The organism is Bradyrhizobium sp. LVM 105 (assembly GCF_003957705.1).
GTDB lineage: Bacteria > Pseudomonadota > Alphaproteobacteria > Rhizobiales > Xanthobacteraceae > Bradyrhizobium > Bradyrhizobium frederickii.
Window position 1 is genome coordinate 1 of record NZ_QZMV01000028.1, and the last position, 44,843, is coordinate 44,843.

The following is a 44,843-nucleotide window of genomic DNA, read 5'->3' on the forward strand; positions in this document are numbered from 1 at the left end:
ATGCTTGCAGCCGCTATTTCCGCTCCAGGAGGGCTCGTCTTGTCCACGCCTTTGATTTCCGTCGTTGACGACGACGCCTCAGTCCGTGCGGCGACAGAGAATCTTTTGAAATCGCGTGGCTACATCGCCCAAATGTTTGCCTCGGCCAAACACAGAGGAGCCCGGAGCAGGCTGAAACGCTTTGAGAAGCCGTACGGTTGATTGCGATTGCTGCGGTTTGGAATAACCGGCTTGGTTCCGCGCTCATCGAGTTGTTCACGCAATTCGGCGCTATCATAGGCTTTGTCACCGAGCATCCGTTTCGGCCGCTTGACCCTGCGGATCAGGCGCTCTGCGATCGGACAGTCGAGCGCTTCGCCTCCAGTCAACAGAATGGCGATCAGGCGCCCCTTAGCATCTGCGAGTGCGTGTATCTTCGTGTTGCCCCTCCGCGCGAGCGACCAACAGCCTGCTTCTGCCCCCCTTTTCCGCCCGCTGCCGAGCGATGCGCTTTGACGTGCGTAGAGTCGATCATCTGGGTGTCCGTCGATCGACCGTTGCCGGCAAGCTCCCGGAACAGGTTTTCCCATATGCCGCGCCGCGCCCACCGGGCGAAGCGATTATAGATCGTCGTAGGAGGTCCGTAGGCGTCGGGACAATCGGACAACGGCAGCCGCTTTTCAGCACGAGTATGATGCCGCTGATAATGCGGCGATCGTCTTGCCGCTCGAAACCGCGCACTTCGGTTTGCAGATGAGGTTCGATCCGCTGCTACTGCTCGTCGCTCAGCAAAACGATCACGATCCCAATCCTTCCCCAAAGAGAATCAGTATCGTATTGTCACAGCAGAAAAATTAATGAGTTCTCACCCTAGCACTACTTTGGCAGATTGTTGATTTTGCCGCGCTTTAGAGGATTGGACGAAGCCGCTGTCGCGGCATGTAGGGAGGCATAGCAAGGATTGCCTCCTGTCTGAGAGGATTGCGGGTTTTCGAAGCCCAACCCTTCAGACAGGAGGTTTTCCGATGGCTGAGATCAGCCCACTTCGCCGCCGCATGATCGAGGACATGACGGTCCGCAATCTGTCACCGGCGACGCAGCAATCCTACCTCAACGCCGTAGCGAAGTTGAGCCGATATTTCGGTCGCTCTCCCGACCGCCTCGACCTGGAGGATATCCGTGCCTTCCAGGTTCATCTGGTTGCGACGGGGATGTCCTGGCCGGCGCTGAACCAGATCGTCTGCGCACTGCGGTTTTTCTACGGTGTGACGCTTGGTCATGACACCGTTCCGGAGCGCATCGCCTATGCACGCAACCGCGCAAACTTCCGGTCGTGCTGAGCGCCGACGAGGTCGTGCGCTTCCTGGAAGCAATCCCGAGCCTGAAGAGCCGTACCGCGCTGACCACGGTCTATGCCGCCGGACTGCGCGTATCGGAAGTGGTCCTCTTGAAGGTTGTCGACATCGACAGCCAACGGATGCTGATCCGGGTCGAGCACGGCAAGGGCGGCAAGGACCGTTACGTTATGCTCTCGCCGCAGCTTTTGAGGATTCTGCGGACGTATTGGCGGCTCACTCGGCCAAAGCGATGGTTGTTTCCCGGCCGCGACGACGAGCGTCCGCTCGTCCCGAACGTGCTACACGCCGCCTGCCGTTCAGCTTGTGCGGCGGCCGGCTTGAGCAAGTCGGTGACGGTGCACACGTTGCGGCACACATTCGCGACCCATCTCCTGGAGAACGGGGCCGACGTGCGCATCATCCAGGTGCTGCTCGGCCATGCCAGCCTGGCCAGCACGGCGCGCTATACCCAGGTCGCCACCAAGACCATCAGCAATACGCCAAGTCCGCTGGACCGGCTCCACCTGGAGGTCGTGCCGCCCGGCTGAGCGGGCGCCATGGCTCCGGTTCTGGAAGTGGCGGATATCTTCCGCCGCCACGGCGAAGCGTTTCGGCAAGCCCGTGCCGAGCATCTGGGCCGCATCGAGCGGCGCGTCATGGGCGCGATTACGGCCTGCCGGACGGCTGTGCTCGGCGGCCACGTCGAGCAGTGCGATGACTGCGGCGCCACACGCATCGCCTATAACTCCTGCCGCAATCGGCATTGCCCGAAGTGCCAGGGCGCGGCGCGCGCGCAATGGCTCACCGAACGGCAAGCTGAACTCCTTCCCGTACCGTATTTCCACGTCGTCTTCACCATGCCGGCGTCCGCCGGCGAGATCGCCTTCCAGAACAAGGCTGTCGTCTATGCCCATCCTGTTCCGCTGCGCGGCCGAGACGCTCGCCACCATCGCGGCCGATCCCAAGCATCTCGGCGCTCAGCTCGGCGTGACTGCCGTCCTCCATACCTGATGTGGTGGAACGGCCCGCTCCATCAGCATCAAAGTGCTAGAACGTGGTCGTTGTTCGAACGCCACAAAGGAGGGACCGTTCCGTGAAACAGGTTATCACCATCGGACTGGATCTGGCCAAGCACGTATTCCAGGTTCACGGGGCGGATGCCAAGGGCTCACCCGTGTTCAACCGGAAACTGCGGCGCAGCGAAGTTCTGCGTTTCTTTGAGAAGCTGCCAGCATGCCTGGTGGGGATGGAAGCATGCGGTAGCGCCCACTATTGGGCACGCGAGATCGCAGCTCTCGGTCATGAGGTGCGGCTCATTCCGCCGGCTTATGTCAAACCCTTCGTCAAGCACGGCAAAACGGATGCGGCGGACGCGGAGGCCATCAGCGAAGCGGTGACCCGAAAGACCATGCGCTTCGTGCCGATTAAGACGGCCGAGCAACAGGCTGCCGCGATGGTGCTCAAGACCCGCGCTCTTCTAGTGCGGCAGCGAACGCAGGCGGTCAACGCGTTGCGCGCGCACCTAGCAGAACTGGGCATCATCGCCACCGCCGGCCTGGCAAAGGTTGAGGCGCTGGTCGCGATCGTGCGGGACGAGACAGATGCTCGCGTGCCAATAGCGGCGCGCTTCGCCCTGAGGGCTATTGCCGATCAAATTGAAGCTTCAGCCGACCAGATCGACAGGCTTGAGCGCGCAATCGTCATGGAGGCCAAGCACGACGAGGACATGCGTCGGTTGACGACGATCACTGGCGTCGGTGCCATTACTGCGGCGACCATCAAGGCGCTTGTGCCGGATCCCGGCGGTTTCAAGTCGGCTCGCCACTTTGCCGCCTGGCTGGGATTGACGCCGCGGTCTCATTCAAGCGGAGGCAAAGAGCGGCTGGGACGAATATCGAAGATGGGAAATCCGGAACTCCGCACTCTCCTCGTCGTCGGGGCAACAGCCGTCTTGCGGGTCGCCCGAAACGACGCTCGGGCGCAACCGCGGCTGAAAGCGCTGCTCGCCAGACCGCCGTTCAAGGTTGCAGCGGTTGCGCAGGCCAACAAGACGGCGCGGATCATCTGGGCTCTTCTAAACAAGGGCGGAACTTATCGGCGTCCCGCCGTTACCGCGGTCGACGTCTGATGGACGAATGACCGCCAAAACGATCTGACCGGCGCAGGCCGGCGGAGGGCAAGGTGCAACAACAGGCGATGAACCCATGGGACGAAATCCCGAGACGAGTGAAGCTGCTGGCCCTAATGCGCTCAAGCGCGCATACCTGATTTAGCTCTTCGTTCCGCGGATCTCATCGAGGCCAGCGGCCATCGCCGCGCGCAAAGGCCGGACATATGACCGCACCGTTCCAATGTGTGAAATCGGCTGAAAAAGCTCTTGCCACGCGGGCCGTTCCACATATGGGGCCAGACCCTGCAACACCATCCGCATATCCACTGCGTCGTGCCGGGCGGTGGACCCTCGCTCGACGGCACACGCTGGGTCGCTTGCCGGCCCGGCTTCTTCCTGCCAGTGCGCGTCCTCTCCCGGCTGTTCCGCCGCCTGTTTCTGCAAGAGCTACAAGCTGCCTACGCGGCTGGCCAGCTGAGCTTCTTTGGCGCTCTCGCCCATCTCACCGATCCCGCTGCATTCGCCGCGCGCCTTAATCAACTTCGACAGACCAACTGGGTCGTCTATGCCAAGCCACCATTTGGCGGGCCCGAACAGGTGCTGGCTTATCTCGGCCGCTATACGCACCGCGTCGCCATCGCCAACAGTCGGCTGATCTCGCTTGCCGACGGCAAGGTGAGCTTTTCCTGGAAGGACTATCGGCAGAATCGCAAAGCCAAGGTGATGACGCTTGATGCCGGTGAGTTCATTCGTCGCTTTCTCCTGCACACCCTGCCGGACGGCTTCCACCGCATCCACCACTATGGCCTCCTCGCCAATGGCGGACGCAACGATAAAATCGCCCTCTGCCGTCAACTCCTTGCTGTCCGCAACGCTCCGGCTGATCAGGAAGCCAGCGGCGATCCTCTCGTCAAATGCGAGATCCCCGTCTGCCCACATTGCGGCGGCACCATGCGGCGCGTCGATGTCGTCCCGCGAGCCTGCGCACGCGACCATCCGCTTCGTTGTGATACGTCATGACCAGCGCCTGCACCATCCACCCCTTCCGGGATGACCCTCTCGGTGGCAACATCCGATGTCGCCGTGGCCGCGTTCGTCACCAATCACCCCGTCGTTCGTTCGGCCGCGCATCCCAGCACAGCAAATCGATCGCGGTATCGCGCCCCTGGCCAGATCAATGCGGCCGCTCGTATCAGCTGAATGTCTCGCCGACGCGCGGCGACCACAGGCGCGCCTTCTCCGCAGCCGCACTGGCTGCACTATCCCCATAGCGCCCACAACTCCGCGGCTTCGTTCAATCCGGCTTCTATGAGGTCGCAGCTACGACAGAGCGCGAGGCTGGCCTTTGCCCCGCGACCTCACAGAACCCTCAAGATTCCCGAATCAATTTTTCAATGATTCATGGGTGGTCGGCTCTTGGAGGGCTGACCATGCCGGGATGGGAAGACGAACTCGAACGCTGGCTGATGCCGTTCTTGGACCGGCTGGGTCATAAGACCCGGCAGCGGATGTGTCCTCTATATGTTGCGGGATTGATCGGTCCTGGCGACCGCAAGAGCGTTCAGCCGATGGCAGACCGCCTTGCCACGAGCAGCTACGACCAGTTGCACCATTTCATTGCGGACGGTGTCTGGGACCCGACGCCGCTGGAGACAGAGCTGCTCGATCAGGCGGACCGACTTGTCGGCGGCAGGGATGCGGTGCTGGTTATTGATGACACCTCACTGCCGAAGAAGGGCGAACGCTCGGTTGGTGTTGCGGCTCAATACGCGTCGGCTCTCGGCAAAACAGCAAATTGCCAAACGCTGGTGTCTTTGACGCTTGCGCGCGGCGAAGTGCCCGTGATGGTCGCGTTGCGCCTCTTTCTGCCCGACAGTTGGACAAGCAATATGTCTCGTTTGAAGCGCGCTCGCGTGCCAGCCGAATACCGAACGCCACGGTCCAAGCCGGAAATTGCTTTGGCCGAAATTGACCGCGCGATAGCAGCCAAACGTGCGCTTTGGATGTGTGTTGGCGGACGCAGGATACGGACTTAGCGCACCGTTTCGACAAGGGCTAACCGAGCGCGGGCTGGCCTGGGCTGTTGGCATCCCTCGGCACCTGAAGGTGTATCCGGTCGATGTGAAGCTCATTTGGCCGATTACCAAAGTCCGCGGGAAACCACGAAAGCACCACGTGCCCGATATCTTATCGATTGCGGCAGAACAAATGCTGGCCAGCGCCAAATGGAAAACCGTGAGTTGGCGCAGCGGGACGAAAGGTCGACTGAAAGCCCAATTTGCTGCTCTCCGCGTCCGGACCGCCGACGGCCCTCCACAGCGGATATGGGATAAAGGTCAGCAGCATCTCCCAGGCGACGAAGCCTGGCTCATTGGCGAGCAACGTGCCTCAGGGGAAAAGAAATACTATCTCGCCAATCTCCCTGCGGCGACGGATCTGCGCACACTGGCCGCCACCATCAAGGCACGGTGGATTGGCAGCAGGCCCATCAGCAGTTGAAGGAGGAGCTTGGACTTGATCACTTCGAAGGGCGATCATGGCAAGGTCTTCATCGCCACGCCTTGATGACAATGATTGCCTACGCCTTCCTGCAACATCGTCGCCTCGCATACGCGGGGCGGAAAAAAAAGAATCAACGGGCCTCCGCCCCAGCCAACCATGCCAGCCGTACGTCACGCCATCGTAGATCTCATCCTCCGGCCGCCACCTCAGCACTGCCCATATTGCCGAAAGCAAATCCTTGAAAAACAGCGGCGAAAGCACATTCTGCCAAAGTCGTGCTAGTCATCTGGAACGCAAGTTCGTCACATTAGTTGATAGCTCGAATCTCTATAGAGGAGAGTGCTCGTGGCGAATGCAGGTGAGCGAGGCCGGCCGATCGCGCCGCTGGTTCTTAGCCCGCAGGAGCGGGCGTACTTGGAGAGGCAGGTTCGTCGTCATTGCGTTGCCCGATCGCTACCTGAGCGCTGCCGCGCGATCCTGCGGTGTGCGGATGGCTTGCCAAGCAAGTCGGTAGCTGCCGAACTCGGCCTCCACGAACACACCGTGGCAAATGGCGCCGCCGATTTTTGAAGGACCGCTGTGATGGCCTGCTTGACGAAGCCCGCCCTGGCCGTCCTCGAACCATCAACGACGATCAAGTTCAGGCGGCATCAGGGACAGTTGCGCATCCTGCGTAGCAGGCTCGGCCCAATCATTCGCGACATCCGCCGCAACATCAAGGGCCAGCCGGCACTGGAGGAGGCCTTCGCCCTTCCGCTCGGCTGGGTCGCGCAGATTCATTCGCAGTAGCAGCGCCAGCGCGGCTGGAAGCTTTATTCCTTCTGTGGTTGCCGTCCGTGATGCAAGAAGATTTTTTACTTGCAAGCATGTGATCGAGTGCGCGCTTCTGTGAGGCCTTCATGTGCGGCCCTTCAGATGCCGCCGGCCGGGATGGTGATCTGCGGATCAAGTCCAAATCTTCCATTCGAGCTCGAAGCTCCAGGAATAAAGCTGGTTTTCCTGATCCAGATCTTTCGATCCTTTGCCCATGCAAGTAGTCGTCTTCTCACACTCCCCAACGTACCGGCGTTAGATTGAGACCCGCTGCGGACTGATCGTCATGCAGTGGCCTCCAGCGCCGGATCTCGATAGTTCTCCTTCTTCGTCCAGATGGCGCGTGCCATCTTGTTCGCGAGTGCGACCGCCACGAGCATACGCGGCTTCTTGAGCAGTATGCGGCCCAGCCAGGTTTTCTCGCTTATGGACTTTCGTCCCAGCCAGCTCAGGCGGGACATCGCGCCAATGATCAGGAGCTTACGTATGTCCAGTTGGCCGGCCTTCGACGCCCGGCCAAGCCGTTGCTTACCACCCGATGAATATTGCCGTGGGACAAGTCCCAGCCACGCGGCGAAATCCCGGCCGGATCTGAATGTCTCCATCGGCGGCCCGAAGGCCTCGATCGCCAGCGCGGTGATCGGGCCTACGCCGGGCATCGTCTGCAGGCGCTTTGCCGTTTCGGTCTTCGTAGCTAGCTCCTTGAGTCGCACCAGCATGGCCTGGATCCGAGCGGTCTTTTCAGCGATCTGCTGCAGCATATCGCGGCAGAGGTCGTGCACGAGCTTCGGCAAATCACTTTGCTCTTGGTCTAAGTCGTGAATCTGCTCATGCCTGGGTTTCCTTGCGGAGCGATGTAGCCGTATTCATAGAGATACGCACGCAAGGCATTCGTCAATTCGGTGCGCTGGCGGACCAATTGCTCGCGGTTTCGAAACAGAACCGCCCGCGTCTGCTGAGCCTCGGTCTTGATCTCGACAAAACGCATTTCCGGACGCTGCGCCGCGTCAACGATCGCCTCGGCGTCGGCCGCGTCATTCTTCTGACGCTTCAAGAACGGCTTGACGTAGCGCGGCGAGATCAATTTCACGTCGTGTCCCAGCTTAATCATCTGCCGAGCCCAACAATGGGCCCCGCCGCAAGCCTCCATCACCACTACGCTAGGCGCCTGCTCAGCCATGAATTTGCGAAATTGAGCTCGCGAGAGCTTCTTGCGAAACTTCACGTGCCCCGTCATCGACGCGCCATGGAGTTGGAAAACATTCTTTGCCAGATCCACGCCGATCATCGTATCTTTCGTCACGGTTGCCGTCCTTTGCGCTCAGTGGCTGTGAACCACCCTTATGGCACATTGCGATGCCGTCAGGGATGGACGGCAACCATCCCATCTTCCATGCTCCGGAGGTGGAATGCATCGGCAAAGCCCAGGCCCCCGCGCCTTACGAGTTCGGCGTGAAGGCCTCCGTCGTGACCAACAATCGCCCCGCTCCCGGCGGACTGCTCGTGCTGCACGCGAGCGCAATGCACGACAATCCGTATGATGGGCACACACCCTGCGGGACGCCATCGAGCGCACCGAGACGCTCACCGGCTGTCCGATCGAGCGGGCCTATGTCGACAAGGGGTACCGCGGCCGCCACGCGCAAAATCCCCGTCGCGTCTTCATCTCCGGCCATAAGCGCAGCGTCTTCGGTGTCATCAAGCGCGAGCTGCGCCGTCACTCTGCCATCGAGCCCATCATCGGGCACATGAAGGCCGAAGGCCACCTCGGCCGCTGCTACCTCAAAGGCTGCGCCGGCGACGCCGCCAATGTCGTCCTCTCAGCCGTCGGCCACAACTTCCGCCGCATCCTCGCCCGGTTCAGAGAACTCTTGGGCCTCTTCCTGGAGTTGCTAATGGCGAACGCTCGCCTCTCCAACAGCTCAATCCGGCTTCTTAGCTCAGGAGTTGGCGCCTGGAGCCCAAAGTGCGGTTCATTCGGCCACTGGATCCGGATGCGAAGAAGACCGATGCCGTACCACAAGCGGCGCTCTATCGAGTCGCTTAACTAGTCTCGTATCGAGTCACCTGCGTGCCCCGCGCTCCGTTCCGGCAAAAGGATACCCTGGATAGCCGCTAAAAGCGGAACCTAACAAGGACTTGCAGAACGCAGGCGTGAGCTTGCCGCGGTGGATCACGACGTCTTCGTGACCCGTTGCAGCTCGAGCGTTCTGCCAGAGGCGATTGTAGCCGCGCTGTTCGTTGGATTTCACGTGGCAAGCGGCGAATTCGGCGTCATCCAATGTCGTTAACTGCCACGCATAGACCGGCCGCTTCGTATGGATGTGCACCCACATCGGATTCACCGTACCACTGCGCAGTGGCGTAGGCTGCAGCTTGATCTCGAACAGCGTTCCTGGCTCACCCTTCAATGCGCGCGGTGACTCCAAGGGAGCCAACTCCTCGGCCGCCTGCAACCGTTCGAGGTACTTCTGCGAGGGAAACGCATAGGTCTTCATGCAATCGATCTCGATCGAAGCCTTTCGCGCCTTCAAAGCATGTGCCTGCCCCTGAACCTCCGACAACATCGCCTTGAGGCGGACTATTTTGTCGTGCACTTCGGGCAGTTGCATAGGCGTGAGTAGGCCGCGGCGGCGAGGTTCGTCCAGCGCGGCTACACAGGCCTCAATCTCCGCAGATTGGCTCTGCAGCCGCTCAACCACGATGTCCACGACGTGGTCGGCATCTTCGGGCTTCATGTGGCGCGCTTGCGAAATGGCTCTTTGCTCGCTGCGCAGATCGAATTGCAAGAGTTCGTCCAATCGCGCGAGCAGGCGCGTCAGTGTCTCCTTCGATGGCGGAGCCTGCCATATTGCCAAGTGTTCCCTCGCCGACGATGACATTCTCGTATGCGCCTCTTCCGCGCTCGCGAGTTTCTTCGTGCCCAGATCCGAGAGCACAATAACCTTGGTGGTTCGAGCCGTGTCGGATTCGGGCCTAGCGAGCTGCGGCTCGGGCTGCCCGGCAGCCGAACTCCCCGCACCTCCGGCCTGCCTCCGCTTGCCCTTCCCTTTCCTGCGCGTTGGACTGCCTTCGGCCGCCGGGTCCTTGCCGGCGGCGTCTGCCGGCAACGCAAGGCCAGCCTCCGTTGGCGCTGCGATGATGGCTGGTGTCTTCGGCTGCACTGCTAGGAGGCGCATGACCTCATGGGCAGTGACCCACGCTCCTTCCACGATCTGATCCAACAGATCCAACGGAAGCTCGGGACTTGCTCCCTTATGCCTTAGCTCGGCAACCATGTTGGGCAACGCCGACGCAAATTCCGATAGCCGCTCCATGACCCCTTCCAGAACGGCGCAGTGCTCTGCGTCGAGGGCTTGTCCTTTGCTGTGCAGAACAGCGTCGCCCGTTGAGAGGAATGCCGGAACAACATCGCCCATGAAGGTTCCGAGTAGACGTGCCCGACCGTTCTCACCCAAGAGGATTTGCCTGACGGCCGGGTCGAGCGTGCTCGCGTGCGACTCAATCATGACCCGCGCGAGAAGGACTTGCGATTGCAGATGCACGCACCTCGTATTCAGTGCCCAGCCGGTATGCAGCCTTAGTGTCGCCTGTTCGGTCTGTCGCATTTCGGCCGTTGCACTTGGCAAGCTGGCAGTGGCTGCGCAGACGGACTGCATCCGTTCAGAGCGCAATGCCTTCTTTTCCCACCACTCCGTGCAGGCCAAATAGTGTTTCGCCACACTGGAAGCCGCTCGGATCAGCTGGTCGGGCGGAGCATTGGATTGGCGCATCCGCTCGAGTATCTTTCCCGCATTCTCCCTACGCTGCTCCAAGGCGTAGATAATCGGTGCGGCCAGCGCGTTGCATTCGTTCCCCGCATCCAGAGTCCGGTCACGAACTCGGCGAGCCTGATCTTCGGACAGAATGCTGCGCGCCACATCTGGAGACAGGCTCGCGTAGTAGTCCAGAACTGCTGCGCCTGCTTTGACAACCTGATCGATCAGCTCTTGCGCCTCAGACGAGCTCTGAGCGCCCATGGCAGCACTGTGGCAAGCATCAAGTTCCTCAAGCAGGCCGTCCATATTTTGTTTCGCTGCGTTGATCCCCTCACCGCTTGAGGAAATGGGGACTGCCACACCCGAACCTGAGGGCAGGCTCGCGAGCGCCGCCATTCTATCTTCAGACGCTAAGCGCATCCGCTCCACGACAGAGTTGAAAACTCGGTGGCCTTCCGCAGGGACATTTGGCTCCGAATGCGCACTGCTCGATACCGACGTGGTGTCGGCTCCCGCAGCCCCAACGTGCGGTTCGCCAGGTCGGCCAATGCCCGTCATGTTCCATCTCCCATACGGTCAACAATGCGCAGCGTCCCTGGATAGGCCGCCTGGCTGACGGTTGGCTGACGAAGGATGCTCTCCGAATGCACAACCCGCCGTCCGAGTTCCAATTTCATGGAAGCTGTTGTGGTGCTGAGGCAGCAATAGGGGATGACCCATAAGGTGCGGGATAGTCGATTGTAGCGCCGGTCCGCATTCCGCTGGCTCGCCGTGACCAGTATGGAAATGTGCGCTGCCAGAAATAGCCCTGCCAAAGTCATTCCCGAATACCGAAAGCCGTCGAGCATGGCGAACCGCAGGGTCGATTGTCAGGCTTTCGGCAGCAGCAAAGCTCTTATTAACCGGGAGGAGATGCTATTGTCCGACCAAAGAGTTTCGGATTCAACAATGCGTAGATCTGGCTCGATGTGGAACGTTCCGTCAAGTCGACCTCCTCTTCTCGCGTTCGAGTGAGCAGAACCTACGCTGCGCAAGTCCTTTTCAGAATAGGCCCTCGCCGAGGAGGCTGCCCAGTTGAGCGCACTTACAATACGCTCATAAAAAGAGCGCAGTGAGCGTGCCAAGCACACCGAGCGCCAATCTGATATCGGCAAACTACCGTTAGCCCGTCTCGAAACAGCAGAAAGCGTGAGAATCGGTTCCACCACTAAAATTGCTCCCACCGATCTCACGATTATGCAGATAATTTCGAGCTGCATGTATCCCAGTGCATATATCCGAAGACGAGAAGGATACCGCCGAATGGTATCAGCAGAAACATCGGCAAGAGCGTTGTCAGGTCCCCGCCGGCCTTTCCAAACTGCTTTGAGGCAATCAACGCTGCGAAAGCGCTACTCCAAAGAAAATGGCGTCCACCGCTCAATCTTCAATGCTGAACTCATCGCCTGACGTATCGAAAGCGCTGTCAAGGTGGTTTCCAATCAATGGACAGCATCTCCTGGCTGCCTTGGACGGCTTGAGCGTCGATGTACAGGATGCATGCACATAATCCGAGGCTGGCGGCATGGGCCTGAACACGACCTCGGTCCGGATCAAGGTGGCCTCTCAAGGATGTGAAACCGGAGGTGACGCGATGCCTTGTCGTGCCGCTCACGCTGCGCCTTGATCGGCTGCATCTGACGCTTCAGGCGGCGTTTGGCCGGGCGAACAGCCATCTCTTCGAGTTCCTGGCCGGCGAAGGACGTCGGGGTATCCATGATCCCGGAGGAGATTTTGGCCCTCAGCCCATCGATGCATCGCAAGACGCAGCCCTTCAATATCGTTCTGGAGACCGGCGCGAAGACGATCCATTATCTCTATGACTTCGGTGACAGCTGAGGCCAAGTGATCAAACTCGAAAAATGGTTTGACACCACGTTAGAGGGACATCCCTCCTGCTCGAGGACGTCGGTGGTGCGCCCGGCTATGCCGAATACCTCGATGCCAGCGGCGACCCTACTCATCTGGAATATGAAAATATGCGCCTCTGGGGCCCGCACAGTTCGATCCCAACCTCGTCGCCCCGAGGATGCTCGAGGCCGCCGCCAGCGCATTGTCCAAATTTGGAAGCCGCGGCGTCGCGGCACGCGGCTCACAGATGTCAAGCGTCAATCATCAAAAGGGCCGCAGAGCTACGCTTACAGTCCGCTTCCCGGTCTGGCAAGCCAAGTCGGCAATGAAGAGGCGAGGAACTCAGCTCGCTCACTTCAGCCGGAGTGAGTTTCTGGCTGACGGACCGCAGCGCTTGTCTCGCCGCTTTGGGACCAACCCAGGCAAGCGCGCGCACGCTCGACGGCTTGCGAGGGATACCTGCCAACCGGGCGCATGCTTGACGGCTCCACCATCTGCTTGCCGATGTAGAGCTTACGAGAAGGACCGGACGTTAGATATAATCTAGTATCCAACGGAGCAATCGCGGTTGCTGCCACAGAGCAGATAGCAGCGGACCTCCTCAGCGTCCCGAGGTCCTCACTTAACGAGTAACGCACATTTGCTCTGTATGAAGTCCAACATCAGCGGAACAGGCAGCCGCAATAGTGTGGCCGGCACCGGCCAGAGGAATGACGTTCAGAACTGTCGAACAGCTCAGCTAAATGATCTCGAAGTATCTCCGACGTTCAAAGTCGGTGACCCGGTGTTGAACGGCTTCCCACTCCCAACGGCGCGAGCAAGAAAAAGCTTCAACAAACCTTTCTCCGAAGACATCACTTGCCGCTGCAGACTCTGCAAACCGAGAAGTTGCCTCTGATAGGCTTTGAGGCAGTCTCGCGGACGAACGACACATTTCCGCGCTTGCATCACCGACGATCGAAGCCGGCAGTGCCGGACCTGTCTCGACACCCAATATTCCCGAACCAATCGCACTTGCGAGCGCGAGATATGGGTTCAGGTCTGCGCCAGGCAGCCTATACTCCAGGCGATGGGCCGATGGCTCTCCCGGAATGGCGCGAATTGCGCAGGAGCGGTTGTCAACTCCCCAGCTTGGACAGATTGGTGCCCAGCAGCCAGGTACCAATCTCTTGTAACTGTTGAAGTTCGGCGCAGCGAGCACACAGAACTCATTCATGTATTCTAGTTGTCCGGCGATGAATTGCCTCATAAGCTTCGAGACGTTGCCGCACGCATCACTGTCATAAAACGCATTCTGATTATCCGAGGACATCGAGATGTGAATATGGCCAGACTGGCCGGGCCATTTCTCGGAAACCTTGGCCATGAATGTAGCCATCATGCCTCGCGTTTGCGCCCAGGCTTTAATCATCGACTTGAATATGGTTGCTCGATCGGCAGCTTCCAGCGCATCACAATGACGAAGTGACGCTTCGACCACGCCAGGTCCCGTTTCAAAGTGTAGTCCGCTGAGAGGTAGTCTAGCTTTCTCACAAAGCGCCAAGATCTCATCGAACAACTCATGTTGCGCGACCGAACGCGCAATCGAGTAGCCGAACGGGCCGCGTGTTAAAGGAGCCCATTCGCCGAACGACTTTTCTTCAATCGTGTCTGCGTTCTCCTTAAACAGCATAAATTCAAACTCGAACCCGACAGTGCAGTCGTATCCGTGGTCAGCAGCCCTTCGCAGGACCCTGCGCAGAACACCGCGCGGGCAAATGTTCTCATGTGGGCCCGTGAACTCCGCGAGGTAGAGATATTGATCGCCGAGATGAGACACCGAACGGCCGGTGCCTGACAGAATACGCAGGTCAGCGTCCCCGAACGCTGATAGCGGCTTTTGCGTAAAACTGGCCGGAATGACCCGGTCCGTACAATCCCACGCCAGCACCGCTTCAGAGAACTTGACGACTTTGTCTCCATCCGAGAGATCTTCACCTAAGACGTGTTTGCCTCGCAGAACGCCATCGAAGTCGCTTACGCCGACCATCGCCGCGCGGGCTGGATTCGCTCCGGTCAACCTGGGATCAGTTGGCATTAGTCGCGATCCTGCATCACTAACTCGAAGACCTGGTCCATCCGCATTGCTCGCAACTTGCGATAGTCATTCTCAAGCTGAGTCAAGTCGCTATTCACCAGATAAACGATGCCTGGTGTCGACACCAAGTCGATCGTGGGAACCAGCTCATGACCAATTGGAACAAATGCAATGGCATCCGCGAAGCTCGGGAGCTGGCGGATTGCTTCGAGTCCCGGGTAACCGGCAACGACACCGCCCATATCTGAGATCAGCGAGACGCAAAGTGCGTGAGCCTGCCGCCTGTAGGGCCCCCCGCGCAGCCTCATATATTCACCAAAGCCCTTGGGATCTGCGTAGCGCCAGGCCGTCAGGCTCATATGGTTGTGCCCCAACGCCATCGTTCGTGCTTTTGCCGACATGGTCCCTTGAAGCCTCGCTCCGAAGTCCACCAGAACCGGTCCCCGATGATCGACGATGATCTCTGCATGAGCCGGTCCGTCGACGATCTGTAGCGCCTGCAACGCACGCACCAAATAGTCGGATAGTTCCTGAACGATTGGTTCGCTGCCGTCCAACAATCTCTCAAGCGAGCAGACCGACGATGCCCCCGCAATAGGAACCGTGTCATAGGTCCAGGCCTCCGTAACGAAACCTTCCCCGCCGATCGAGACGGCATTTACGGTGTACTGCTGGCCGTTTATTTTTTCTTGCCCGAGGGCAAAACGATTCAACACTCCGACACGGTTCGTCTTCCCGACAATTGTGCTTAGAGCCCGCTGAATATCAGCATCTGTCGAGCAAAAGAATACATCCTCGGTACCCGTACTGTTCAGCGGCTTGATCACGATCTGATCGAACTTCGCTTCACGCTTCCAGCTCGCGATCTCTACAGGATTGTCGGACACGACTTGTCTGATGGATCGCACGCCTGCAGAGGTCAACGCGCAAGACAATCGCGCTTTGTCACGCCGAGCAGCGGATAGCGCGGTCCCATTTGAGGGCAAGCCCAGCCGCTCCGACAAAGAATCGGCGAGTTCAACTCCGGTCTCGCAGCCCGCGATAACGAACTCCAGTTCCCGGCCATGCAGAGCCTGAAGATGATATTCAACGGTTTCCTCATAGCCCATTCCCTCGCTGGGGCGAATGACTTCATCATAAAGATCCGCATTGAAATGCGATCGGAATATGGGCGCAATCTGTGCAGCCGACATCACATGCACCGTTCCAATTCCATAGCGCTTGAACTCTTCCGGTAGGTATCGACCGGTAGAGTATGCGTCTACGATTACACAATTCCGTTGTTTCATGCGGATCTCCGATACTGCAAGTAGATGTTGCCGACAGCGACAGCCGTAATGAGAGCGTTTCCAATGAACGTATGTGACGAAGGCACGATGCGAGAATCGAAGTACTGGAATAGGAAGGTGATGATAGGGGCGGTTGACAGGACCGTGTTGACGGTGAAGGGCTCTACGCGCCGAATGCCCTGCTGGATCAAGAGCAATGGAACAATGATCGTCGACAGCCCAATTGCTGCGATCGCAAACAAATGCTGCGAGATCTCAGGCACGATAGATGAATAGTCGACCAGTCCCAGCAGCAAGAGAATCGTTCCATAAAAGCGATGCGCCAGGACTTGTCGGCCAGAAAACCCATGGTCGAACAGCAGTTTGACGAGTATATTTGTAAGAGCCAGCGATAGCCCGGCCACGATCGCCAAGACGATGCCAAAGGACGATCGAGCCCCCCACTCCACACCTGCGTTGCCGCTGGCCGAGATCCAAATCATGTAACTGCCGATCGTTGCGATCGTAACGCTCACGACAATATCGGATGCTGGAGGGGCACCCTGGCGCCTGATCAGTGCGTTTAACCACACTGTCGCGGTGGGCCCCAGTGCGACCATGAAGGCGACGACGATCGCAGGTTCGGCGTATTTCAGTCCGATGAATAAGCCGATCCAGCTGATTGCTGTCACGACATTGAGCGCGACGAAGACCAGGAGCGACCATTTCGCCACCGTTGCCTCGTCTCCTTCGTGGCGAGCCAGGAGATTAAATATCAGACATACCGCGGCGAAGGACAGCAGGAGCGCGACGTACACATCCGCTTGCTGAAAGTACGACGCTGCATAAACCTCACCTGCCGCGCTCACGACGACATAAAGCGCCACAAGGAACACTCCCAGAGCGAAGCGAGTCGCCAATCGTCCAGTCTTCCTGTGCCCGCGAAGCGACGCGCGGCCCTCGCAGGACCGGACGCGTACGTTGGCTCCGAGGGAATGTCCTTTCGACGTGCACGGACCACGTTTGGTTTGAAATGTCACAATCCGCCTCTAGCTCTTCTTGGTCCGGTAGTACCCAACACACGCCTCTCCAAACGCCTTGAACAATTGCTTGCTGAGGAGATCGCTTGAGACGTGCCATTCGGGGTGCCATTGCACACCGATTTGCAGCGTCGGGGCGCCAATGACCGAAGCCGCCTCGACCAAACCGTCAGGCGCCCACGCCTCCCGCCTCAGCGCCGGGGCAAGCGCCTCGATGCCTTGATTGTGCAGCGAGTTGACTTGCGCTTCGATCGTCCGCGCGATTGGAAAGAGCGCGCCATCGGAACATATCTTGACGCTGTGGGCGGCGTCGTACTGGCGGTCTCTTGGACGATTTGGCTTCTCGGCATGCATCGCACCACTTTCCGGCCTCCACTCCGCAAGCGATGAGCGGAGCGTGCCGCCGAAATAGACGTTGAGTTCCTGAAGCCCACGGCAGATGCCTAGAATAGGCATTCCGAGCGCGATGGCGCTCTCTATAGTTACGGCAGAGAGCCTGTCCCGCGGACGGTCGAGGATCCCATCCTCAACGTCCTGCCGGTCATCCTCCGTCAAGGACGCGGGCGCTCTCAGGACGGCGGGGTCGATGTTCGATTCATCGCCTGTCAACACCAAGCCGTCGAGCCGGCGCATGATCGCCGGAACGACCTCCTCCCTCGCATCTTCGGCGTCGACCGTCGGCAATATGACGCAAGCCACGCCCGCATGACGATGGAGTGCCTGCAAGTACTTGCGCCGCAACCAGTCGCGATGCACAGCGTCGACCAGAAGACGGTTCGAAGTGACGCCTACCACGGCTCGGGTGATCTCTGGCCGTAGCAACGTCACGCCACCTGCCCTCGTGTGCGAACCTCGGCAACGGACTGCTCATACAACCGTCGATTTCGCTCTTTTAACTGATCTATGACGCTAGGTTGACCTTGAGGTCCCTTGACAAAGAGCCCGCCCCAGGTCGCGGCAACCTTCGCATAGTTCGGATCCTGCATTCGGATTTTCTGAGCTTTGCGCAACAGCCAAAACGGGATGCCCGGCGAAAGGTGATGCTCAAGGTGGTACTCATCCAAATTCTGCCCGAGGATGGCCCGCTCGAGGAAATTTCCTTTCCGATTCCGGGTGAGATAGACGTTCTGCGTCTCGGTTTCGCACATAGGTGAGTGCTCGGCGAGCTCGATAAACCAGCCGAGGACCTGAAACGTGGTGAGATAGGGCACGATCCAAAACAGGACGACGATATGGAGCAGCCCAACAGCATATGATCCGGCCAGGATGCTGATCCAGAAGAGATAGAAGCCATACTTGTCGACAAGTATGCCTGAGCGGCTCTGATCCTCGACAGCTGTGACCGAAAATCGATTCGCCCAAAGATACTTCAGATACGCCACTGTCGCGCCGCCGAAGATCGGCTTCCAAATCATGTTGAAAGCGTACCGCTCCGGAGGCTGCACGTCGTAAACGCCGCTGGCCAGGAAGAACTTCAGGTCGGGGTCCTTGTCCGGGTCTCCAAGATAGGGGTGATGCAAATAGACGTGCGAGATCCGGTAGGCCCAGTGGCGCTGGAACAAGGGATACGACGCGAACAGAATGCCCAGGACGTAGTTCCAGGTCGTGTTCTTCGCGAGCGTACGGTGAGCCGCATCATGAGCGATGGTTGTCAATCCGCGCTGATAGGCACCAATTAGAAGGACGGCCACCGGGTAGAGCCACCATGAGACTGACACAGTCGCGAGCGTGCACGCTGTGATGACAGCGTAATCTTTGGCAATATAAGCAGCTCCCGTTATGTTGTCGGGTCTCAGCTCAGAGAGCTGCTTATTGATCTCTCGGCTGAATTGAACGGCCTCATAGCGTGATGACCTCAATTTCCAAGCATCTGCCTGATTCATGAGAACTTCCTCCTGATCGCCTTGCTGGTTGTCAGATTGCGGAAAGCGCCTTGTCCAGATCGCGCAGGATGTCGTTGACATCTTCGATGCCGACGCAAAGCCGGATCGAGCCGCCAAATATGCCGGCGGCTTCGCGCTTTTCCCGCGGGACGGTGGTGTGGGTCGTCGAGACAGGATGGGTCACGAGCGTGCGGGCGTCGCCTACATTCGAGACGTGATACATCAAGTCGACGTTCTGAATGAACTTGCGCCCGGCTTGTTCGTCCTCCACTTCGAACATGACCATCGCCCCGTGTCCGTATGCAACATTGAGTGTCTGTTCGACGACTTCCCGATCGGCGCCTTCAAAGAGCCCCGGGTAGAAGACACGGCGCACTTTAGGATGCTCCTTGAGAACGTCGGCCACGATCCTGGCATTCGCACAGTGCTGCTTCATGCGAAGTGGCAGCGTTTCAAGCCCCTGGATCAGTTGAAAGCTCGCAAACGGGGCGATCGCCGCGCCGGTATCGCGCAACCAGGTCATGCGAGCCTTGAGGAGAAACTCGCTCTTTCCGAGATCGTCGACATCGCGCACCGCGTTATGCCAGACAATTCCGCCATGCGCATCGTCGGGACGATTGAACAAGGGAAAGCGAGAGGCTCCCCGGTAGCTAAACTCGCCGTTGTCAACGATCAGTCCGCCGAGCGTCGTACCGTGGCCGCAAATATATTTTGTTGCGGAGTACGTCGTAATCGCAGCGCCGAGATCTGACGGCCGGCATACCAGTGGCGTTGTCGTATTGTCCACGACCAAAGGCACGCCGTACTTTCGGCCGATCTCGGCCAGCTGTTTGACGGGGAGCGGAATCAGACAAGGATTCGAAATCACCTCTCCGAACAGGCATATCGTGCGATCATCAATGGCACGTTCAAACGTCTCGGGCTTTCGAGGATCTGCCGTCCTCACGCTGATCCCAAGACGCTTTAATGTGTTGTGGAGCAGGTTCCAGGTATTGCCATATAGATACGGAGAGGCGACGACATTGTCTCCCACTTCGCCACTTGACAGGTTGACGATAGCCAGGAACGTCGCCGCTTGACCTGACGCGACGGCGAGCGAGTCCCTTCCCATATCGACGGCGGCGTAGCGCCTTTCCAGCGCGCGGGTCGTCGGATTGATGATCCTCGTGTAGGTGAACCCGTCGGCCTTGACGTTGTAGACGTCAGCAATGTGGTTTAGATCGCCATCGAGTTCATAAGCCGTATTCTGGTAAATCGGCACTGCGACGGCTTTCGTCACTGCGTCGCGTCGATAGCCCGCATGCAGAACCGCGGTCTCGGCCGAAAACGACAGCTGCGGTTCTCCACCCGTTTGAGCTGGCATCTTTACGCGAGCGTCACATGTCTCTTGGGCCGACATCGGCGCAGCTGACCGACCCTGACTGGAGCGGAAATATGTACGAAATGCGCAGCCCAACTGCACGATCCAGCTGGATTGGATTTCTCCAATGCAACCGATACGGAAACTCCGCGTCGGGAGATGCAGCTTCGAGTAGACATAGAGGTTGTGGGCTGCCAAGTGGCGGTACAGCCCGTCGAATCCTGCCTGGTCCACGATTCCGGAAGGCGCGCCGAACGCGACGCAGACCGGCGATTGCAACTCGGCCGACAACAGCGGCGACACTACTCCTTCGAGTTCTTTGACGAGATCGTCCCTAATCTTCTCATACCTGCGGCGCCTCGCATCAATGCCCTCCTCGTGCAGAATCTCCAGCGCCTTTGTCGTTGCCTGAACGATGTGGGTTGGTGGGGTCGATCGCCACTCACCGCTGCGCTCGAGCGAGAGCCATTGATCTCTCACGTCGAGCACAAACGACCTGCGTTCTTGAACCGCATTCTCGAGCAGCTCGCGAGACGCAATGACAAACGCTACTCCCGGCGGCCCTTCTATGCACTTGTTGCTCGAGGTGACCAGGACGTCAGCTCCACGCTGGCTCAGATCGATATTAAGGGCGCCAAAAGAACTCATCGCGTCGACGATGGTCTTTACGCCACGTCGCCTCGCCTGCTCCACGATCGCGTCCAGCGGATTGACGATTCCGGTTGTCGTCTCGCAATGCACCAAACATAGGTGCGTAACGCCAGGATTTCGGCTCAGATACTCGCCAATTTCTTCAGGATCCAAAGGATCGGTCGCTCGCTTGACGAGCTTCAGCGCTTCGACGCCCCACAACCGCAAGATTCGTAAAATGCGCTCGCCATAGATGCCGTTTATACAAACGAGCGGCCTGTCCGCTCGGGCCACAAATGAAGAGAGCGCGGCTTCCATCGCAAAAGAGCCGCCCCCCTGAATAGGCACCACCGAATAGTCCTCAGCATTTCCCAACAAGCTGAGCATCAGCCGCCTCATGCAGGCGGTCACTTCCTTGAACTCGCAATCGCGCGATGCGAGATCAAGCTGCATCTGGCTCCTGACCGCCAGCGATAACGACAATGGACCAGGCGTCAGCAAAGAGCGCTGTCTCGTCAAACCATTCCTCCTCAAGTTGTAGTGTCAATGATCTGGATAACGCCAGCCACCAGGGAGCCCTGTGGCGAGCATCGACTTCCTAGGTCAACAGCTTCGGGCCAAGCGCCATACGCGGGCGCTTTTCGGGTGGGCGTCCGAAACCCCTGCCGGATGGCAACCTCCGTATCTCATCGCAGATGCGGAGCGATTGCTCATAAAGCTCATCACGGATGCCATTCACACCTCCTAGACATTGGCTTTCCGAGCGCGCGCTCGAACGCAGGTGACGCTGCCGCGCGATCTCATCCCAACTGTCATCCATGTGCAGACTTAAGCGCCGTCGGCTTCTAGCCGGCGCGAAGCAGTAGGTCGATGACCGACCTTACGCGGTGGACCTGCTCTATTCAGGCAAACTCGGCGTTAGGAAAACGATGCAGTCGGATGTCATCGCGCCTGGATGCAGAGCATGCCACGACACACTTGATGATCGTTGTCGGCAGCGGCAGTCTGATGCGTGGGCTTGAGACTCGATGCATTCGCACTCCGTCGCTTTAGGAGGATTTCGGACGCCAATCACTGTCGTTGTCCATTTCGAGATCGTACAACTTGACGTTAGGGGCGTTTCAACCCTCTCCGGCCATTTTCTCGTGTGAATTTTTCCTGACCGTACTCGCATCGGCTCGCGCAACCAGACGTAGATGGGAGGGCGTGGAGATTCACAGCGAGCTGAAACAATTTGAGAGTTCGACATCAGGACACTCGGCCTCCGCCTGCGACCGCATACCGCAGGTAAGGATGGCTCAGTCTTCCCGTTCTCGTATTCCTCGCCATACCGCAGATGGAGGTACCGAGCTTCTCCGCCATGCGGGCCGAGATCCTCCTCGATAGCTGGCACCTGGAAAGTGTACGCCTCGCCGCACATGACCACCGCTGTCAGGTGTCGTTGCGCTTGAATGAAGCGCCCCTGGCAGGCTGAGATCGAGTCCGGCTTGAAGGTAATCTGAGCGACCTTGCGATTGCTGTCGCTTTAGCAACGAACAGTTCGACACCTTTCGGCGAGGCCGTGACGCAGAACATGTCGTCCTGCTTTGCTCGGACCAGGTCGATTCGACCCCAGGTGAGTGGCACGTGTGCCTCTGTGAGCGTGATCGTTAGGCTGGCAGCATCTCTCGGTTCTGCACGCGGCTTCGCGGCGCCAAAGTCTCACGGACAGCCACCGCCGTGGCGAGCGTGCCGCGGTTGACGGCTTGTCCAAACCGTAGGCCCGAAGGTGAACGGAGTTCCATCGCGTCCAGCACTCAATGAGCGCAAAAACCTCGGCAGTGAGGCGGTTTGGTTCGCCGAATCGCACCTCGCAGCCGTTCTGCTCGCGTTGGCCCCTCTCGCGCCTGCTCGTTGATGGCGAGCTCGCGTTCGACGCGGTCTACCGCGCGGTCGGACAGGTTGACGGTTGACCAGAGCGGATCATCAAGAGATCGTCCTTGTCGCTTGCCATGGATAAGCTCTCTTGCCATTCGGCCGCGCCATGGCCGCCTTCATGGCGATCAACGACGGCAGGCGGAAGGGAGCAGAACCCCAAGCGCGGCGAAGGTCGGTAGCGCAGCGCGGCATGGCTAAGGTTCGCGGCTGCTTTGTCTCGCAATGCGAAGGCGCGGGTGTAGGCAGGCGTTGTCCGCCGTCGAGCGGCGGGCCACGGAAACAAGCTTGCCGAAAGCCGGCATGGCCGCGACATGAGGGAGTCGTGGTCGACTGCCAAGTTCGGGTTCTGGAAAGCAAGTACCCGCTCGCCGGATGCGGCCAAGCCCGGAAACCGACGCCCCTCATACTGCGCGAGAGATCGAATCCGGCCGAGACGCTGCCCGGCTCGGCTTTAACGGGAGCTCGGCGTGTCGCTGGCCGCACGCGCAGCAAGAAGCGCCAAGCGAAAAGTCAACTTACTGGAAGTCGGACTTCCTCTCTGGACTTTGTTGTCACATCGTAGATTCTGATCTGGAGCATGGGACGGCGCATTGAGCTCCTCCGCTCCCGCCCATGCTCCATCTCTGCTCGCGTACTCGGTTTTGAATTGACCATCCACTTCGAGCATAACCGGAAGCGGGCAATCGACGAGTGGGTGCGACCATTTTGTTCCTTTAGAGCCAAAAGTCCGATCGCAGGTTCGCGTGAGCTGGATCGCCTTGGCTCGAGCCTGCGGGATATTGTGCGAATCGATGGTGCGACGCGAGGGATCTCTAACCATCAAGAATTGACCGCGCCATCAAGACATCCACTACCGCTTCCGCTGAATGCTCTAGGGTCTGCTCCATGGTCCTGAGATGAACCTCCGGTGTCGTTGGTGCTTCGTAGCACGAATCGATCCCGCTGAAGTTCTTGATCTTGCCGGATTTCACCTTTGAATACAGGCCTTTTGGGTCCCGCCGGGCGCATTCCTCGAGCGGCGTATCGACAAAGACTTCTATGAACTCTTCCTTGCCAACCAGGCTGCGCACGCTGTCCCGTTCGGCCCTAGTGGGCGAGATGAACGAGCAGATCACGATCAAGCCGCTGTCCGCCATCAACTTGGCAACTTCGCCGACACGCCGGATGTTCTCCACGCGATCCGTCTCCGAGAAGCCGAGGTCGGCGTTCAATCCGTGCCGGAGGTTGTCGCCATCTAGCAGCATGGTATGCCGCGACATCGCAGACAGATTTTGATCAACAAGGTTGGCAATTGTCGACTTTCCCGCGCCAGACAGGCCAGTGAACCAGATGACGCAAGGCTTCTGATTCTTGAGCGCGGCGCGCTCCCTCCTGTCCACGGATAGCGCTTGCCTAGCAATATTGGTGGCCCGCCGTAGCGGGAAGGCAATCATGCCGGCCCCGACCGTACGATTCGTGTAACGATCGATGATAATAAATGATCCGGTCTTTCGATTGAGGTCGTAAGGATCGAATACGGCGGGCGTTGCGGTCACAACATCGCAGAAGGCGATCTCGTTGAGGGAAAGCGTCCCGGCGGCCAGATGCTCACAAGTGTTGACGTCGATTCGATGCCTAATTGTGGTAATGCTGCCAGAAATCGTCTGCGCTCCAATCCGCAGGACGTAATTGCGTCCGGGAGCGAGCGGCTCCTTGTCCATCCAGATCACATAAGCGGCAAGCTGGTCGGCCACCTTCGGTCGGTCGTCCGGTCGCGACAGAATGTCGCCACGACTGATATCGGTTTCGTCTTCTAGTGTAATGGTAACCGCATCCCCGGCTTCGGCGGCGACAAGGTCACCATCGTGGGTCACGATCCGCTTGACGCGCGTGGTCCGCCCCGACGCAGCGACAACGATCTCGTCTCCTGTCGAGATCCTCCCGGAAGCCACCGACCCGGCGTAACCCCGAAAATCCGGGTTTGGCCGGTTTACCCATTGGACGGGAAAGCGGAAAGCTTGGCTTGCGGTGCCAGACTGGATGTCAATGCTCTCCAAATGCTCGAGCAGGCAGGGACCATGATACCAATTGGCATGAACGGAGCGGTCCACGACGTTGTCGCCGTAGCGGGCCGAGATCGGGATCGGAACAATCGAGGTGAAGCTGAGACCGGCGGCAAAGGCCAGATAGTCACGGGCGATCCGATCGAAGCGCTCCTTGTCATATGCGACAAGATCGATCTTGTTCACTGCCAGCACGACATGACGAATGCCGAGCAGCGAGCAGATAAAGGAGTGGCGGCGGGTCTGAACCATCACGCCTTTGCGGGCATCGATCAGGATGATGGCGAGCTGGGCATGCGAGGCGCCGGTAGCCATATTGCGGGTATACTGCTCGTGGCCGGGAGTGTCGGCCACCATGAAAGAGCGCCGTGGCGTCGTGAAGAAGCGGTAGGCGACATCGATCGTGATGCCCTGCTCCCGTTCGGCCTCCAGCCCGTCCACGAGCAGCGCGAAGTCGATGTCATTGCCGGTGCTACCATGCTTGATGCTGTCGCGTTCCAGCGCCGTGAGCTGATCCTGGTAGATCATCTTGCTGTCGTGCAGTAATCGGCCGATCAGCGTCGATTTGCCATCGTCCACCGAGCCACATGTGATAAATCGCAGCTGATCCTTTGTCCTGACCGGGACCAGTTCCGTTGCCGGATTCGTAAACATCAAAAGTAGCCTTCCCGCTTCTTCTTCTCCATTGAAGCGGCTTCGTCGGTATCAATTAGGCGACCCTGGCGCTCCGACACAGTCGTAGTCTGCATTTCTGCGACGATATCTTCGATCGTCGTCGCATCGGATTCAATAGCCCCGCTCAAAGGATAACATCCAAGCGTGCGAAAACGGATCATCCGCATTTCCGGCGTCTCGTCGCCGTTAAGCGGCAATCGCTCGTCATCGACCATGATCATCGCACCATTTCGACGCACTATCGGTCTTTGTTTTGCGAAGTAGAGCGGTACGACCGGAATCTTCTCAAGCATGATGTATTCCCACACCTCGAGCTCGGTCCAGTTTGACATCGCAAACACGCGCATGGTCTCGCCCTGGCAGATCCGTGTGTTGAACAGGCTCCAGAGCTCCGGCCGCTGGTTACGGGGGTCCCATACGTGTCCGGCCGAACGGAAGGAGAGTATCCGTTCTTTTGCGCGACTCTTTTCCTCATCGCGCCGCGCTCCGCCAAAGGCGGCATCAAATCCGTGGAGGTCGAGCGCCTGCTTCAGCGCGTCGGTCTTCATCACCTGGGTATGGAGCGCGGAGCCGGAAGCGATCGGATTGATCCCGCGCGCGATGCCCTCCTTGTTGACATGGACGATAAGGTTGAGCCCGAGTCGCCTGGCTGTCGCGTCCCGGAAGCAGATCATCTCGCGGAACTTCCAGGTCGTGTCAACGTGAAGCAGGGGAAAAGGCAATTTTGCAGGATAGAACGCCTTGATCGCAATGTGCAGCATTACGCTTGAGTCTTTTCCGATCGAGTAAAGCATGACCGGCCTTTTGAACTCGGCGACCACATCACGCATGATTTCAATCGATTCAGCTTCGAGGCGGCGCAGATGTTTCGGTAGCATATGTCTTCTTTTTCGATGCAGGATCTCTGGTCTTCGCCGCTCTATGGCTCCAGGCTAAGTGGGGATATCCGCCGCTGAAACGACCGGCCACGACGCATGGCTCAAATAGCTCAACCCCACAGGCGACTTGCAGACGCGGGAGCATATCGCATTAGGCCGCTGGTGCCGACGGCGCCTGCGTCACACCTGATCGGGAGATCAGCTCGTGCGGGTTAAGGATCTTGGCTAAATCAACCCCCGTGTTTTGTTCGCAACCATTCAGATCCCCTAGCGGAAATTGAGGATCCGCTCAAGCCGAGCGACTTCGCCTCGCAACATCTCAATAGCCGCGTCGCAGTTGCGAATGCCATCCAGCCCCGCAGCTCGATCAGCTTCTGACGCCAACAGCGCCTCTTGCAACTGGGCAGCCATCGTGTGGCCCGGCTCTCCAGCGCGAGATGGGCCGGATAATGCTCCCGGCTTGGTACTTCGCAAATCCCACCACGTTCGGAACATCTGACGATAAAGTTCGGTTACCTCCCCTCCCTTATCCAGGACTCCGGCTTGCCGTGCATGTACCAGTTCCTGCTCATATCCGAGTTCTAGCAAAAGCTCGGCGCCGACAAGATCGGTCACGGTTTGCATCTCTTCCACGCTCAATTGAGATTGCCATGCCGTGACAGAGCTTTGATCGACGGCGTTTCGTTCCAAGATTTTCCGGTCTCCGAAGCTGCTCGATCGAAGATAATCTGCTTGTCTCATCCCCGCCGATGCGACGGCCGCAGGATCACAGCCGAGCCCCGTCAACAGACGCCGGATTTCCTCGTCCGGATGCGCCACGAGCAGTTCGTATTGGACGAACTGTGTGTGCGGCCGAGTGCGGTGCGCGGCGAGCTTGGGAAGGCCCAGAACCACATCGGCGAGTGAAGTTATGATGCCGTCGGGCAGACGGAGCATGAGATCGACGAGACTGGAGACGCTGACCGGATGCGAGCATTCTGCGTGCAGTGGGATACCCCACGTCGATTTCAGTGAAGCCGCGATGGCATAGGGATTTCGCATCAGAAGGATGTGTGGCGCTTCTGGATAAACAGATTCAAGAAACTCAAGCGCCATCCAATAGCGTGGTGTCTTGTCTAGGATGATGCGCTTGCCCGCTTGTGCCAGATACTGATTATATGCTGCATCGGCGAAAGCGCGGCTGGGGATCGTGCGATCTATCCGCCCCAGGAATTCGGAAGTCGCGGCCTCAATCAGTGAGCTACCCGCCGGATGGCGCTGATCCACCCTGCCAAATGATTCAAGCGCCAGCATCAACCAGGGTTCAGGCGAAGCCAGAATGTCTGGATGGTGCTGGAGCAAATGCGCCAGGAGTGTCGTCCCAGACCGTGGAAGACCGAGGAGAAAGCACACCGCAGGCGAACGGTCAAAACCAGCGCTCATCGTTCAGACCTTCGTGCTTGAAAAGTGAACCCTATCGGCGCTCGCTCGATGGAGCGATACAAAGCCAGCCGCAAAGCGCTAAAACGACAAGAAATTTGTCTGCCACTCATGACTTGAGAACCGTTCAGTTCGATCGATCGGCTGGATCAAAGGACACTGCAATCGCACCCTCGATTGCTCGACAGTTGAAACGAAGTCGCGCGCCAGCTCAATTGCACGAAGATTGATTGCGGATATGGGAAGGTTGGAACGCACTATACGGACGTTTGCCGAAGACCGCCCGCGGCACATGGAAGGATATTACGTATAATCACAAACTTCCTGTTGCTGAGGCATTGAAGACGTAAATGCGACGTGCACCTCGCTGATGCTCCGCATACACCAAAGAAGTACGGCAAAAGAGCGATCAGCTCGGCGAGCGCGGCAAAGAAGCAGACCATGACATCTCACTTGGCAAGGTGCAGCAATCTTGTCAGCGCGTATCGCTCCCGGCGCAACTGTGAATGCTGCCCTTGGTCCGCCAAGACACTGAGCCGTAGCTCCGGCCAGCCTGTTGTACGCCAGCCCATCCGTCCGAACTATACCAAATATTTGATTTTCCTGCTCTTGGCGCGTTGCCCTCCCTAATCGGCGCTAAGGAGGCTTGTAAACGATGGAACCTGACTTAAGATGCCTCCGGAGATCCAGCAAGCGCGGTTGGCCGCATCTCTACTGACGGAGACGAGATTGTCCGGTCATTTATGTGGGAGATCAGATCGATCCGTGCGCTCCAAGAACTCTTGCCAAATTAAATGTGCTTGGCATCACTCGGCTACGGTGGATGATCCTGATGGCTTTAACCTATTTGGGCAAAAGAAAAGGGTGTACCGTTCAACCTGGTATCACGATTGATGCACGTCGGCCCTTACTTTGTGACAACCCACTCTAAGCTGCTAGAGAAAAACGGTTTGCTGCGGCGTAAGTCCTCCGCAAACGATGCCCGGCGGACAGATGTCGCTGACGGCCAAACGCGCAAGCATCTCGCGACTTTGGAGCCACGACAGGCAGCGCTGGATGAGCTCGCATTTGATGAAAGTGGCGTTGACCGATCAAGCGAGTTCATTCCCAGGGCTGCTACACTGAGGCTTCGCCTGGAAAGGGCCCGCTCTGGCATTCAGAAGATCAAACGCACGACTGTCAGAAATGGAGCTCGCTAACATGAGTCTCCCATCCTTCGAATATGTCTTGAAGCAGCGCGGTCGAACGTGGTTGTGGTTCGTTTACAACGCCGAGGGCGCTCAGGTGATGACGGGTTCAGGCCGTAACCGCTCGGCCGCCATCTATCAAGCTAACAGAGCGCTTTTTCAATTGCTGTTAAGCGCGCCATATCGCCTCGGAGCTCGAGCTAGCCAACAGGCTCGGCGAGGTCCGCTTACACCCAAACTTTAGCCTAGCATGAGCTTCGAGGATGCCCCATTTGCGAGTTTGTTTCCATTTGGCTAAAGTGGTCAGCCGATGTGTTCGGCCCAGCGCGTAGACTACTCGTCGAAGCTGAAGAAGCTGATGGCCGAACGAATACTAGATTCTGCGTGTAGGGGATTCGTGTGCGACTGGCCATCTTCTCAAAGTAACGCGCCTAGGACTGGGCGTTTTGGCCCCATCGCGGGCTAAGATTATGTCTTCACTGGCAATCATACATTGCAAGCGGCTGTCGAGAGCGCCTTGCAAAAAAAAATGATCAAAGATAGGGAGACGACGGAGCCCGTTCCGCGACATTGAAAGCCATCCAGCATGTGCGTGAAAAACTCTCTCAGCGCGGGTCGGCAAAGCCAATGTGCAATAGCCGCCCTACCGCACTATTAGCCAGCGTTTCTGAGTTAACGCTGATGCCCGAGTCCGATTCCGAGATTTAAGGCCTTCTGGCGTAGCGCGCCGACGCTGCGTTTGGTCATTTTTGCTATTTTTATGACCGGCGTCCGAGCCTTCGAATGGACTTTGAGCTCTTTGATATCCGCCTTCGTCCACTCGCGCCGCTTAACGCGTTTCTTGGTTGCTTTTTTCACCATGAATGCTCCTTCTGAGTGGAGCGCTTGTAGCATAGTTTTTTCGGAGCGACGACCGTTAAAAAACGGACAGTCATCGGAACTCGCGCCAGTTATTAGCTCGGTCATGCTTTCGGAAGACAAGGCGTCTGGACTACTGCACCTGTTGATAAACTTCGCACAGACGCTGTGTTGAGAGGCTTCGTTATTGAATGCAGCCCACTCGACGTCTTTCTATTCGAAGCTAAGCAGGACGGTCCGTGATTTGTATATGCCTAGAGCGATCAAACACCGACGCCCTATGACACATCGTGACGGTCTCTTGCTATGGTCACCTCACGGCGATTTAGCGCGCGCTCGTTAGTAAGTGCCAGAGCTCCCTCGGGGCGCGAGAGAATACTAGATCGGTGTCGCCTTCGTGTCCATCGTCCGGGAGCAGCTCAAGGCGTCGAAGTGCTTGAAGACATCAGGTCCTCCATCCTCAGGTCGGTTGAAGCCATATCATCCCTTGATCGTGTTGAACCGCTTCACAGTACCATTAGCCACTGCATTATCTCCAAACTGCACTTGCGCGACCTAATCGGGGTAGGTGGCCATCACCAAGGGATTGAGCGGCAAGCCGTCAGGCTGATAACCCTTGCGCCGGCTCAATCGCTTGCCAAGGAACGCTTTCTGCGCGCGCTCGTTGGCAGCTGCTAAGACACCATCGGTGGCTACTCATCTTCGGGCTCTTGCGCGGTCTTCCGCTCAACCTGCCCCTGCATAGCACCCAGATCTAGCAGTTCGAGCCTCTCAAGAGCCTTCCTTCCCTCGTCGGTGATAATCCAGCACCCGGCCTCTCGCTCGACCAGCCTTTGGCCGAAAATATCGAGTTGCGGCGCGCGGCTCGCGATGCGCTTCATACGCGCCGGCCACTCTGGGCCGCTGCTGTAATAGATCGCCAAATACTGTTTAACGACTTCGATGCTCGCCCGTCCGTGCGGCTGGCCGGCAAGTATCTTCAGTATGGACAGCTGAAAACTCACGCGCGCACGCCATCGAGTCGAGGAAAAGCTCCATAATACTTATCCTGAGCGAAGCCACAGCGCCGTCCTGCCGTTTTTCAAAAGAAACCTTGCACCATAAGCCTAATGAAGCAGGATACCCACCTGCCGTCGACGACAGCCTGCATTGCCTGGTCGCCAGCGCACAACGGCTTCGCCGTAAGCAAGTTTCTCAACGGCATCGGCGACATCCTGCCCAGAGCGTTTTGAAGCATGGTCAGCGTAGGTAACCGCGTTGGCTAAGCGTGTGACGAGGTCTCGACTGCCGTCTTTGATCGATTTGAGATCAAACTACGTCGGTGGTACCCGCGCTGTTGCACATCTTGCCGAATGACATCGCTCACTAAACGCACCGCCCGCTTCTTTCGCTTCCAACTGCCGTCCAACCCTACGGGGATCGCAAACCCTCGCGGAACGACCAAAAGATCGCGCCTTCCATTCAAATAAATATCGAACATGTCGTCCTCGTTTGACACGAGCGTAGATCGCCGGTCTATACATTTGGTGACATCGAAGCAACAGTTGCGCTCAAAGACTCTACGCGAGTTTTCTGCAAAATTCGCCCGTACTTGAGCGTGCCTGGGGCAATCCCGCTGCTCCTTCACGTGCTCCGCATCGCCGAGAATACAGGAGCCGTCGGACGCCTTATCATCGCAAACAGATCCTCTTAGGTGTCGTGAGACGACCGCCCGCCGACTTGACGCCAGCATCACCAGTTGTACTCGAACCGACGGTCGACGCGAGCCTGTCGGGGATCACGCTTACATTACAGATTGACCCACGTTTCAATTCGCGGACTTTGCGCGAAAGTCAGGCTAACCAGCCCATACCGGCGGCAATGCAGGCGGGGTTCGAAGCTCTATCACATCGGCGAAGACCGTCCAATCGCGGACACTCTTTTGCTTGCAGAAATCGGCCTCAGCCTGCTGTGCAGCAGCACTCAATGAGGCAGCATCGACCTTGAACGCTGCCTGACAGGCACGATGTTCGTGGCCGGTATCGTCACAAACGGTCTTAATGAACCGAACATTAAATGAAGGCATGACACGCTCTTCTTGTGGGTTTCCTGATCCACCATTCTGCCTACTCGCGCCACAGGCGTATTTGATCTGCCTCAAGCAGCACCCCAAGAGGTTGTCCGCTCCTTCATTGAGTACTGTTGAAACTTTGGCATCGCCGCCCGAGCGCTCCCGTTGTCCCGCAGACCACGCGAGATCTATTTGTCAAGCTGCGCGGATCGCACTCCGTTGTGAGCCGCGGGGTAACGCGTTCTGGTCTGCTCATGCCCTCGACCAACAAAATTGAGTCGCCGATGACTCGAGGAATGTCTTGAACAGACGATTGAGTGCGGCATGCGCCGTCACGCCAGAAATGCCGACTATTGATCACGATCGATCCCATACCCAACCGCCGGCAATATCGAGATTCGAGAGGCCGCGAACTTTACACGCGGTACTTGGTGGTCTCAGGAGGCGTCGCCGCAAACACCAGGTCATTGCGCCAGTCACCGGCCAAAGCCATTTCTGACCCGCGCCGGCGGCCGCGGCTATCGATGGTGAAACCTACGCGCACGTGATCGTGGGCCATGCGGCGAACCGACCCGATCTCCCTTCTGACGGTCCATGCTGCGGCCGCGAGAGCAAAGCCGATGCCCACGCTTGTCGCAGCAGACGTTTCGATGAGCCAAGGTCGTCAGGACTTCAGCGCCAAAGCCCATTTCTGGGATCTGCCCGGCGAGGCCACCGACAATGCGAGGCAAGCGATCAATCGACGATCTGCTTGCCGGCTACCGCAGCACTGGGACAAATGCTGTCGTGGCCTATTCGAGCGTGCGCATCAAATCAACCAGGCTACACGCTTACGTGTTTGCAGACCACGCGAGGTCGCGGCGGATCGCTCGACTTGGGCATGTCGCCTGCCAATGAAGCCTATGCGGCTCGAAGCCGCAGCTCGAGCTCGGCCATTTCTGGACGCGCATCAGCTCTTTTTGACCTGTATCAATACAGCGGCGATTGCCTACTGATAGAAGTAAGCTTCCTGTCCAATATCACACACATGGCAGACAGAGAGACATGATGCGCCATCAGCTTTTCATGTCCAGATACCGGCGACAGTTCAAGGAGCGCTGCCGGATGTACCCAAGCGGTGTGCCGATGACTGCACACAACAACCTGCGCCGCGTGCTAGGCGTCCACTTCATCGACCCGCGTACAGGCGCGATGATCGGCGCCAAGCGAAGCCAGGCTTATCCGAATGGTGTGGCTGACGTCATCAGAACCGAGCGCCCCACGCTGCCGACGTGGGACAAGGAGATTTCCCACGAACGAGGGATGTTTCGAAATGAGAGACCACAGGGACATTCGTTCCGCCGCAGGTCGGGCTGCGGGGGCGGAAGTCCAGTTAATTTTCTGCAGAACAGCGGTTAATACGAGCCGCCGACGCCTTGAGCTGATCCACATTGATTCGACCGAAGCCCGGGAGTTGCTTCGCAGCGCCAATCCTAGTATCTCGGCTGGCGAGCAGATCATGTCCCGACACGACAGGTTCAACGGCGCCACGGCCGACAAAAGCCCGGCCGCGATTGGCGCAATCGAGAGCGCGCCGCCTCGGCAATATTGCGCTGAGCCTGCTCGCGGCGGCCAAGCCATCTCGTGCGAAGTGTTCAGAAGGTTGCCTGAATTTGTCAGCCAGCAGCGATGAACACCGTGCAAGATCTACTGGCGACCTGACGTGGGAGCGGCTCGAAACGGCACCGCCCTGGAATCGGGATCTGGAGATTGCCGTGATCGAGGGTAATACCATTCACCGGGTGGTCTTTCCTTGCCGGCGGGCCTTCAGCGGCTGGATCAATGCCAAGAGCGGAGAACACATAGCCGTGCGGCCGACGCACTGGCGCATATGGCCCAGATAGCTGCGGCCATCCACGCAATACATTGGTGTGAGTTGAAGCGCATTCTGCTCCGGTGGCCTCTCGTGGGAAACAATGAAAAGTCGATCGAATGATAGCGTCTCCCAGAAAAGATGTCCGACCACGCCTGGTAAGCCTATGGCGCTGCCGCGGCTGCCGACGCGCTAGCTCTCATGCTCTGCCTGGCGCTAAATCCATATGTTCATGACCTCGCGTTCATGAACATCTACCTTCCAGTCCTCGTTTTGCCGCTTTCGTCGCGGCTGCGGCCCAGGCTAACGTCGCTCCCCGCTCTGCAGCCTCATGATCGGCGTGGCCATTCCTGTGAAAGGCCTAATCCCGCAGCCATGATCGATACCGCGGAATTCGCGGGCACCATGATCGTGATTGAGAAGAGGATCATTCGCTCGTTCAGCGCCTTAGCAGTGCGTTTACTTGGTTGCTCTCACGTGGTCGAATGAATGTATCGACGTCGAGGCCGCAGCTCTACCGCGTCGAGCACGGGCGCTACATCGAACGTTGTCTGACCAACGGCGAGCGGCCCATAATTGGCATCGGCCCATCGTGGTCGGCGAACGAAGCGACGGCTCGATCTCCGTCGGTAAGGCCAAAGTGCGCGCCGAACGGTTCTTCACCGGTTTCATCCGAAACCTCACCGAGGCGGGCGCAGGGACGGCGGTTGGAAGAGCTACAATCTGAACTCGTGCACGTGTCGCGACCGACCGCCATAGGTGAGATGGCATCGTCTATTGACAGTGAGATCAACCGGCCGCGCTCCGCAATTACAAACTGCATGCGGGCACAAAGGCTCCGCTCGCGCGCACCGCGCCGGACGCCAACTGCAATGGTGATGCACTCGAACGCGCGGCGCAACACGCTCTACGCGCCAAAGATATCATCAAGCGCCCGCGGGACTTCGTTTCCAGGGGCGAGCACACTGTGGAGAAGCCGCTCACGCTCCTTGAAGAAGCTGTGGCCTTGGCCCTAGTCGGCCCCAAGGAGTCGGGCGTACGCGTGATGACCCGCAGCGACCGCGACATCATTGTAGACAAGATCCAGATTCAGCAGGTCGCGCTAAACCTGATACGTAATGAAATCGAGACCATGACTCCTGCCAGCGCCGCGAAGTTGCCAACGTCGACACGTATACCGTTGCTGATAAGGGGCCCGGCATCAAGCGCTGATATCGCCGACCGACTGTTCCAGCTCTTTGTCGCGACCAAAAGCCATGGCGTGCGCGTGAGGCTATCAATCTTCCGGACGATCATCGAGTCACATAGCAGCCATATCGTCGTGGAAGCGACTCCGAGTAGCAGCACGATCCTTAAGACGGCATTTGCGGAGCTTAACGAAGAGACATGATTGGGCGGCGAATTCTTGTGATCGACGATGACGCCGCAATGCGGGACTCGCTCGCGTTTCTTCTTGATGTAAACGGTTTCTACGTAGCAACCTATGAGACGGCGACCGCGTTTTTTAATGACGTCGCGAGCGGTCCAGTCGATTGCATCGTGTCAGACATCCGTATGCCGGGTATGAGCGGTCTCGAATTGGTCAGAAAAGTGAAGGCCAATCGCGTCGACTGCCCGGTTATCTTGATAACTGGTCATGCCGACGTATCGCTCGCAGTCGAAGCGATGAAAGCGGGTGCGGTCGACTTCATCGAAAAGCCGTTCGAAGAGGAGGTACTGTTGCGCGCGATCAATAGTGCGTTGAAAGCGCGGCCAACGAAACCCGCCGATGACGCAGCGAAACTGCAGGCGGAAGCCCGCCTCGCGGACCTCTCCTCGCGCGAACGTGACGTCCTGCAGGGACTATTAGCCGGCAAGATCAACAAGGTGATCGCCCATGATCTGGGCATTAGTCCTCGGACAGTCGAGGTTTACCGTGCAAACCTCATGGCCAAGGCCAATGTCCGCAGCATGTCCGAGTTGATGCGGATCGCCATTACCGCGGGACTCTAGCAGGGACGCACTTGGTGCGAATGGCCTATTCATGCATTCAAGCTGCGCAGTCCAGACGACGAACGGAGGTTGTCAGGTGCACAGCGCGGAGCCGATCATGTTTTCGGTGATGGCTATTGATGCAACACAAGCTGCTGGTTTCTTGGAATCACGACGGCACATGAAGCAGATCAATGCGGTGCCCAAGTTTGTGCTCCGATGAACAGCAGGTCTGACCGCCCGAAGACCGGCATAATTCGGCAATATATTGGTCCGTCCTCCAACGGAGCTCCCAGTGCGGGCTTCCGTGAACTCGGCTGGGCTACAGTGCGGTCTTCGAAATCAAACGATGACGTGGGTTGGAGGCGCATGATCATCAAGCCCGTCGATGAGGTCGGCCGCCGTACATCGATCCGTGTTTGAGAAACCAAGGGACCGCGCCGGCCCCATTCAAGACGCCCTCCTCATCGGACTTACGTATAAACACTTAGGGGCTTCTACCTAGGGAAAACAACCAAATTTCCCAGTTCGTCAGGAACAGACAATCTGCGTCACATCGACGTTCGCAAGATAGGGTCCCCCAATGCACGCCTAGGCCGCCAGTTTTACCAAGAGCTGCCGCCATCGGACCAGCGTCTTGCGTGGGCAACTTCAACACTTCGGCTAAGTTGCTATACGCCAGCTCAAATCGGAGCGCGCTACTTTTTCGCGTCGAACGGCGCGGACGAACGCGGCGCAGCGAAGGACGCCGAATTCGGCTTAGGAGATCCTCTGAGCCGCAGAAACGCTTCCAGCCTACATTGTGCCTCCAGGAGCACCGCAATGATTATCGATCTTTTGCTTCGAGAGCATCGCAACATTGATCTGCTTCTGGTCGCTCTTGAACACGAAGTGGAGATTTTTGAGAAAGGGATCCGTCCTGATTATGAGGTCATTCGCGCGATTATCAGCTATTTCGAGGTTTATCCCGAGGTCTACCATCATCCACAGGAAGACTTGATTTTTTCCAAGCTCAAGGCTCGCGATCCGGATGCAGCTGCAATCGTCGGCGATCTCGCGCTTGAACACCAGGAAGTCGTCGACCGTTTGCACCACTTCGCGCGGGCTATTGACGCCATCCTCGCGGATCGTGAACTTTTTCGGCAGGACGTCGGCGATATCATACGTGACTTTATAGTACGCGAGCGGCACCACATGAAGTGGGAAGAACGAGATTTCTTTCCGGCAGCTCTGAAGGCTCTCTCGGCTCAGGATTGGACCGAAATCGCTTCCGGTCACACCGATCATGGAGATCCACTGTTCAGCGAGACAGCGGCAGCAACTTCCGATGCGCTAAGAGCGCATATTCTGCAATTGGAGCAAGAAGCTGAGGCCGAACGGAGCTCGGTCGCGTTTGCGTGCCCCAAGGCCGCCCCTCAGTGACACGGCGCCGAGATGGACGGGCTGTACTGATCGCTGCCGTTTCACAGCAGTAAGTGGACCTCATGTTCATCCTGTCAAAATGAAAATGGGGGGCTCGCGGGCACGTAGGCTGCCGTACCGCCAAAACAGCGTTTGCGCAATATAATCGCTTGCTCGACCACCGGTGCAAACGCGCGCCGGAGTCTTCCTGAGCTCTGGTCCGGCATGTTCCAGAATGTGACGGTCGCAGGTCGGGCAGTTGCGCAGTGATATCGCGCGAAACGGACGCCCCCCATGTCCACGGCCCGATAAGGACAGACGATTGCGGCCGCGCGGGTGCGCGCGAAGCAATTCCACGCGTTGACCCAACCCGGGACGTTCCGACTCATCCGACGGCAGCCGCTTCGACCCACTGCACGCCAACTGGGAGGCACTGCCAAGCCCGGATACGTTCAGCACCAACAGCAAGGCGCTTGACGTCGCTGGCCACGACCAGTAGCCGCCCACACGGGCTCCCACGTTACACCAGATATCCGACGTCCTCGCATTTCTCAGCGTCAGTTCGCGAGTTGGATTATCAAGCCTGGCTTAAGTCCTTTAGCTGTATGGCGTAGCCCCATCGGACAGTCCGCTTCGTGCCTTGAAATCGAGCAAATGCCCCGAATTGCATCCGGGTCGGCTTTCGGGATTCGGCTACCCGTACATTCCTGCATTCAAGAAGCACAACGCAAAATCGACGAATTCACTCCGCTCGACAGCGTCGAGGACTACCTCCAATTCGAAAGGATCACGGAAGCTTTTGGTTGATGCTGGATCCATACGCGTCGGCATCGATCACTTTGCCGTGCGCCACGAAAGTCTTGCCGGGGCCAGGCACGAAGACAGGCTAAGCGCAATTTCCAGGGCTACACTGGTGATTGCGCGGATTGATCTCGGCGCCAGCGCGATCGAGCGCATCCAACAAGGGCTTGACGGGAACGCTATCTCGGCAAAGGACTGCCTTGCTCGTATCGCCGGGGATCGGCTCACCGCCGGGAAGGGCTGTTTGCTGAGGCAGGAGGATCGCTTCCGTGCCGAGATCACGATCGACTCATGTGCGTCATGGCAGTCGATCTCTTGGAGGCATTCCGTCGTTACGCTCTGGATCGAAGTTCGCCACCGTCGATCGTTCTCGAATCGACAGCCTTATCACGGATGGCGTCGTGGTGATTGAGATCGTCTGCTCTCCATCGTTGATGGCGCAGAGTTCCTGGCCCGGAGCGTCGCCTCGGCGTCCGACGCTCATCTTCCGCCGCGCGGGGCTACACATAGCGGGGCGGTCTAACTCTGTGCGCCGACCCGAGTCGGGTCAGATCCGAAATCGCTCAGTTAACTGGCCTATATTGGGGCAGGACCACGCTCACGGCTCAGGAGCACCCTATCGGCACCGCCGCATCTTCAAGCTCGTGACATCCTCCGCGTGGTCCGGTCTCAGACTCTCACCAGAGGCTCAAGCCGAAACCCGACTATGGGATGGAAACGGTGGACCAAGGACTGCCCCTTAGGCCAGGTTCAAATCAATAGCAACCGCTCATGCATTGCCTATGCTTACGAGATCCTTGGAGCCGGGTTTGCCGTATCGTCTCGCCGGTGTCCGTGCGGTTTCGAAGCAGGAAAGCGCACCGAGTTTGCGGTGGGTGCCCTGCGGTGACCGCCCCGCAGGGGATGTCCCGGGTTCTGTTGAATTTCTGAGGAGGTCGGCGTTGCCCACCTTGAGCCGGTAGGCTCGGGGTGCTGATTCCACAAAGGAGAGCAACGCCATGACGAGAGATATCACACCGGCTGGTTCGCCGGCGACTGGGGTTGTGGACGAAGCGTTTGCGGAAGTGCGGGCGAGCTTCGATCGGTTCTGCCTTGCGGCGGGGATCGAGGCGCTCGGCACGATGATGGAGGCGGATGTGACGGCGGCCTGCGGGCCGCGCCACGGTCGCGATGCGGCGCGGCGGGCGCACCGTTGGGGCCGAACGCGAGGACGGATCGGTTTCCACGGCGGCAAGATTGAGGTCGAGCGGCCCCGGGTCCGGGGCGTGGACGGCCGCGAGATCACGATCCCGAGCAGGGAAACGGCAGCGCAGGAGGACTGGCTCGGTCGCTGGGCGATGAACCTGATGCTGATCAACGTGTCGACGCGCCGGTTCGGCCGCGCCGTCCGACTGCCCGAGGGGGACGTGCCGGCACCGCCCGGATCTGGGATTTCGAAATCGGCGGTCTCGCGGAGGTTCGTTGCGCTGTCGGCGGCGCGGCTGGCCGACTTCATGGCTGCCGATCTGTCCACGCTCGACCTTCTGGTGGTCCAAATCGACGGGCTGCATCTCGACGACGATCTCGTGCTAGTCGCCGCGATCGGGGTTGACGGCGAAGGCAACAAGCATCCGCTGGCGCTGGTGGAAGGGGCAACCGAGAATGCCGCAACGGTTCAGGCCCTGCTGGACAACCTGGTCTCGCGCGGGCTCGACCCGACGGTGCCAAGACTGTTCATCGCCGACGGCGCGAAGGCGCTGTCGAAGGCGATCCGCCGCACCTTCGGTCCGGCCGCAGCGATCCAGCGCTGCCAGATCCACAAGGCGCGCAACATCATGGAACGCCTGCCGAAAGAGCATCATGCGGCCACCATGCGCCAGGCCTGGGAGCTCGATGACGCCGACAAGCGAAAAATTGATCCGCAACCTCGCGCGTCGACTCGACCAGCAATGGCCCGGCGTAGCGGCCAGCATCCTCGAAGGCCTCGACGAAATCCTGACTGTCGTCCGGTTGAAGTTGCCGAAGGAGCTTCGTCGATCGCTCGCCTGTACCAACATCGCCGAGAACATGATGGGCACCATTCGCCGCGTCACGCGCAACGTCAAACGCTGGCGGGATGCCGGTATGGCCTTGCGATGGGTCGCGGCCGGCATGATCGAGGCTAACAAGGGCTTCCGACGATTGAAGGCGCATAACCAATTGTCGGTTCTGCGTGCGGCTCTTCAAGCTCGCCACAATCGCATGACGATCAACCCCGTTGCCCACGTCACGAGGGCCGCGTAACATTCATTCCGGCAACGTCGGCCCGACCTAGTTCAACAGCGATCGGGACATCCCCGCCCCGCATCACTGCCCCTCGTTGCCGTGTAGTCGTTCCCGACGCGCTCATGAGCGACAAACCTTGGTGTAGATATATAAACCTCAGACTATACAGTGGCATACCACGGCATAATTGAGCTACGCTGAGCTTGTGCTTCAACTCGGCTCAGCGATGCGTCAGTGTCGCTCCTCCAGACTTTCGCCCGGCCCGCCTAGGCGGGACCGGGCATTTTTTCTGTTCCCAGTGCTACCTCCATTATCGGGCGCGCAAATGACCACCTCGATGAGAAGAGACCCAAGCCCGGATCAACGGCCTGGCGGATCGAATGCAGCGCGTAGCTCGCGGGCGGCAGCGACCATGTTCGCTAGCGCCGGCCGGACCTCTTCCCAGTTGCGCGTCTTCAGCCCGCAGTCCGGATTGACCCAGAGCTGCGAGTCGTGCAGCCGCGTCAGAGCCAACGCCATCAGCTCCTTCATTTCGCCCGTCTCCGGAACGCGTGGAGAGTGGATGTCGTACACGCCCGGCCCGATCTGATTTGGGTATTCGTAGTTCCTAAACGCGTCGAGTAGTTCCATTTTCGAGCGCGACGTCTCGATCGAGATTACATCCGCGTCCATTGCAGCGATCGCACCGATGATGTCGTTGAACTCCGAGTAGCACATATGTGTATGAATTTGCGTTTGATCAGCGACGCCCGATGAGCAGATCCGGAAGCAATCCACGGCCCAGTCGAGATAAGCCGTCCACTCCGATCGACGCAACGGCAATCCTTCTCGAAGTGCAGCTTCGTCGATCTGGATCATGGTCGCACCAGCATTCTCGAGATCGCGGACTTCGTCTCGGATCGCGAGCGCAATCTGGCGGCAGGCCTCGCTTCTGGGAATATCATCGCGAACAAAGGACCAGTTCAAGATCGTCACCGGACCGGTCAACATCGCCTTCATCGGCTTCTTCGTTAATGATTGCGCGTAGCGCCACCAGTCCACGGTAATAGGCTTCGAGCGCACTACATCGCCAAACAGGATCGGTGGCCTGACGCAGCGCGAGCCGTAGGACTGCACCCATCCGCTCCTGGTAAATGCGAAGCCGGCAAGTTGCTCGCCGAAGTACTGCACCATGTCATTGCGCTCGAACTCGCCGTGCACGAGGACGTCGAGACCGATGTCCTCCTGCCAACGTACGGCGCGCGCAGTCTCCTCCTTGAGGAACCTGTCGTATTGCTCGTCACTTATCGCGCCCCGCGCATGCGCCGCACGCGCATTCCGGACCTCTGTGGTCTGCGGGAACGATCCGATCGTCGTGGTAGGGAAAGCCGGCAGTCCGAAACGATCGCTTTGGATCTCTGCACGACGGGCAAATGGGCTCGCGCGCCGACGCATGGTCTGATCGATCGCTTTCATCCGGACAGCGACATTAGCATCACGGATTTTTGGCGAAGTCCGGCGAACAGTCGCGGTACATTCCGACTGGGCAAGAGCTGGCGCAACATTCTGGTCGCCTGCGAGTGCCCGCGCCAGGATCGCAAGCTCCCGCATCTTCTGGACCGCGAAAGCAAGCCAGCTCTTGACGTCGGAAACGAGCCCGGTTTCAAGTTCAACATCGACCGGCACATGAAGCAGCGAGCAGGATGGGGCAATCTGTACACGGTCCTTGCCGAGCTTCGCAATCGCGGGTTCGAGCCGCTGGCGCAGCGAGGACAAATTCGACCGCCATACATTCCGGCCGTCGACGACACCGAGCGACATGACGAGATCACTTCGGCCGCCAGCGATGATCTGGTCCAACAACTGTGGCGCTCGAACTAGGTCGAGGTGTAGTCCGGCAACTGGCAGGCTCAACGCGGTGTTCAGATTGTCCCCGAGGTCGCCGAAATAGCTGGCAACTAAGATCTTGATGGCCGGCACCTCCTTGGCGAGCCGATCATAGGCATGTCGCAAAGATTGCCGCGCCCTCTCATCCAGATCAAGAACCAGGCAGGGCTCGTCGAACTGAACCCAATTTGCTCCACGTTTGGCCAATTCCTGCAGAACTTCGATATAGGCCGGTAACAGTTCATCCAGTAGTGAGAGTGGCTGGAACGCAGGATCGGGACTCTTGCCGAGCTTTAGGAATGTGACCGGCCCGATCAGGACAGGGCGGGTCTGAAAGCCAAGGGCCTTGGCTTCCTCATACTCCTCGATCGGCTTGCGAGAGCATAGCCTGAAAGTCTGTCCTCTGCGAAACTCGGGGACCATGTAGTGGTAGTTGGTATCGAACCACTTGGTCATCTCCTGCGGGGGTGCGCCAAATCCGCGCGGTCCGTGACCGCAACTCGCATCCCGATCGTCGCATTGTGATCCGCGGGCCATGGCGAAGTACGTCTTCAGCGAAACGGATTCGGCTTTTGAGGCGTAGATCTCCGGGATGGCGCCAACCATGACACTTGTGTCGAGCACCTGATCATACAGCGAGAAATCGTTTGATGGAATGACCGTGACGCCGATAGATTTCTGACGAGCCCAGTTCGCGGCACGCAGGCCAGCTGCGTCCTCCAGCAACTGCTGTTCGCTGCTTTTTCCGGCCCAGTAGCTTTCTAGAGCGAGTTTGAGCTCGCGCCTTGGACCGATGCGTGGCGTTCCGAGCGTGGCAACGGGAAGGGAGAGAAGAGACATAGCGTTAACCCCGTGTTGGGGGCAGAAGGCCATGGCGGACGCAGGCAGGGGAAGTCGCGCAGTGCGACGGCTGCTTGGCGCACCACCGGGACACCCCGCCCGTGGACGAATATATTGTCGGGGTAGGTCTCCTGGCTCGCGGGTCATCGCTGCTGTCCGGCCTTCCCGAAGCCGCGCAGGCTTCAGTGACATCGTTGGACAGCGGCTCGCCACTCACAGTTGCGGGGGCAGCGCCGGCATCTTCACCGGCTTCCCTCTTAGCTCCGGATCAAGTGCGACCGGAGAACCTCGACGACTTGGATTATCGAGAAGACAAGTCTTCCGTCAACCTCTCAGATCATGTCTCAAGCTGGTGCTGCGACATCCGCTACGCGAATGGCCGCGCATCTTGATGCGTTGAGCCGATGTAAGCGCTCTCAAGTCAGCAATATCGGAATGACGATCGCAGCTGCCTGCGGGCCGCACGCCAGATCGGTGGAAGGGACAAATGCGGCTTGCCCGGTCGGGACTGCTGCCTCGAGCAGAACGCATCTCCGGCTTCTCAGCGCTTCTTTGAGCAAGTCCACCATCCAGCCACCTTCTCGGCCAACAGGATCCGTGTTGAACAGGCCCAAGCTGGCGAAGCCAGCAACATACCCGGCCAGCACGTTGATGTGCGGTTCAGCAAGACTCCAAATGTTCGGCGGTAAAGATCGGTTTCGCCTCGTCGCCATCGAGTGCAAAGCGCTCCTAACTGAGGCTATTCTCGAAGCGCCGCATGTCGCGATAGGAGCGGCAGACGCACCATGGCCGATGGCCGCAAATGGCCAAACGCATGGCAGAGATCGAAAGCCACATTCTGGCAACGATGCCGAACCAAACGGTTCAATAGCGGCAAACAATTCTCATCAGGAGCTTGGTACCGAGGTGTTCCGCTGCGCCATCGAACGATCCGGTGCGGGACGAGGATGCATAAGCCGGGCTGGATAGCGCTGAACGGAAACATCGAGACATTGACCAGTCGGAAAGTCGACAAAGAGGACACAAAAGCGGTGCGAATTGCCGTCTATTACCTGGCACGAAGAATGCAAGTCTTCGGCATGCCCAGTCTCCTCCTGCTGGGCATGTCCAGCACAGCAACTTGAGGCTGTCGCCGGCAGTGAAGTTAGTGGCGCGTGACATAGAGGGGAGCGCCTGCTCGCATGGGACACCATCGGTCTCCCCGTCGCGTCGCCGCTAACTTCTTGCGCTCGCGCATAACAAGTCGAAGGTTGCCCGCTTTGAATGACGTGTGGATGACACCAAATAGGCCGGCAGTTATGAGAACAGTGTCTAGAAGACGCGCGTTATGGTTTTGTCTCGGTCGACCCCTGATCTGCCTGGTCGGGCTGGCTGCGATGAGCAACAGTGTTCGCGCCATCGAGAGCCCCCATATCGAAAGATTCAAGTCAACGTGGCGAGCGCAAGACGGTGAGACAATAGAACAAATTATCTCCAACGTCTCGAAGGTGGCACAGTTCGTCCCTCGAATGTGGGGCGTCGCTGAACTCGACGAAAACGACTATGTTTTCGTTTTGTGGACCAGACACCCTGACGATATATTAGACGAACCGTACTTTATCACCTGGAGGATCGCGCTCGACGGCACGTTTCAACTTGCGTCGACCTATGCAAAGCCGATCGAATTGGGCTGGCACGCCCTAGCACTCTCGTTGATCGCCACTGAAGTCAAGGAGAGTGAAAGGGACGCAAATCTTGGCTTTCTGCATGATCCGAGCAACTTCAACTTTGTGACGACCACGCAAGGCCGCCTCGGCGATCTTCTGCGGCAGGGCCGCTGCACTATCGTTGAACCTGTTGAAGTGGACTACTTGCCGAAGCAGAAGGACAAGCCGACCGAGAAGGGTGATCTGTGGCGCGCTTTGCTTTTGGTGAACTGTGATATCCCAGGACCCCGTTTTTTTACACACAACGGGGTCATCACTTTCGAGAAGAGCGAAGGGCAAGATTGGGAGCCGCAATCCCCCTTTGCCAAGCGTATCGCGGCCTTTCCTCCTGGCTCCTGGTTCGCTCGCATGGAGCCATAGGAGCGGGAATAGTAAGAGAGGAGCGAAAGCGCGCTTGGTAAACGGTCGGGCAGAGTGAGCTGGCCCCGGTTGTCTGAACAGAATATCCGCGTCGATAAGTGGAGCCTCTGCCGGGGTTAGGCTGCCGTG

Annotated in this window: 24 protein-coding genes, 11 pseudogenes and 1 riboswitch; of the genes and pseudogenes, 18 read left to right on the forward strand and 17 right to left on the reverse strand. The window is 58.4% G+C overall.

The features are described 5' to 3' along the window. A pseudogene (locus D6B98_RS41135) lies at window positions 1-201 on the forward strand (hypothetical protein); the annotation flags it as partial. On the opposite strand, the gene D6B98_RS36625 reads toward D6B98_RS41135, so the two are convergent. Continuing rightward, entirely contained in the window at window positions 120-569 is a 450-nt protein-coding gene (locus tag D6B98_RS36625; RefSeq protein WP_430642560.1) for a transposase, read from the reverse strand. The pseudogene D6B98_RS41135 and the gene D6B98_RS36625 sit on opposite strands and share 82 nt — an antisense overlap. A 435-nt stretch (window positions 570-1,004) precedes the next feature. On the opposite strand from D6B98_RS36625, the pseudogene D6B98_RS36630 reads away from it, so the two are divergent. The 7 genes and pseudogenes from D6B98_RS36630 to D6B98_RS36660 all read left to right on the forward strand — a co-directional run. After that, window positions 1,005-1,864: pseudogene (locus D6B98_RS36630) on the forward strand (tyrosine-type recombinase/integrase). A gap of 9 nt (window positions 1,865-1,873) precedes the next feature. Further along, window positions 1,874-2,324 (forward strand): annotated as a pseudogene (locus D6B98_RS36635) (IS91 family transposase); the annotation flags it as partial. An 85-nt stretch (window positions 2,325-2,409) separates the two neighbouring features. Continuing rightward, window positions 2,410-3,444, forward strand: a complete 1,035-nt coding sequence (locus tag D6B98_RS36640; protein ID WP_126261834.1) for an IS110 family RNA-guided transposase — start codon at window positions 2,410-2,412, stop codon at window positions 3,442-3,444. A gap of 267 nt (window positions 3,445-3,711) precedes the next feature. Then, window positions 3,712-4,446, forward strand: a pseudogene (locus D6B98_RS36645) (IS91 family transposase); the annotation flags it as partial. A 374-nt stretch (window positions 4,447-4,820) separates the two neighbouring features. Further along, window positions 4,821-6,170, forward strand: a pseudogene (locus D6B98_RS36650) (IS701 family transposase). 103 nt (window positions 6,171-6,273) lie between these two features. Beyond that, window positions 6,274-6,569: pseudogene (locus D6B98_RS36655) on the forward strand (helix-turn-helix domain-containing protein); the annotation flags it as partial. After that, window positions 6,565-6,714: pseudogene (locus D6B98_RS36660) on the forward strand (IS5/IS1182 family transposase); the annotation flags it as partial. The pseudogenes D6B98_RS36655 and D6B98_RS36660, both read left to right, overlap by 5 nt. A 311-nt stretch (window positions 6,715-7,025) precedes the next feature. Here the strand turns inward: D6B98_RS36660 and D6B98_RS36665 are convergent. Beyond that, window positions 7,026-8,029, reverse strand: a pseudogene (locus D6B98_RS36665) (IS110 family RNA-guided transposase). Window positions 8,030-8,130: 101 nt separating this feature from the next. Between D6B98_RS36665 and D6B98_RS36670 the strand changes: the two are divergent. Next, window positions 8,131-8,680 (forward strand): annotated as a pseudogene (locus D6B98_RS36670) (transposase family protein); the annotation flags it as partial. A gap of 124 nt (window positions 8,681-8,804) precedes the next feature. Here the strand turns inward: D6B98_RS36670 and D6B98_RS36675 are convergent. Next, on the reverse strand, window positions 8,805-11,057 hold the full coding sequence (locus D6B98_RS36675) for a T3SS effector XopP-like protein (RefSeq protein WP_126261835.1): 2,253 nt from the start codon (window positions 11,055-11,057) through the stop codon (window positions 8,805-8,807). Between the two features lie 1,085 nt (window positions 11,058-12,142). Between D6B98_RS36675 and D6B98_RS41140 the strand changes: the two are divergent. Further along, window positions 12,143-12,229, forward strand: a pseudogene (locus D6B98_RS41140) (plasmid pRiA4b ORF-3 family protein); the annotation flags it as partial. A 204-nt stretch (window positions 12,230-12,433) separates the two neighbouring features. Beyond that, on the forward strand, window positions 12,434-12,718 hold the full coding sequence (locus tag D6B98_RS41145; RefSeq protein ID WP_235884907.1) for an IS1096 element passenger TnpR family protein: 285 nt from the start codon (window positions 12,434-12,436) through the stop codon (window positions 12,716-12,718). A gap of 410 nt (window positions 12,719-13,128) precedes the next feature. Here the strand turns inward: D6B98_RS41145 and D6B98_RS36690 are convergent, their stop codons facing one another. From D6B98_RS36690 to D6B98_RS36745, 11 genes are all read right to left on the reverse strand, one after another. Further along, window positions 13,129-14,466, reverse strand: coding sequence for a glutamine synthetase (locus D6B98_RS36690; RefSeq protein WP_126261836.1), 1,338 nt, complete (start codon window positions 14,464-14,466; stop codon window positions 13,129-13,131). After that, window positions 14,466-15,755: an ATP-grasp domain-containing protein gene (locus D6B98_RS36695; RefSeq protein ID WP_126261837.1), complete on the reverse strand. Its 1,290-nt coding sequence runs from the start codon at window positions 15,753-15,755 to the stop codon at window positions 14,466-14,468. Before D6B98_RS36695 ends, D6B98_RS36690 begins: the two co-directional genes overlap by 1 nt. Beyond that, window positions 15,752-16,621 (reverse strand): EamA family transporter, encoded by an 870-nt coding sequence (locus D6B98_RS36700; protein ID WP_235884900.1) that lies wholly within the window; start codon window positions 16,619-16,621, stop codon window positions 15,752-15,754. Before D6B98_RS36700 ends, D6B98_RS36695 begins: the two co-directional genes overlap by 4 nt. A gap of 162 nt (window positions 16,622-16,783) precedes the next feature. After that, on the reverse strand, window positions 16,784-17,602 hold the full coding sequence (locus D6B98_RS36705; RefSeq protein ID WP_126261839.1) for a gamma-glutamyl-gamma-aminobutyrate hydrolase family protein: 819 nt from the start codon (window positions 17,600-17,602) through the stop codon (window positions 16,784-16,786). Beyond that, window positions 17,599-18,657: a dhydrorhizobitoxine desaturase gene (gene rtxC / locus D6B98_RS36710; protein WP_126261840.1), complete on the reverse strand. Its 1,059-nt coding sequence runs from the start codon at window positions 18,655-18,657 to the stop codon at window positions 17,599-17,601. Before rtxC ends, D6B98_RS36705 begins: the two co-directional genes overlap by 4 nt. Before the next feature lie 31 nt (window positions 18,658-18,688). Continuing rightward, on the reverse strand, window positions 18,689-21,100 hold the full coding sequence (locus tag D6B98_RS36715; RefSeq protein WP_235884901.1) for a 2-aminoethylphosphonate--pyruvate transaminase: 2,412 nt from the start codon (window positions 21,098-21,100) through the stop codon (window positions 18,689-18,691). A gap of 2,276 nt (window positions 21,101-23,376) precedes the next feature. Continuing rightward, window positions 23,377-25,260 carry a sulfate adenylyltransferase subunit CysN gene (gene cysN, locus D6B98_RS36725; RefSeq protein WP_126261842.1) on the reverse strand — a complete coding sequence of 628 codons (1,884 nt, stop codon included), beginning with the start codon at window positions 25,258-25,260 and terminating at the stop codon, window positions 23,377-23,379. Beyond that, window positions 25,260-26,159: a sulfate adenylyltransferase subunit CysD gene (gene cysD / locus D6B98_RS36730; RefSeq protein ID WP_126261843.1), complete on the reverse strand. Its 900-nt coding sequence runs from the start codon at window positions 26,157-26,159 to the stop codon at window positions 25,260-25,262. The genes cysN and cysD overlap by 1 nt, the downstream gene beginning before the upstream one ends. Before the next feature lie 267 nt (window positions 26,160-26,426). Then, window positions 26,427-27,581 carry a nodulation protein NoeE gene (gene noeE, locus D6B98_RS36735; protein WP_126261844.1) on the reverse strand — a complete coding sequence of 385 codons (1,155 nt, stop codon included), beginning with the start codon at window positions 27,579-27,581 and terminating at the stop codon, window positions 26,427-26,429. 1,856 nt (window positions 27,582-29,437) lie between these two features. Then, window positions 29,438-29,626, reverse strand: coding sequence for a hypothetical protein (locus D6B98_RS36740; RefSeq protein ID WP_126261845.1), 189 nt, complete (start codon window positions 29,624-29,626; stop codon window positions 29,438-29,440). A 689-nt stretch (window positions 29,627-30,315) separates the two neighbouring features. Then, window positions 30,316-30,627, reverse strand: coding sequence for a hypothetical protein (locus D6B98_RS36745; RefSeq protein ID WP_235884902.1), 312 nt, complete (start codon window positions 30,625-30,627; stop codon window positions 30,316-30,318). A 105-nt stretch (window positions 30,628-30,732) separates the two neighbouring features. On the opposite strand from D6B98_RS36745, the gene D6B98_RS41560 reads away from it, so the two are divergent. Then, complete coding sequence (locus tag D6B98_RS41560; protein WP_283810192.1) at window positions 30,733-30,855, forward strand: hypothetical protein; 123 nt, start codon at window positions 30,733-30,735, stop codon at window positions 30,853-30,855. A 605-nt stretch (window positions 30,856-31,460) separates the two neighbouring features. Here D6B98_RS41560 and D6B98_RS36755 read toward each other — a convergent pair. Beyond that, the gene (locus tag D6B98_RS36755; RefSeq protein WP_126261847.1) at window positions 31,461-31,688 is read right to left on the reverse strand and encodes a hypothetical protein; all 228 of its coding nucleotides are present in this window, start codon (window positions 31,686-31,688) and stop codon (window positions 31,461-31,463) included. 1,029 nt (window positions 31,689-32,717) lie between these two features. Here D6B98_RS36755 and D6B98_RS36760 point away from each other — a divergent pair. The 5 genes and pseudogenes from D6B98_RS36760 (at window position 32,718) to D6B98_RS36785 (ending at window position 39,960) form a co-directional block, all read left to right on the forward strand. After that, window positions 32,718-33,071, forward strand: coding sequence for a hypothetical protein (locus D6B98_RS36760; RefSeq protein WP_126261848.1), 354 nt, complete (start codon window positions 32,718-32,720; stop codon window positions 33,069-33,071). A 1,421-nt stretch (window positions 33,072-34,492) separates the two neighbouring features. Next, window positions 34,493-34,915, forward strand: a complete 423-nt coding sequence (locus D6B98_RS41150; protein WP_235884903.1) for an ATP-binding protein — start codon at window positions 34,493-34,495, stop codon at window positions 34,913-34,915. Next, on the forward strand, window positions 34,912-35,517 hold the full coding sequence (fixJ, locus tag D6B98_RS36775) for a response regulator FixJ (protein WP_126261849.1): 606 nt from the start codon (window positions 34,912-34,914) through the stop codon (window positions 35,515-35,517). The genes D6B98_RS41150 and fixJ overlap by 4 nt, the downstream gene beginning before the upstream one ends. An 801-nt stretch (window positions 35,518-36,318) precedes the next feature. Continuing rightward, window positions 36,319-36,918: a hemerythrin domain-containing protein gene (locus D6B98_RS36780; protein WP_126261850.1), complete on the forward strand. Its 600-nt coding sequence runs from the start codon at window positions 36,319-36,321 to the stop codon at window positions 36,916-36,918. 1,778 nt (window positions 36,919-38,696) lie between these two features. Continuing rightward, window positions 38,697-39,960, forward strand: a pseudogene (locus D6B98_RS36785) (IS256 family transposase). A gap of 342 nt (window positions 39,961-40,302) precedes the next feature. Here D6B98_RS36785 and metE read toward each other — a convergent pair. Together metE and D6B98_RS40585 are read right to left on the reverse strand one after the other, a co-directional pair. Then, window positions 40,303-42,648 carry a 5-methyltetrahydropteroyltriglutamate--homocysteine S-methyltransferase gene (metE, locus tag D6B98_RS36790; protein ID WP_126261851.1) on the reverse strand — a complete coding sequence of 782 codons (2,346 nt, stop codon included), beginning with the start codon at window positions 42,646-42,648 and terminating at the stop codon, window positions 40,303-40,305. A gap of 104 nt (window positions 42,649-42,752) precedes the next feature. Continuing rightward, a riboswitch (cobalamin riboswitch) is annotated at window positions 42,753-42,954 on the reverse strand. Window positions 42,955-43,064: 110 nt separating this feature from the next. After that, window positions 43,065-43,361, reverse strand: a complete 297-nt coding sequence (locus D6B98_RS40585; protein WP_135171746.1) for a hypothetical protein — start codon at window positions 43,359-43,361, stop codon at window positions 43,065-43,067. A 663-nt stretch (window positions 43,362-44,024) separates the two neighbouring features. On the opposite strand from D6B98_RS40585, the gene D6B98_RS36795 reads away from it, so the two are divergent. Beyond that, on the forward strand, window positions 44,025-44,714 hold the full coding sequence (locus D6B98_RS36795) for a nodulate formation efficiency C protein (RefSeq protein WP_235884904.1): 690 nt from the start codon (window positions 44,025-44,027) through the stop codon (window positions 44,712-44,714). Window positions 44,715-44,843 lie beyond the last annotated feature (129 nt).

Coding starts and splice junctions, on each gene's coding strand:
- D6B98_RS36715 (WP_235884901.1), bottom strand. CDS start 21,100: ATGCAGCTTGATCTCGCATCGCGCGATTGCGAGTTCAAGGAAGTGACC.
- D6B98_RS36795 (WP_235884904.1), top strand. CDS start 44,025: ATGAGCAACAGTGTTCGCGCCATCGAGAGCCCCCATATCGAAAGATTC.
- rtxC (WP_126261840.1), bottom strand. CDS start 18,657: ATGAATCAGGCAGATGCTTGGAAATTGAGGTCATCACGCTATGAGGCC.
- D6B98_RS36740 (WP_126261845.1), bottom strand. CDS start 29,626: ATGGTGAAAAAAGCAACCAAGAAACGCGTTAAGCGGCGCGAGTGGACG.
- D6B98_RS36690 (WP_126261836.1), bottom strand. CDS start 14,466: ATGCCAACTGATCCCAGGTTGACCGGAGCGAATCCAGCCCGCGCGGCG.
- D6B98_RS36675 (WP_126261835.1), bottom strand. CDS start 11,057: ATGACGGGCATTGGCCGACCTGGCGAACCGCACGTTGGGGCTGCGGGA.
- D6B98_RS40585 (WP_135171746.1), bottom strand. CDS start 43,361: ATGGCGACGAGGCGAAACCGATCTTTACCGCCGAACATTTGGAGTCTT.
- D6B98_RS36695 (WP_126261837.1), bottom strand. CDS start 15,755: ATGAAACAACGGAATTGTGTAATCGTAGACGCATACTCTACCGGTCGA.
- D6B98_RS36625 (WP_430642560.1), bottom strand. CDS start 569: ATGGGAAAACCTGTTCCGGGAGCTTGCCGGCAACGGTCGATCGACGGA.
- fixJ (WP_126261849.1), top strand. CDS start 34,912: ATGATTGGGCGGCGAATTCTTGTGATCGACGATGACGCCGCAATGCGG.
- D6B98_RS36760 (WP_126261848.1), top strand. CDS start 32,718: ATGATGCGCCATCAGCTTTTCATGTCCAGATACCGGCGACAGTTCAAG.
- cysD (WP_126261843.1), bottom strand. CDS start 26,159: ATGCTACCGAAACATCTGCGCCGCCTCGAAGCTGAATCGATTGAAATC.
- D6B98_RS36755 (WP_126261847.1), bottom strand. CDS start 31,688: ATGCCTTCATTTAATGTTCGGTTCATTAAGACCGTTTGTGACGATACC.
- cysN (WP_126261842.1), bottom strand. CDS start 25,260: ATGTTTACGAATCCGGCAACGGAACTGGTCCCGGTCAGGACAAAGGAT.
- metE (WP_126261851.1), bottom strand. CDS start 42,648: ATGTCTCTTCTCTCCCTTCCCGTTGCCACGCTCGGAACGCCACGCATC.
- D6B98_RS41560 (WP_283810192.1), top strand. CDS start 30,733: ATGAAGCAGGATACCCACCTGCCGTCGACGACAGCCTGCATTGCCTGG.
- D6B98_RS36780 (WP_126261850.1), top strand. CDS start 36,319: ATGATTATCGATCTTTTGCTTCGAGAGCATCGCAACATTGATCTGCTT.
- noeE (WP_126261844.1), bottom strand. CDS start 27,581: ATGAGCGCTGGTTTTGACCGTTCGCCTGCGGTGTGCTTTCTCCTCGGT.